This window comes from Pseudomonas syringae group sp. J254-4 (assembly GCF_032586855.1).
Lineage (GTDB): Bacteria > Pseudomonadota > Gammaproteobacteria > Pseudomonadales > Pseudomonadaceae > Aquipseudomonas > Aquipseudomonas amygdali.
Genome location: NZ_JAWHOO010000003.1, coordinates 24,479 through 82,149 on the forward strand (window position 1 = coordinate 24,479; position 57,671 = coordinate 82,149).

Consider the following 57,671-nt stretch of genomic DNA (forward strand, 5'->3'; position numbering starts at 1 on the left):
CGGGATGGAGCAGTCTGGTAGCTCGTCGGGCTCATAACCCGAAGGTCGTCGGTTCAAATCCGGCTCCCGCAACCAAATATCAAAAAAGGCTACTCGAAAGAGTGGCCTTTTTTGTGCCTGCGTTAAAAGTACTGTCTCATGCCCTGCCACTGACAACCCGGTATCCCAGTCTTATCAGCGCTTCCAAACTGAGGCGTAAAAAAGGCAGCATCATTGGCACAGGTGCACAATCTGCTACTCATTTGCCTGCTTTCAAGATTAAGGGTTGACACTTTAGCGTTCGGCTGTAGAATGCCGCCACACAGACGCGGGATGGAGCAGTCTGGTAGCTCGTCGGGCTCATAACCCGAAGGTCGTCGGTTCAAATCCGGCTCCCGCAACCAAACATCAAGAAAGGCTACTCGAAAGAGTGGCCTTTTTTGTTTCCGGTGAAAAAACATTTCAGGCGACCGCTAACTGCCTGAGAAAAAAGACTATTTTCCAAGCCCTTTGAAACCCTATCATCACATCTGTAACGTAATGCTTTCATTGACGACAGTTTTTGCATGCGCTGCCGATAGGTGTTACTAAGCTGAATCACGACTGAACCTCGGCTGAACAGCATCGCCTGGCCGGATTCGCTATTCGCTCGTTAGACGTTGACGCGCTAACATCCTGAAATATTTTCTGCGTAGGGATTGGTAACTTGGCTGCATACCTCCATCCTGTCGCGCACGATCCAAGGAGTGATTGATGCGCGACAACATGTCCGATTCCAATGAAACCGTTGATGCAGAGCAACCCGGCAGCCCACCACGCCAGAACTGGCGGGAGCTGCTAAGCAAATACCGGCAGCCTATCGGGCTGGCGGTGATGCTGCTGTTGTTCAGCCTGGCCCTTATTGCCTGCCGCCACATGCTGGTCGAAATGGACTGGTATGCGCTGCACGACTCACTGTTCGCAGTGCCCCTGCCCGCTCTGGGCGGTGCGCTGCTCGCGGCAATCGTCGGCTATATCATCCTGATGGGTTATGAACTGTCCGCCAGTCGCTATGCCAATGTCGATCTACCCATCAAGACGCTGCTTCTCGGCGGCTTCACCTCGTTTGCAATCGGCAATGCGGTCGGCCTGTCGATGCTGTCCGGTGGCTCGGTACGCTACAGGCTTTATTCACGCCATGGCGTAGGCGCAATCGAAATTGCCCGCATGACCGTGTTCGCCAGCCTGTCACTGGGCTGTGCGTTGCCGCCGCTGGCGGCACTGGCCACGCTCAGCAACCTGTCCGGCGCGTCACTGGCGCTCAAGCTTCCAGTAGACGTACTGGCCGTCGTTGCCACGGCGGTACTGGTGGGCAGCCTGCTGCTGGCGGTCTTCGTCTACCGTCGCCGCCTGCCGGAACAGGACATCCCGCACAATATTCTGGTTCGCCTCGGTCGTCGTACCTTGCGTCTTCCAGACTTGAAGCTGACGCTGATCCAGCTGGTGATTACCGCGCTGGACGTCGCTGCTGCGGCGATGGTGTTGTACCTGCTGCTGCCGCACGCGCCGCCTCTCGGTGCGTTCATCCTTATTTATCTGCTGGCGCTCGCTGCTGGCGTACTCAGCCACGTGCCTGGCGGCGTCGGCGTGTTCGAGGCCATTCTGCTCGCAGCCTTTGCCAACGAACTGGGTGCCGCCCCGCTCGCCGCTGCGCTGCTACTTTACCGCTTGATCTACGTGATCCTGCCGCTGCTGCTGGCCTGCCTTACCCTGCTGTTTACCGAAGCCCAGCGCCTGCTGCCGACCAAGCAAGCCATGCGCGTTGCCTCGGGGCTGGCGGCACCGATTCTGGCCCTACTGGTTTTCTTGTCGGGGGTGGTGCTGCTCTTCTCTGGTGCCACCCCTGAAATCGATACCCGACTGGAAAACGTCGGCTTCATGATCCCGCATCGGCTGATCGACGCGTCGCACTTCGGGGCCAGTCTGGTGGGCGTGCTGTGCCTGCTGCTCGCCCAGGGCCTGCGTCGCCGACTCTCGGCTGCATGGATGCTGACCTCTATCCTGCTGTTGGTGGGCGCAGTGCTGTCGATACTCAAGGGCTTCGACTGGGAAGAAGCCAGCATGCTGCTGCTGACCGCCTGCCTGCTGCTGACCTTCCGTCGTTCATTCTACCGTCCAAGCCGCCTGCTGGAGCTGCCGTTCTCGCCGGTCTACCTGATTGCCAGCATTTGTGTGGTCGGTGCCTCGATCTGGCTGTTGCTGTTTGCCTATCAGGACGTGCCCTACAGTCATCAGTTGTGGTGGCAGTTCACCCTCGATGCAGATGCCCCGCGCGGCCTGCGTTCGGCACTGGGCAGCGCAGTGCTGCTGGTGGTGGTTTCGCTGACCTGGTTGCTGCGTACTGCCAGACCAGTCATCAAACTGCCCGACGCGGCAGATCTGGACAAGGCAGCCGAGATCCTCAAAGCATCCAAACAGCCGGATGGCGGCCTGGTGCTGACCGGCGATAAGGCGATCCTGTTCCATCCGGCCGGTAATGCATTCCTGATGTACTCGCATCGCGGCCGCAGTCTGGTTGCGCTTTACGATCCGATTGGCCCGACCCAGCAGCGTGCCGAGCTGATCTGGCAGTTCCGCGACCTGTGCGACGTGCACCATGCGCGCCCGGTGTTCTACCAGGTACGTGCAGAAAACCTGCCGTTCTACATGGACATCGGCCTCACCGCCATCAAGCTGGGCGAGGAAGCGCGCGTTGACCTGCGGCGCTTCGATATCGACGCCAAGGGCAAGGAAATGAAAGACCTGCGTTACACCTGGAACCGAGGTGGCCGCGATGGGCTTTCGCTGGAAATCTACGAACCGGGCCAGGCACCGATCGACGAGCTGAAAGTGATTTCCGACGCTTGGCTGACCGGCAAGAATGTCCGTGAAAAAGGCTTCTCCCTAGGCCGCTTCAGCACCGAGTACCTGAAGTACTTCCGCATTGCCATCGTGCACTTTCAGGGCAAACCGGTCGCGTTTTCCAACCTGCTGGAAACCACCAGCCCGGAACTGGCCAGCCTGGACCTGATGCGCTCTCACCCGGACGCCCCCAAGCTGACCATGGAATTCATGATGGTCGGACTGATTCTGCATTATAAAGCCCAGGGCTATGCGCGATTCAGCCTGGGAATGGTGCCCTTGTCGGGTCTGCAGCCACGACGTGGCGCGCCGATCACTCAGCGCCTGGGTTCGATGATCTTTCGTCGTGGCGAACAACTGTACAACTTCCAGGGGCTGCGCCGCTTCAAGGACAAGTTCCAGCCCGATTGGGAACCTCGTTATATGGCCGTGCCTGCCGGACTTGATCCGCTCGTGGCACTGGCTGACACCGCCGCCCTGATTGCGGGCGGCCTGACTGGATTGGTGAAACGCTGATGATTCGACGCTCCTGGCGCCTTTTGCTTGCAGCTCTGGTAATTGTTCTTTTAGTCGTAGCACTGGGAATATGGATCTGGAACCGCCCCGCCCCGCCCGCATCGCTGGAACACTTGAACCTTGACGGTGGCGCGCCGCTGACCAGCGTGACACCGGCCACCAGCATCAAGACCCGCATTGCGCTGGCCGTCACCGCCGAAGAAATGCTCTCCGACAAGCAGTTGCTGGCGATCAGCAAGGACGCTTCGGCACGCATCATTCAGGTGGTACTGCCCAAGGACGACTGCGTCCTGCAACAGAAAACCTTTCAGGAAGCCCTGGCGAAGCTCGACGGCCCTGCAAAGGTTGTTGGAGGCATAGGCCCTGGTGCGACCCTGGCGTGGCGCTGGCTGGCCGAACAGACCGACGACAAGGCGCAGGCCATTTCCGTCGGGTTTGCGCTTGAGCATGTTTCGAATCCGCCGCCTGTTCTGGAGGAAGACGAGAAACCGCCGCAGATCTGCGACGTGCCGCTGCCGCAAAAAGCTTCGCACGGGCACTGGCTGGCCGCCTGGAACGACGCCCCGGATGATCCGAGCGCAGCGTTCGTGCGTGACCAGAGCAACGCCGACACCAGCATCAGCGACTACGACATTCCGCTGCCTCAGGTGCTCAACACTGAACTGCGTCACCTGCTGCTCGGCGAGAACGACAGTGGCGGCCTCGGTATCCCGACCGTCGAAGTCCCGGCCAGCCAGCCTTCCGATACCGTGACGCTGTTCATGTCCGGTGACGGCGGCTGGCGCGACCTGGACAAGGTCGTGGCAGGCGACATGGCCAAGATGGGCTATCCGGTGGTGGGCATCGACGTGTTGCGCTACTACTGGGAACACAAGACACCGGAGCAGACCGCTGTCGATCTCACCGACCTGATGAACCACTACCGTCAGAAATGGGGCACCAAGCGCTTCATCCTGGCTGGATACTCGTTCGGCGCGGACGTGATGCCCGCGATCTACAATCGCCTGGCTGCGGATGATCAGAATCGGGTCGACGCGATCATTCTGCTGGCCTTCGCCCGTACTGGCAGCTTCGAGATTCACGTCGACGGCTGGCTCGGCAATGCAGGTAAGGAAGCCACTACCGGACAGGAAATGGCCAAGCTGCCAGCCGCCAAGGTGTTCTGTGTTTATGGTGTCGAAGAGAAGAAAGACAGCGGTTGCACCGACACTACCGCAGTCGGCGAAGCCGTTCAGTTGCCTGGAGGTCACCACTTCGATGAAGACTATCCGGCACTGGCCAAACGCCTGATCGACGCCATCAACAAGCGTCAGGGCAAGGCTACCGCTCAGTAAGCGCCGCTAGGTAGAAGTCTGAACGGCATAAAAAATCCCGGCACCGTGAGGTCGCCGGGATTTTTTTATTCACGCTGCCGGCCTTGCCGGCGAACGCTTACATCTCTACTTGCGTACCCAGCTCGATCACCCGGTTGAACGGCAGCTTGAAGAAGCGCAGGTTACCGTTGGCATTCTTGAGCATGAACGCGAACAGCGCCTCACGCCAGCGCGCCATGCCATCCATCTTCGACGGGATCACCGTTTCGCGGCTGAGGAAGTAAGTGGTGCGCATCGGACTGAAATCCAGCTCCGGCAGATCACACAACGCCAGCGCAGCAGGCACATCGGGCTCATCGATGAAACCGAAGTGCAGGATCACCCGGTAAAAACCCTCGCCATAGGACTCCACTTCAACGCGCTGCGCGGCAGGCACACGCGGTGAGTCCTCATACACCACCGTCAGCAGCACCACTTGCTCGTGCAGCACCTGGTTGTGCAGCATGTTATGCAGTAGCGCATGAGGCACGGCATCCGAACGTGCGGTCAGGAACACCGCCGTGCCCTGCACGCGATGCGGCGGCTGAACGCGAATGCTGCCGATGAAGATCGGCAACGGCAGCCCGCCCTCGTCAATCCGCTCGGCCAGCAGCTGTTTACCGCGCTTCCAGGTGGTCATGAGGATGAACAACACCGCACCTGCCAGCACCGGGAAGGCACCGCCCTGGAAAATCTTCGGTACGTTGGCCGCAAAGAACAGGCCATCCACCAGCAGCAGGCAGATCAGCAACGGAACAGCCAGCAACGGCGGCCATTTCCAGAGCATCAGCATCACGGTCGACACCAGAATGGTGGTGCAGAGCATGGTCCCGGTCACTGCCACGCCGTACGCAGATGCGAGCGCGCCAGACGATTCGAAGCCGATTACCAGCAGAATGACACCCGCCATCAGCGCCCAGTTGACGGCACCGATGTAGATCTGACCTTGCGCGTCGCTGGAGGTGTGCTGGATATGCATGCGCGGAATGTAGCCCAGCTGGATCGCCTGCAGCGTCATCGAGAACGCGCCGGAGATTACCGCCTGCGAGGCAATGATGGTCGCCATCGTCGACAGGCCGATCAGTGGCAGCAACGCCCAGCCCGGCGCCAGCAAGTAGAACGGGTTACGAACCGTTTCGGGATTGCCCAGCACCAGCGCACCCTGACCGAAATAGTTGAGCAGCAACGCAGGCAGCACGAGGATGAACCAGGCACGTGAAATCGGCTTGCGGCCAAAGTGACCCATGTCGGCATACAGCGCCTCGGCCCCCGTCAGGGCGAGCACCACAGCACCCAGAATGGCCACACCAATGCCCGGATGAATGATGAAGAAATTCACACCCCAGGCCGGATTGACCGCTTTGAGCACTTCCGGCGACTGCATGATGCCGTAAACGCCCAGCGCGCCGAGCACCAGAAACCAGGTCACCATCACCGGGCCGAACAGCACGCCGATGCGTGCCGTGCCGTGACGCTGAATCAGAAACAGCCCCACCAGCACGATCAGCGCCATGGGCACGATCCAGTGATCGAGGCCATCGAAGGCCAGTTCCAGCCCTTCCATCGCCGACAACACCGAGACTGCCGGGGTAATCATGCTGTCGCCATAGAACAGCGCAGCACCGAACAACCCGAACACCACCATCATCATTTGCAGTTTGGGGTGTTTGGCCGATGCTCGACGCGCCAGCGCCATCAACGCCATGATGCCGCCCTCGCCCTGGTTGTCAGCACGCAGGACAAACGCCATGTACTTGAACGAAACAACCCAGATCAGCGACCAGAAGATCAGTGACAACACCCCGAGTATTGCGTCATGCGTGACTTCCACGCCGTAACCGCCCTGAAACACTTCCTTGAGGGTGTACAGCGGGCTGGTGCCGATATCGCCGTAAACCACCCCCACTGCAGCGATCAGCAACCCGATAGGCCTGGCAGTGCCTGCGGCCTCCCCATGACTGTTTGTTTGACTCATCCACTACTCCCGGAAACCAGACATGAGGTTCAACACTGAGAACATCACAACGCGTAACAATTCAGATTCAGCCAGACATTGACATGCCTCGGCGCGATGGCGCGAAGCATAACGCAGCACTCGATGTAATTCTTGGTGAAACGCAGATGGTTATATAGATCCGGCCTGCCACCACGCCTTGATCACGGCCCCTTGAAGCAGTTTTTCGAAGCAACATTTCTCATGGAACGACAAAAATATCGGCCGGTCATTACTTAAGCCTGCCGCATCAGGGGTCTTCAAGAACCGCATCGACGCCAGGGCACCCTGATCCCCTCCCACCGAGATGCTCTGATGACCACACAAAACCTGACTGTCCAGCCGTTACCCTTCAAGCCCTCATTTGAAGTCGTTCCGGACGATGAAGCGCAGACCAGCAAAGAGCTGGTCGAAGCCATGCATTCCATCCTCGAGACCACGTATCAAGACACGGGGCACGCCATTCGCAGTGTGCACGCCAAGGCTCACGGCTTGCTTCACGGTCAGATTCAGGTCTACGGCGACCTGCCCGAGCCGTTGGCCCAGGGTGCCTTTGCCAGGCCCGGCAACTTCCCGGTCGTCATGCGCTTCTCGACCAACCCGGGCGACATTCTCGACGACAAGGTATCCACGCCCAGAGGCCTGGCCATCAAACTGGTTGGCGTCGAAGGCGCACGCTTGCCTGGCAGTGCAGAGGCAACCACTCAGGATTTCGTCATGCAAAACGCCAAGGCCTTTACCGCCAAGGACCCCAAGGCCTTCCTGAAGACCTTGAAGTTGCTGGCCAAAACGACCGACAAGGCTCCGGGCATGAAACGTGCGTTGTCTGCCGTCCTGCGCGGCATAGAGTCGGTGATCGAGTCTGCAGGGGGCGAAAGTGGCACACTGAGAAGTCTCGGCGGGCACCCGATGACCCACATCCTCGGCGAGACGTTCTACACCGTCGTGCCTTTCCTGTATGGCCCCTACTACGCCAAGCTCAGCGTCGTGCCCGTCTCCGCCGAGCTGATTGCGCTGACCGACAAGGCACTGGACCTCAAAGACAATCCGGACGGTCTGCGCGAAGCGGTCAAAGCGTTTTTTCTTGAACACGACGCCAGCTGGGAAGTCCGCGTTCAGCTGGCCACGGACCTGGAAAAAATGCCGATCGAGGACGCCTCGGCGATCTGGCCGGAAGACCTCAGCCCCTACGTCACCGTCGCTCGCATCGATGTGCCCCGCCAGTCGTCGTGGTCCGAGCAAAACGTTCAGGAAATTGACGAAGCCATGGCATTCAGCCCCTGGCACGGCCTTGAGGCACATCGTCCATTGGGCGGCGTCATGCGCGTACGCAAACCGGCCTATGAACATTCGGCGGGCTTTCGCAGTCAGCACAACGGCTGCCCGATGCATGAACCGCGGCGCTGAGAACATGTGAAAGTCAGTCCAGGCCCGTTCATGCGGGCTTGGACTGCATTCAGAATGTCTCAGTCGCACGCTGCAACCTCGGCCATGCCCCTCAATACACTGCGTGTACCGAAGCTACTGTCGATCATAATGCGATCGAATGGGTGGGCAATGACCCCGGCTGCGTCTCGCGTACGTCGCAATTCTCATCCAAACGCTGGTCATCGCGCCCGCTCACCGCTAGAATTGCGCACTTTTTGATCAGAGGCGCAGCAAGCGCCCAGTCAGCGCCTGCGCTTCGCGTTCGGGTGCCCTTCACGCCGAGGTTTGCCATGTCCACCGTCACCACGCCGTCCGCCCCAAAGGTCGGATTCGTTTCACTGGGTTGCCCGAAGGCACTCGTTGATTCCGAACGCATCCTGACCCAGCTGCGCATGGAAGGTTACGAAGTCGTTGCGACCTACGAGGATGCCGACGTGGTGGTGGTCAACACCTGTGGCTTCATCGATACGGCCAAGGCCGAGTCGCTGGAAGTGATCGGCGAAGCGATCAAGGAAAACGGCAAGGTCATCGTGACCGGCTGCATGGGCGTTGACGCAAACGTCATTCGCGATGTTCATCCAAGCGTATTGTCGGTGACCGGCCCGCAGCAGTACGAACAAGTGGTCAACGCAGTGCACGATGTCGTGCCGCCCCGCAAGGACCACAATCCGCTGATCGACCTGGTGCCGCCGCAAGGCGTCAAATTGACCCCGCGCCACTACGCGTATCTGAAGATTTCCGAAGGCTGCAACCATAGCTGCAGTTTCTGCATCATCCCGTCTATGCGCGGCAAGCTGGTCAGCCGTCCGGTTGGCGATGTACTCGATGAGGCCAAGCGTCTGGTCAAATCCGGTGTGAAGGAGCTGCTGGTCATCTCCCAGGACACCAGCGCCTATGGCGTGGACGTCAAATACCGCACCGGGTTCTGGGACGGCCAGCCGGTCAAGACCCGCATGACCGAGCTGTGTCAGGCGCTGGGTTCGATGGGCGTCTGGGTTCGCTTGCATTACGTTTACCCGTACCCGCACGTCGACGAACTGATTCCGCTGATGGCAGCCGGCAAGATCCTGCCGTACCTGGACATCCCGTTCCAGCACGCCAGCCCGAAGATCCTCAAGCTGATGAAGCGGCCAGCCTTTGAAGACAAGACACTGGCACGCATCAAGAACTGGCGCGAGCAGTGTCCTGATCTGATTATCCGCTCGACCTTCATCGTCGGCTTTCCCGGTGAAACCGAAGAAGACTTCCAGTACTTGCTGGACTGGCTGACCGAAGCCCAACTGGATCGCGTAGGCTGCTTCCAGTATTCGCCGGTTGAAGGTGCTCCTGCCAACCTGCTGGACGCGGCCATCGTGCCAGATGACGTCAAGCAGGACCGCTGGGATCGTTTCATGGCTCACCAGCAGGCAATCAGCGCTGCGCGCCTGCAAATGAAGATCGGCAAGGAAATCGAAGTGCTGATCGACGAAGTCGATGATCGTGGTGCCGTAGGCCGCTGCTTCTTCGATGCTCCGGAAATCGACGGCAACGTGTTCATCGGTCTGGAAGATGGCAGCACCGTTCAGCCCGGTGACAAGATCATGTGCCGCGTTACCGACGCTGACGAATACGACCTGTGGGCCGAGGTGCTGTAAGCACAGTCCCTTGCCGTAATCGAAAGCCCTGCCCTTGAACCGGCAGGGCTTTTTCGTGTCTGGCCGTTGTCTATGCAAGACTGGCCGAAAGGAGAACGCGAGATGCGGTTATATACCCCGGACACCAACGATTACCCGGAGATGAGCGAGGTGTGGGAGCGCTCGGTTCGCGCCACCCATGACTTTCTACCGGACGCCTACATCATCAGGCTCAAGGGGTTGCTGACACAGTATCTGGACAGCGTGACGCTGTTCTGCACCCGGGACGAGCAGCTCAAGATCACGGGCTTTGCGGGCGTGAACAAAAACCGACTGGATATTCTGTTCATCGACCCGAACCATCGCGGTAAAAAGCTGGGCACGCAGCTGCTGACCCACGCAATCGAGCACTTCGACATCCGTGAACTGGACGTCAACGAGCAGAACACTCAGGCACTGGGGTTTTACCTCAGGCATGGTTTCGAAGTTTTCAGCCGTTCTGAAGTCGACGGTTTGGGTCAGCCCTATCCGATGCTCAGAATGCGCCTGCCCCGTCGTAACTGACATCGATTACAGCCCAAATGCAATGTTGCCGCGATTAACCAGCGTGAGGCGGTTACAATGGCGCCTTTCTCATCAGTAAACGGCTTTTCTTCATGACAGACCCCATTCGCCTTTCCAAACGCCTTATCGAGCTGGTCGGTTGCTCCCGCCGGGAGGCCGAACTGTTTATCGAGGGTGGCTGGGTTACTGTGGACGGCGTGGTCATCGAAGAGCCGCACTTCAAGGTCAGCACCCAGAAAGTCGAGCTCAGCCCGGATGCCAAGGCAGACTCCCCTGAACCGGTCACGATCATTCTGCACAAACCCGCCTCGGCAAGCGCCGAAGAGGCTTTGCAGATGATCACGCCGGGCACGCTCTCGGTGGAGCACAGCTACAGCAAGCGTCCGCTCAAGGGCCACTTCATGCGCCTTGAGGCGATTTCAAGCCTGCAGGCCAATGCCAGCGGCTTGATGGTGTTCAGCCAGGACTGGAAAATCCTGCGCAAGCTCACCGATGACCGCAGCAAGATCGAGCAGGAATACGTGGTGGAAATCTCGGGCGAAATGGTTGCTCATGGCCTGAACCGGCTGAATCACGGCCTGACCTACAAAGGCAAGGAACTGCCCGCCGTAAAGGCCAGCTGGCAGAACGAGAACCGCCTGCGCTTTGCAATGAAAAACCCGCAGCCCGGCATCATTGCCCTGCTGTGTGAAGCCGTTGGCCTGAAGATCGTAGCCATTCGTCGCATCCGTATCGGCGGCGTATCCATGGGCAAACTGCCCGAAGGCCAGTGGCGCTACATGACGACCAAGGAAAAGTTTTAACTCCCTCGGCACTCGACCTTATTACCGCGCGCATGACCATCGTCACGCGCCGCCATGCGACTTATCAGGAAACACGCCTCATGATGAACAACGACGTACTGCGCAGCGTGCGCTACATGCTCGATATCAGCGACAGCAAGGTTGTCGAAATCATCGGTCTGACCGGTTTTGAAGTGTCCAAAAGCGATGTCATCGCTTTCATGAAGAAAGAGGAAGAAGAGGGCTATCTGGATTGCAGCGATGAAATCATGGCGCATTTTCTCGATGGCCTGGTCTACTTCAAGCGTGGCAAGGACGAAAGCCGTCCGCCGCAGCCGATTGATCTGCCGATTACCAACAACATTGTTCTTAAGAAACTGCGCGTGGCCTTCGAACTGAAAGAAGACGACATGCATGCCATCCTGAAATCCGCAGAATTTCCGGTTTCCAAGCCAGAGCTGAGTGCGCTGTTCCGCAAGGTCGGACACACCAACTACCGCGCCTGTGGCGATCAACTGCTACGCAATTTCCTCAAGGGTCTGACCCTGCGCGTGCGTGGCTGAACCGGTCGGTACCATGAGCTACAACGTCTCCCCTGTCGGCTTCGTACGCTCCTGCTTCAAGGAGAAATTCGCCATCCCCCGCCAGCCACAGCTGGCCCCGGCAGCACGTGGAGTGCTGGAGCTGGTAGCGCCTTTCGATCAGGGTGAGGCTGTTCAAGGGCTGGAACAGGTCAGTCATGTCTGGTTGCTGTTTCTGTTCCATATGGCGCTGGAAGACAAGCCGCGCCTGAAGGTGCGCCCTCCGCGTCTGGGCGGCAATCAGTCGATGGGGGTATTTGCCACCCGCGCAACGCATCGCCCCAATGGCATCGGCCAGTCGGTGGTCAGGCTGGACAAAGTCGAAGCCGGTCGCCTGTGGCTGTCCGGCATCGACCTGCTGGATGGCACACCAGTGCTGGACATCAAGCCATACGTGCCCTACGCCGACGCCATCACTGAGGCGACCAACCAGATCGCCAGTGCTGCGCCCGCCCTGATACCGGTGCAGTGGCAGGACGCCGCCCTGCTGCAGGCTCGCGAACACGCACTACGCCTGAGTGAGCCACTGGTCGAACTGATCGAGCAGTGCCTGGCGCAGGACCCGCGCCCGGCCTATCAGCTACCGACGCCGGAACGCCGCTACGGCGCTCAGTTCTGGGATCTGGACGTACGCTGGCACTACCCGCAGGCCGGGGTGATTTGCGTGCTTGAAGTCCTGCTGGCCTGAAGGAATGCCAGCGACAAATCCCGGGCAATAAAAACCCGCCTGATCCCTTCAGGGACGAGGCGGGTTTTGTAAGGCCGACTTACTTCTCGACGAATGCACGCTCGATCAGATAGTCACCAGGCTCACGCATGCGTGGCGAAACGGTCAGACCAAAGCTGTTGAGCACTTCGCTGGTCTCGTCGAGCATGCTCGGGCTACCGCACAACATGGCGCGGTCGTCCTGCGGGTTGATCGGTGGCAGGCCGATGTCGCTGAACAGCTTGCCGCTGCGCATCAGATCGGTCAGGCGACCTTCGTTCTCGAACGGCTCGCGGGTGACAGTCGGGTAGTAGATCAGCTTGTCACGCAGCGCTTCACCGAAGAACTCGTTCTGTGGCAGATGCTCGGTGATGAATTCGCGATAGGCGACTTCGTTCACGTAACGCACGCCGTGGCACAAGATGACTTTCTCGAAACGCTCGTAGGTTTCGGGGTCCTGAATCACGCTCATGAACGGCGCCAGGCCAGTACCCGTGCTCAACAGGTAAAGATGTTTGCCCGGCTTGAGGTCGTCCAGCACCAGCGTACCCGTAGGCTTTTTGCTGATGATGATTTCATCGCCTTCCTTGAGGTGCTGCAACTGCGAGGTCAACGGACCGTCCGGCACCTTGATGCTGAAGAATTCCAGATGCTCTTCCCAGTTCGGGCTGGCAATCGAGTAGGCGCGCATGAGCGGACGACCGTTTGGCTGCTGCAGACCGATCATGACGAACTGACCGTTCTCGAAACGCAAACCAGGGTCGCGGGTGCACTTGAAACTGAAGAGGGTGTCGTTCCAATGGTGGACGCTGAGGACACGCTCGTGGTTCATGTTGCTCATGTACGTGAAGACTCCTGAAAAAATAGTGCGCGCAGAAGCACTGCGCTATTGCGCGACATTCTAGTGGCAGACACAATATCTGTTAAATGAATTATCAAGATATAGGTTATCGGTTATATAGATATGCGATTTACTCTTCGTCAGCTCCAAGTGTTCGTTGCCGTCGCCCGGCAGGAAAGCGTCTCCAAAGCAGCCGTGCTGCTTTCGCTTTCGCAGTCGGCTGCCAGCACCTCCATCACCGAGCTGGAGCGCCAGTCGAGCTGCCAGCTGTTTGACCGCGCCGGCAAGCGGCTAAGCCTTAACGCCACGGGCAGGCAATTATTGCCGCAGGCCGTCGCTCTGCTGGATCAGGCAAAGGAAATCGAAGACCTGCTGAACGGTAAATCAGGCTTTGGCTCGCTGGCCGTCGGGGCAACGCTGACGATCGGCAATTATCTGGCGACCCTGCTGATCGGCGGCTACATGCAGCGTCACCCGGAAAGCCAGGTCAAGCTGCACGTCCAGAACACCGCGCATATTGTGCAACAGGTTGCCCACTACGAGATTGATCTGGGCTTGATCGAAGGCGATTGCAGCCACCCGGACATCGAGGTGCAGTCCTGGGTCGAAGACGAACTTGTGGTGTTCTGCGCCCCACAGCATCCACTGGCCAAACGCGCCCATGTAACGCTGGAAGAACTGACCCATGAAGCCTGGATCCTGCGAGAACAAGGTTCAGGCACGCGCTTGACGTTCGATCAGGCCATGCGTCACCACCGCAACGGGCTGAATGTCCGACTGGAGCTGGAACACACCGAAGCCATCAAGCGGGCAGTTGAATCCGGATTGGGCATTGGCTGCATTTCCAGGCTGGCACTACGCGATTCGTTCCGTCGCGGCAATCTGGTGGAACTGGCCACGCCGGAGCTGGATCTGGCGCGTCAGTTCTATTTCATCTGGCACAAACAGAAATATCAGACGTCAGCCATGCGCGAATTCCTCGAACTGTGCCGCGCGTTCACCGCCGGGGTGAAGCGCAGCGACGAGATCGTGCTGCCAAGCCTGTATTGAACAAGCCCTAACCCAGCAGAACGATGCCCCACACCAGAGCGATCATGCTCAGGGCGATGAACTGGGCAGCGCTGCCCATGTCCTTGGCGTTCTTGGACAACGGGTGCAGGTCCAGAGAGATCCTGTCGATGGCAGCCTCTACAGCAGAGTTGAGCAGCTCTACAATCAGGGCCAGCAGGCAGACGGCAATCAGCAAGGCATGCTCGGCCTTGCTGACGTGCAGGAAAAACGACAGCGGGACCAACACCACGTTAAGCAGTACCAGCTGGCGGAAAGCGGCTTCGCCTTTGAAAGCGGCTGACAGGCCGTCCAGAGAATAGCCTGCGGCATTGAGGATACGTTTTAGACCGGTTTGGCCTTTGAAGGGCGACATAGAGAGGCTGCTGTGTAAAAAAGATGAGGAAAGCTAAGGCACTAAAGGTCAAAAAAGCGTGAATGCTCGCAACCTGAACGCCGTTAACTGGACGAGATGGACTCAAGCTGTTGTAACAACAACGCTGCCTGGGTTCGCGTGCGTACGCCGAGCTTGCGAAAAATCGCCGTGACGTGCGCTTTGATAGTGGCTTCGGAGACGCTCAGTTCGGAGGCAATCTGCTTGTTCAGCAGCCCCTCACAGACCATAGTCAATACTCGAAACTGCTGCGGCGTGAGACTGGCGAGGCCAGCGCTTGCAGCCTTCGCTTCATCCGAAACACTGATCACTTCATTGACCTGTGGCGGCCACCAGACGTCGCCATCGAGCACGGTGCGCACCGCCTGCTGAATGACTTCAAGGGAGCTGGATTTGGGAATGAACCCGCTGGCACCAAACTCTCTGGAACGCACCACAATCGACGCTTCTTCCTGAGCCGAAACCATCACCACCGGTATCTGCGGATATTGGCCGCGCAACAGGACCAGCCCGGAGAAGCCATAAGCCCCCGGCATGTTCAGGTCCAGCAGAACCAGATCCCAATCAGCCTTCTCTCCCAGACGGGATTCAAGCTGGGCAATGCTTTCTGCCTCGACGAGCCGCGCTTCAGGCCCCAGGCCAATGCTCAGCGCCTGATGCAGCGCACTGCGAAACAGGGGATGATCATCAGCGATCAGGATGTCGTAGGTCATGTAGTGATCCTGTTTTTATAGTGAGGGCCGACAGAATCGGCCACCCAGCAAGACTGGCGAACGCGCATAACGACAACCCGAAAAGAGCGTCGGTGCCACGCCAGACAAGATGAATCGGCTTCCAGGCGGCGCCAAGCATGCCCAGCAAGACCATGACGGTCAAGCGCGAAGCGTCTTTGCCCGGGCACATGGATGGCAATTAGCCTATACAGGGCAGATCCGCAACACAGCGTAATAGAAAGCCTTCAAATGAAAGCCTTCAAATGAGTGTGGGCCGCGTCGTCGGGGTCAATCGGCTTGAGGTACTTGGCGCCCAGATAATGAGCGCTGAACACGTCCAGATAAGCATCCAGTACGCCACTGGCGCAGGTGTCCCCGGCCAGTTCCAGACAAAGCGCGGCGACTTCGGCAGTACAGAAGTGATCGTCGCGCCTTGAGCGGCGCAAACGGTAACGCGAGATCTGCTCGGGCTCCAGCGTCAACACCGGAAACCTTTCCAGATATGGGCTTTTGCGGAACATCTTGCGCGCTTCGGTCCAGGTAGCATCCAGCAGAATGAACAGCGGACGCTTGCCATCCATGCGCGACACCTTATTGACCACACGTTCCTCGGCAACGAATTCACCAGGAAAGACGATGTAGGGCTGCCACTGCGGATCGTCCAGCAACGCGAGCAATTGCTCGTCGACATCTATTCGCGACCAGCCGAAGGCATGGGTGTCCTTGATGACATCGGCGATCAGCCAGCCGGTGTTGGTCGGCTTCAAAGGCTCGGTGTCGTACATCAGCAGGCACATGCCTGACTCGGCATTCACGGCAGGTCGCCACGCGCACAGGCAATAACTGGAGATAACCCGGCAATCCGGACAGCGCGGCGCGCGCGAGCCGCGAGCAATAAAGGGCTTGGTACTGCGGGCCAGACGCTCGTCGCGCAGACGGGAAACGGCATGACTCATTACAGGACACGCCTGCGGGGGAAATACATCGACACCACAAAGACTCGGCAGGATTAAAGTACGCGCAGTTTATCAGAGCGCTGGCTCTTCAACCCGTTTTCGGTCCTCAGGCTGTTCCCGCGTCATAGAGACCGCGTTGAAACGGGTACAGCCCCTAGGCCCGATGAAGACTCCTGCTCTATACTGCTGCGCCATTGCAACCCGCGTTATCGGCGGGCTGCCCGGAACGCACTTTGAAGTCGCTGGTCCAACGGCCAGCCACTTAATCAGGAGAGTTTAATGCTGCGCCTTATCGTACCCACCCTTACGCTTTTGCTCGTTGCTCCGCTATGCGCCCAGGCGGCGTCGAAACAGGAGTTCGAACTCAGCAAGATGCTGGAAAAAGTCGCTAAGGAAAGCAGTGTCGGCACGCCAAGGGCGATCAACGAAGACATCCTCGATCAGGGCTATACCGTCAGTGGCAACGAACTGATCAACCACTTGAGCGTACGCGAAGGCCAGGCCCAGCAAATGCGCGCCAACCCGGACGTGATGCGCAACCAGTTGGGCAACAGCGTTTGCCACAACAACGGTTTCCGCCAGTTGATGACCAAGGGAGCCGTCCTCAAGTATCAATTCACCGAGTACAAGACCAACCGCCCGGTTGCGACCCAGACCTTTCAGGCTTCAGATTGCACTGTAAAGCCGAAAAAGTAAGTACCCTCGGCACTTGGCACCCTCCCCGCGCGCCTGCCCCTCAGGCGCGTCAGTTCAGCAACGCTCAAGACATCGTGCAACGAATCCGCCCTGGCAATGATCAGGGAATGGGTAGCCTTTCTCTGCAAACCGGGACATCATCGATTCAACACGCCCCACCGGGCCATTGATTCTGCAGGAGGATAAATCCCGAATGCCGTATGTACCTGACGATCTTCTATCCCGACACTTTCAAAGCAACGGGCTCGACCTGACCAGCAAAATTGAAGAGCACATCAACGAGGTCGCTCCCGGCACCAGAAACCTGCCGCTGTACCGCGACATGATGCTCACGGTGCTACGCATGGCCCAGGACGACCGCAATCGCTGGGACGTCAAGATAACGCTGCAAACCCTGCGCGAACTGGACAAAGCCTTTCGGGTGCTCGAACGCTTCAAGGGCCGCCGCAAAGTCACCGTATTCGGTTCTGCTCGCACCCCTCAGGAGCACCCCCTTTACGCACAGGCCAGAGAGCTGGGCGAAAAGCTTGCCCGCTCGGACATGATGGTCATCACCGGCGCAGGTGGTGGCATCATGGCCGCAGCCCACGCAGGTGCAGGTCTGAAACACAGCCTGGGGTTCAACATTACCCTGCCCTTTGAGCAGCACGCCAACCCCACGGTGGAGGGCACGGAAAACCTGCTGCCCTTCCACTTCTTCTTCACCCGCAAGTTGTTCTTCGTCAAGGAAGCCGACGCGCTGGTGCTGTGCCCAGGCGGCTTTGGAACTCTGGATGAAGCCCTGGAAGTGCTGACGTTGATACAAACCGGCAAAAGTCCGTTAGTACCTGTCGTATTGCTGGACACACCTGGCGGGAGTTTCTGGCAAGGTGCACTGGACTTCATCAAAAACCAGTTGCAGGACAATCACTACATTCTGCCAGCCGACATGAAACTGATGAGGCTGGTCTACAGCGCCGATGAAGCGGTGGAAGAGATCAACCGGTTTTATGCCAACTTCCACTCCAGCCGCTGGCTGAAGAACAAGTTCGTGATCCGTATGCGCCACGCGCTCAGCGCGAAGGCTCTGGAGCACATGCAGGAAGCTTTCGCCGATCTGTGTATCAATGAAAACTTCCATCAGCACAGCTATCAGGGCGAGGAGCACGATGAAGTTCAATTCAGCCACCTGACACGACTGGCGTTCACCTTCACAGGACGCAATCAGGGCAGGCTTCGTGAACTGGTGGACTACATCAATCAACAGGAAAACTGGGAGGATGCCTCAGCGACAAGAGATAGCGCGCATGATCAGGCGCCACAGAAAACGCTCTGATACCTCAGTCATCGCCGCCACGGCCGCTTAACAGGCGGCCGATCATATCCAGCGGATAGCCGCGATAACTCAGAAACCGTCCCTGCCTGGCCCGCTCACGAGCATCAACAGGCAAAGCACCGGCAAACTTGCGTTGCCAGAGCTCGTGAAGCTTCTCCTGCCAATCCACACCACACTCCCTGAGCGCCTGTTCAATGTCGGCCCGCTGCAAACCACGCTGATTCAGTTCTTCCCGAATACGAACAGGGCCATAGCCCGAACGTGCCCGGTAAGAAACGAAGCTTTCAAGGTAACGGGACTCGGAGAGCAAACCTTCCTCGACCAGACGATCAAGGGCAGCGTCGATGAGCTCGGGGGGAGCGCCGCGCTGACGCAGTTTACGCGTCAGCTCGACCCGACCGTGCTCGCGACGTGCGAGCAGGTCCATTGCAGTGCGCCTTACGGCGACAGGTGTATCAAGTACGACAGGCATGACTATCAGATATCAGCGTCTGCTTCGGCCATATCATCAGCAACGGCAGCTTCGCGGGAACCGACAGCTTTGGTGTCGACGCCAGGGGTGAGCAACTTGTCGCGAATCTGCTTCTCGAGCGCTTTGCAGATTTCCGGATTGTCTGCCAGGAATTTGGCCGAGTTGGCTTTACCCTGACCGATCTTGCTGCCCTGGTAGCTGTACCAGGCACCGGACTTCTCGACAAAACCATGCAGCACGGCCAGATCAACGATTTCGCCGTTCAGGTAGATACCCTTGCCGTAAAGAATCTGGAACTCGGCCTGACGGAATGGCGGAGCCACCTTGTTCTTAACGACCTTGACGCGGGTTTCGCTGCCGACAACCTCGTCGCCTTCTTTCACTGCGCCTGTACGACGGATATCCAGACGTACCGAAGCGTAGAACTTCAGGGCGTTACCACCGGTAGTGGTTTCCGGGCTGCCGAACATCACGCCGATCTTCATGCGGATCTGGTTGATGAAGATCACCAGGCAATTGGCGTTCTTGATGTTACCGGTGATCTTGCGCAGCGCCTGAGACATCAGACGCGCCTGCAGACCCACGTGCATGTCGCCCATTTCGCCTTCGATCTCTGCCTTTGGTACCAGCGCAGCAACGGAGTCGACAACGATGACGTCGATGGCGTTGGAACGTACCAGCATGTCGGTGATTTCAAGCGCCTGCTCACCGGTGTCCGGCTGCGAAACCAGCAGGTCGTCGACATTGACGCCCAGTTTGCCGGCGTATTCCGGATCAAGCGCGTGCTCGGCGTCGACAAATGCACAGGTAGCACCCATTTTCTGGGCCTGCGCGATGACCGACAACGTCAGCGTGGTTTTACCGGAAGACTCTGGACCGTAGATTTCCACGATCCGGCCTTTCGGCAGACCGCCGATGCCGAGTGCGATATCCAGACCCAGCGAGCCGGTGGAGATGGCAGGAATAGCCTGGCGATCATGGTCGCCCATGCGCATCACGGCACCTTTACCGAACTGACGCTCGATCTGACCCAAGGCCGCAGCCAAGGCTTTCTTCTTGTTGTCGTCCATTGAAGTCCTCACGTAATCAAATTCAATTAGGGCCTTGATGGCCACAACACCTGTATAAGTAGACAGTATTATTCCACAGCGATGAGCGCGCGCCTACCCCTGTTTTGGCATTTCTCCGCGCGCAAGCTGTATCAGCCCCTGTAGAGCGGCTTCGACCGTCTGTCGACGGACCTGATCCCGGTCGCCATCGAACTGGCGACGCTGTGCGACAAGCGCGTCATCCTTACCCCAACACAGCCATACAGTACCGACCGGTTTATCCGGCGAACCACCGCCAGGCCCTGCAACACCACTGACCGCGACAGCGAATCGCGCGCCGCTTTCACGCTGCGCACCTCGCACCATGGCTTCGACAACAGGCTGACTGACCGCCCCGACATCTGCGAACAACGCCTCCGGTACGCCCAATTGTCGGGTCTTCTGGGCATTCGAATAAGTCACATAGCCAGCCTCGAACCATGCCGAGCTACCGGCGATGCGCGTGATCGCTTCGGCGATTCCGCCTCCTGTGCAGGATTCGGCGGTGGTCACTTGAGCGTTCATTGCGCCGAGAAGCCTTCCAAGCGTATTGGCCAGCCCGGTTATCTCGTCCACGGTGTCCTCATTCATGCTGGAAGCCTGTAAAAGTGATTGCTGAGACAAGGCAGCCGCCTTGAAGCGGGTCTGCCATTGCCGGCTTATCGCGCATCTTTCCTGCGTTCGGGCTTTTTGACCGTTTCAACCGTGGTTTCTCTCGGCCTTTTTCTGGCTTCTTCCAACGGGATGAAGCGACCGTTGACGGAATCCCTTGCTCGTTTATTTTTCATATAAAAGTCCTTTTTTATAGCGTGCCGTCCGGTTATCGAGTGGCAGCGATGAAAGTCTATACGTCAAATCGAGGTTCATGGCTGTCAGGAAACGCCTGGTCACCAATAAGCGGAAGGTACGCTGTAACTGCACCGCCTGATTGAGCGTGATAACCTTGCGACCATCGCACATACCCGGCAGGCGCCCCTCGATTCAAGGAGGGACCACCCGTCATGCCTCAAGGTTGCCTCACTCCTCTCAAGAACTTGCCTAAGCCACTGATGAACAAAGCAATTTCCGACCTCTCTTCACATACCCCCATGATGCAGCAGTACTGGAAACTCAAAAACCAGCACCTGGATCAACTGATGTTTTATCGCATGGGCGATTTCTACGAGATCTTCTACGAAGATGCGAAGAAAGCCGCCAAGTTGCTGGACATCACCCTGACCGCGCGCGGTCAGTCGGCAGGCCAGAGCATCCCCATGTGCGGGATTCCGTACCACGCCGCCGAAGGCTATCTGGCCAAACTGGTGAAGCTGGGCGAATCGGTGGTGATCTGCGAGCAGATCGGCGACCCCGCGACCAGCAAGGGCCCGGTGGATCGTCAGGTAGTCCGCATCATTACGCCTGGGACCATCAGCGACGAGGCCTTGCTCGATGAGCGCAGGGATAACCTGATTGCCGCCGTACTGGGTGACGAACGCCTGTTCGGCCTTGCCGTGCTGGACATCACCAGCGGCAACTTCAGTGTGCTGGAGATCAAGGGCTGGGAGAACCTGCTGGCCGAGCTTGAACGCATCAACCCGGTCGAGCTGTTGATTCCGGACGACTGGCCGCAAGGTCTGCCTGCCGAAAAACGCCGTGGTGCGCGACGTCGTGCACCGTGGGATTTCGAGCGCGACTCAGCCCACAAAAGTCTGTGTCAGCAGTTTTCAACCCAGGACCTGAAGGGTTTTGGCTGCGAAAACCTGACACTCGCCATCGGCGCTGCTGGCTGCCTGCTCAGCTACGCCAAGGAAACCCAGCGCACCGCCCTGCCCCACTTGCGCAGCCTGCGCCACGAACGCCTCGACGACACGGTAATCCTCGATGCCGCCAGTCGGCGCAACCTGGAGCTGGACACCAACCTGTCCGGTGGCCGCGACAATACGCTGCAATCGGTCATGGACCGTTGCCAGACGGCAATGGGAACGCGGCTGCTGACCCGCTGGCTGAACCGGCCGTTGCGCGACCTGACAATTCTTCAGGCACGCCAGACGTCCATTACCTGCTTTCTGGAGCGCTACCGCTTCGAGAACCTGCAACCGCAGCTCAAGGAAATCGGCGATATCGAGCGGATTCTGGCGCGTATCGGCCTGCGTAATGCGCGACCACGAGACCTTGCGCGTCTGCGCGACGCCCTGAGCGCCCTGCCCGAACTGCAGCAGGCGATGACCGACCTGGAGGCGCCGCATCTGCAGCAACTTGCGCAGACCGCCAGCACCTATCCGGAACTCGCCGATCTGCTGCAGCGCGCAATCATCGACAATCCGCCTGCCGTGATCCGCGACGGCGGTGTTCTGAAAACCGGCTACGACGCTGAGCTGGATGATCTGCAATCGCTGAGTGAAAACGCCGGTCAGTTCCTGATCGATCTGGAGGCCCGCGAAAAGGCCCGTACCGGTCTTGCCAACCTGAAAGTCGGTTACAACCGCGTGCACGGCTACTTCATCGAGCTGCCGAGCAAACAGGCCGAGCAGGCCCCGGCTGATTACATACGCCGCCAGACCCTCAAGGGCGCCGAGCGCTTTATCACGCCCGAGCTCAAGGAATTCGAAGACAAGGCGTTGTCGGCCAAAAGTCGTGCACTGGCTCGGGAAAAGATGCTCTACGAAGCGCTGCTTGAAGACCTGATCGGCCATCTAGCGCCGCTGCAGGACACGGCAGCTGCATTGGCCGAACTGGACGTACTCAGCAACCTCGCAGAACGCGCGCTGAATCTGGACCTCAACTGCCCAAGATTCGTTGCCGAACCCTGCATGCGCATCGAGCAGGGCCGTCACCCGGTCGTAGAACAGGTACTAAGCACTCCGTTTGTCGCCAACGACCTGGCGCTGGACGACAGCACACGCATGCTGGTCATCACAGGCCCGAACATGGGCGGTAAATCGACCTATATGCGTCAGACGGCGCTGATCGTACTGCTGGCGCATATCGGCAGTTTCGTGCCCGCTGCCAGCTGCGAACTGTCGTTGGTCGACCGGATCTTCACCCGTATCGGCTCCAGCGACGACCTGGCCGGCGGGCGCTCGACGTTCATGGTGGAAATGAGCGAAACGGCAAACATCCTGCACAACGCTACCGACAAAAGCCTGGTGCTGATGGACGAAGTCGGACGCGGTACCAGCACCTTCGACGGCCTTTCTCTGGCTTGGGCAGCGGCGGAATGTCTGGCGCAACTGCGTGCTTATACACTGTTCGCGACGCACTATTTCGAGCTGACAGTGCTGCCGGAAAGCGAACCGCTGGTGACCAACGTGCACCTGAATGCTACCGAGCATAACGAGCGGATCGTCTTCCTGCACCGCGTACTGCCAGGACCAGCCAGCCAGAGCTATGGCCTGGCCGTGGCCCAGCTTGCGGGCGTTCCGGGCAAAGTCATCACGCGCGCCAAAGAGCATCTGCAGCGCCTGGAAACCACCAGCCTGCCGCACGAACAGCCTAAAGCCAAGCCCGGCAAACCCGCGATCCCGCAGCAGAGCGATATGTTTGCAAGCCTGCCTCATCCGGTGCTCGACGAACTGTCCAAGATCAAAGTCGACGATATGACTCCGCGGCAGGCGCTGGATTTGCTATACACATTGCAAACTCGCCTGTGACGCGAAGCGTTACATACTGTTAGAATCCCGCGCGGTTTGGGACGCTCTCGGCTTTTAGCCTGGCCGAGGCGTTTTTCGAGCCGCGTGAAAATGCAGCGAACCACTGGTAGGTAGCAGGCGACGCAGTCCCACTGCCTCAAGGCCACCCACCAAAAGCACGTATTTTCATAGGGCCGGGAAACCTCCCGAACCTGGCAACCCTGTCTGGAAGGGCTCTGCCACAGCAGCCGCCTGAGGAGAAAATTAGAAATGACCTTCGTCGTCACCGACAACTGCATCAAGTGCAAGTACACCGACTGCGTAGAAGTCTGTCCGGTGGACTGCTTTTACGAAGGCCCGAATTTCCTGGTGATCCACCCGGACGAGTGCATCGACTGCGCGCTCTGCGAGCCTGAGTGCCCTGCCGTGGCCATTTACTCGGAAGACGAGATTCCTGCTGGCATGGAAAACTTCATCGAGCTCAACGCTGAGCTTGCCGAGGTCTGGCCCAACATCACCGAAAAGAAAGATGCGATGCCGGATGCGGCAGAGTGGGATGGCAAAACCGGCAAGATCGCTGATCTGGAACGCTAGATTCCAGACAGACAAAAGGCCCTCGAGAGGGCCTTTTTTGTTGAATCTGTGCGGTTTTCTGCAGATAAAAAAAGGGGCGGTATGACCCGCCCACATTTTATCCCTGATCCCTGTATTCCGTTGTCATCATCCTGATGAATCGCATCCCGCGATGTCCTTGACCGTCATCCTTGATGGCCTGTGCCTGTCCGTTGGCACAGCTTCGATATTAGAGATTTAAACCCGCAGAGCAACACCTCAAACGCTCCAGGATATTTCCATGTCAATCACCTTAAAAATATAATCTCTATTTAAAACAACGTGTTAATTCCGTAAACACAGCTGTTTGGCGACAAGCCTCACTGTTGTTACCTGAATGACTTACAGCAACCGTACGCAATGACTTACAGGCTTTGAAAGCTGAAAGGTCGAGCAGACGCATTGACCCACGACATTCAAATGACGAAAGACATATAAAAAGGCCGATATACACACTCTGTGTTATATCGGCCCTGGATTGACGTTACGAGGGGGTGGTTACTGGAAGAGAGACTCGCTGGACAAGCCGTTTTTTTCAAGGATCTCACGCAGGCGCTTGAGCCCTTCAACCTGAATCTGCCTGACCCGCTCACGCGTCAGACCGATCTCAAGCCCTACATCTTCAAGTGTGCTGCTTTCATGTCCGCGCAAGCCAAAGCGACGGATGACAACCTCCCGTTGCTTCTCGGTCAACTCGGACAACCATTGATCGATGCTCTGGGACAGATCATCGTCCTGCAGCAGCTCACAGGGGTCGGTCGGACGATCGTCGGTCAAGGTGTCGAGCAGCGTCTTGTCCGAATCAGGCCCCAGCGAGACGTCCACCGACGAGACACGCTCGTTGAGACCGAGCATGCGCTTGACCTCACCTACCGGTTTTTCCAGCAGATTGGCGATTTCTTCGGGAGAAGGTTCATGATCCAGCTTCTGGGTCAGCTCTCGGGCCGCGCGCAGATAAACATTCAGCTCCTTGACGACGTGAATCGGCAGCCGGATGGTCCGGGTCTGATTCATGATCGCGCGTTCGATGGTCTGGCGAATCCACCAGGTGGCGTAGGTGGAAAAACGAAAGCCGCGTTCAGGGTCGAATTTTTCAACCGCCCGAATCAACCCCAGGTTGCCCTCCTCGATCAGGTCAAGCAATGACAGACCACGATTGACATAACGTCTGGCAATTTTAACTACCAGACGCAGATTGCTTTCAATCATGCGTTTGCGCCCGGCCGGGTCTCCACTTTGCGACAGACGCGCAAAATGAACTTCTTCTTCCGGGGATAGTAGAGGAGAAAAACCGATTTCATTGAGGTACAGCTGGGTAGCATCAAGCGCCCGCGTGTAGTCAATGTACTTGTGTTGTTTGAGCGATGTTGAATGCTTGACCTTGGCGCGTCCGGAGGCAGCGGGTGGCTGCTTCTCGTTTGACGCTTCCTTCAGGACAATGCCGGCTTCCATAAGGAGCACTTCATCATCGATGTCAAACTCCGGCGCTTCGTTGCCAAGAGCCATTGTTTTAGTCCTTTGGTGAGTTCGACCTCAAGCTCCAGCATCGCCTGATTCCATGGCAACACTTGAGCCTGTTCCTAATACGCCTGGAACAGGCTGGCAACTATCAACGACGTGGCAAAAATCCCAATGGATCTACAGGTTTCCCTTGGCGGCGAATCTCAAAATGCAGCTTCACCCGGTCAGTTCCTGTTGACCCCATTTCGGCAATCGTTTGCCCTGCCTTGACCTGTTGACCTTCCCGTACCAAAAGCCTGCGATTATGACCGTAGGCACTGACGTAGGTATCGCTGTGTTTGATGATGATCAATTCGCCGTAGCCCCGTAATCCACTTCCGGCGTAAACAACTGAACCATCAGACGCTGCCAAAACAGGCTGTCCCAAATCACCAGCGATATCAATTCCTTTATTCAAACTGCCGTTTGAGGAAAATTTTCCTATCAAAATGCCACTTGAAGGCCAGGTCCAACCCGTCGGAGACTTACCGGCCGGGCCTGTCCCGGTGGTCGCAGAAGGAGGTATCACCACAGGTACAACCGCAACAGGCTTGGAAATAACCGTAGTTTTGACCGAACCGGAACTGCTGGTGCTGGTTGATGTAGACGTCACCGGGCGTCCTGCACCGGAGGTAGAAGCTACGTCCTGCGTTGAAGACGAGCGCCCGTCAAAGCGAATTGTCTGACCTGGCTTGATGGTAAACGGCTCGGGGATCTGATTGCGGGCAGCCAGCGCTTTCCAGTCCCAGCCGTAACGAAATGCAATCGAAAAAAGCGTGTCACCGCGCCTGACCACGTATTGGCCGGTAGTTACCGTCGGACGCTGGGCAACGGCATTGCCGTTGCGATCAACGACACGAACCCCGCCTGAAGGCGTGCTGGAGCAGCCGACCAAAAGGACACTGAGAGCAATGCCAATCACCAGACGCTGATAACTTCTTGAAGACCTGAGCTGCTGAATGACTGTGAGACTCACCCGCCACTCCCTTTACTGGTGACTGAATTCAAAAAAGATGCCTATTGTGCCGTAATAGCGACGGGCAGCCAGTGATTAACCGTTGAAAAAACGTTGTTATGTATCAATCAGCTACATGGAATGATGCCATCAGGCCATTCAACATTCCGGGCCGCGCGCTGTAGACCAATGACTGAAGCCAGAATTCACTGTTTACCGCAGACAATCTTCACGCGATTGGCCCGTTGAGCAGTGGCACGAAGCGCACAGCCCCCAGTACGTGCCGGGAAAAACCGTTTTCTTCACGGATGATCAGCATCAATTGCTGAACCTCTCCCGAACCCACCGGGATGACCAGCCGACCTCCAGGTGCCAGTTGATCAAGCAGCGCCTGCGGTACGTCGGTTGCCACTGCCGTGACGATGATGCCGTTATAAGGTGCCAGAGCAGGCCAGCCTTCCCAGCCGTCGCCCCAGCGGAAAACCACATTACGCAGATTGAGCTCGACCAGACGCTCCTTGGCGCGGTCCTGAAGGACTTTGATACGCTCGACCGAAAATACACGCTCCACCAGCTGTGCCAGCACCGCGGTCTGATAGCCCGACCCCGTACCGATCTCCATAACCTTGTCCAGCGGACCGGCTGCCAATAGCAGCTCGCTCATCCGCGCGACCATGTAAGGCTGGGAAATCGTCTGGTTGTGACCGATGGGCAGCGCTGTGTCTTCATAAGCGCGATGCGCCAGCGCTTCATCGACAAACAGATGCCGGGGCGTCTTGCGAATGACGTCCAGCACCCGCTGGTTGGAAATACCCTCTTCGCAGAGGCGCTGGATCAGACGTTCACGGGTGCGCTGCGAGGTCATCCCGATCCCGCGACGCAATAGATCATCCTGCTCGCGCGACATCAACGAAGACCCTCCAGCCAGGTATTCAGGCTGCTGAATCCGTCCTGATAAGTTCGATCCAGCTGCAACGGCGTAATCGATACGTAACCCTGTATGACCGCATGGAAGTCGGTGCCAGCACCGCCGTCCTCGACATCGCCGGCAGCGGCAATCCAGTAGCCGGCACGACCACGCGGGTCGACAACCTTTACCGGCGCCGCAGCACGGGCACGGTGCCCCAGTCGGGTCAGTTGAATGCCGCGGATATGCTCAAGCGGCAGGTTCGGAATATTCACGTTCAGTACCGTGCGGGGTGGCAGGTCGAGTTGCTCATGGGCCTCAACCAGCAAACGCGCATAATGCGCCGCCGTCGCCAGATTATCCGGCTGACGTGACAAAAACGAAAAGGCAAACGACGGGCGCTGCAGAAAACGCCCTTCAAGCGCTGCAGCGACCGTTCCCGAATACAGTACATCGTCGCCCAGATTGGCACCCAGGTTGATACCTGAAACCACCATGTCCGGTTGATGCTCCAATAACCCATGAATCCCCAGATGCACGCAGTCGGTCGGCGTACCATTGAGACTGATGAAGCCGTTGGCCAGTGTATGTGGGTGCAAGGGCCGGTCGAGTGTCAGGGAACTGCTGGCACCGCTTTTGTCCTGATCAGGGGCGATCACCACGCACTCGGCATAGTCCGCCAGCGCCGCATGGAGCGCGACAAGACCGGGCGCGTTCACCCCGTCATCATTTGATATCAGAATACGCATGGGCTGTCCGTCTGCCCAACCGGCACCAGATCAATGAGTTCGCGCACTAAAACAGTGGCGAAGCATCCGGGCGGAAGGACGAATTCCAGTTGCAGAATGTCAGACTCGGGATAATGCCACGTCAGCCGCCCAATGGGCAGTCGCAGGATGCGCCGTTCGTGCTCCATGCCCGCTCTGACCAGCCAGTCACGCAACGCAGACTCATCATTGGCAATGGCATTTTCCAGCTCTGCCGTCGCGCCACCCGCTGGCGAAGGGCCTTCACCCCACTGTGGCCCGGTAGCGTGCAGATCGAGAATCGCCAGCCGAGGATCGCTGCACTCATCAACGCCCGCCGGAAAAAAGCTGCGGCTGTCGGTGAAAGCCAGCAAATCCCCTACCTGAGCCTTTTCCCAGCTGCCATCGGCAACGCGGGCTGCCAGTACTCGATTGAACAGGTAGCTGCGCGCCGTGGATAACAGTCGCGAACGCACCGCACGTTGCTCAGGCAACGCTTTGCGGGCAGCGTAATCGCGTGCTTCGCCAAGATTTCCACCCTGATAACCGAAACGCTGCGCGCCGAAATAATTGGGGATGCCCTGCCGGGCAATGGTTTCAAGGCGCTGGTTCAAAGCGTCCGTGTCGGCATCCAGTTGCGTAAGCCGCAACGTAAAGCCATTCGCAGCGTGAGCACCGCGTTGCAGCTTGCGCTTGTGTCGAGTGCTTTTGAGAATCTGCAGCGTATCGTCCTGCGCGGCCGACAGATCAGGATCGGCTTTGCCCGGCAGTTGAATGCTGAACCACTGGCGGGTCAGTGCCTGGCGGTCCTTGAGACCGGCATAGCTGACCGTACGCAACTGCACCCCCGCGGCCCGGGCCAGCCGACGTGCCGCCTCTTCGGTATTCAGGCCGCGTTTTTCGACCCACAGCCATAAATGCTCGCCATCGCCTGAAAGCGGAATGTCCAGCACCTCGTCGACCTGAAAGTCTTCGGCAGTCGCCTTGAGGGCTGCACGACCCAGTGCATCGCCGTAGGCCCTGGGGCCAAGCAGTTCAAGTTCATTCATGCGCGCAGCAACAACGCAACGGCATGCACCGCGATGCCTTCTTCGCGCCCGGTAAAGCCGAGTTTTTCTGTCGTTGTCGCTTTCACGTTCACCTGATCCAGCTCAACCTGCAGATCTTCAGCGATCAAGGCGCGCATGGCATCGATATGCGGTGCCATTTTTGGTGCCTGGGCAACGATGGTGGCGTCGACATTACCGACTTTCCAGCCTTTGCCGTGGATCTGCTTGAGGACATGACGCAGCAGCACGCGGCTGTCGGCACCCTTGAATTGCGGATCGGTGTCAGGAAAGTGCTTGCCGATATCGCCCAGTGCCGCGGCCCCCAAAAGCGCATCGCTCAGGGCATGCAGCAGGACATCGCCATCGGAATGGGCCAGCAGGCCGAACCCGTGTGCAATCCGCACGCCGCCCAAGGTAATGAAGTCGCCTTCAGCGAAACGGTGCACATCATAGCCATGGCCAATACGCATAAAAAAACGCCCTGAAAAAAGTCAGGGCGTGATTCTACCTGCTTTGGCGCTGGTTAGCTGTTCAAGGCTTCAGCGTGATGCCTTAGATGCTCTTCGATGAAGCTGGCGATGAAGAAATAGCTGTGGTCATAACCTGGCTGCATCCGCAAGGTCAGCGGATAGTTAGCAGCCTTGGCGGCCTGAACCAGAACTTCAGGCTTGAGCTGATTGACCAGAAAGTCGTCACGATCACCCTGATCCACCAGGGTCGGCAGTTTTTCCGACGCTTGCGCAATCAACACACTGGCATCCCACTCACGCCAGCGAGAACGGTCTTCACCCAGATAACGGGAAAATGCCTTTTGCCCCCAGGGGGAATCGATCGGATTACTGATCGGCGAAAACGCCGATACCGAGCGATAGCGGCCAGGATTGCGCAGTGCGCAGACCAGCGCCCCATGCCCGCCCATCGAGTGCCCGCTGATACTGCGCGCCTCTGACGCCGGGAAGTGCTCTTCGATAAGGGCTGGCAGCTCCCTGACGACGTAATCATGCATCTGGTAATGCCGCGCATATGGCTGTTCGGTGGCATTGAGATAGAAGCCCGCCCCTTGACCGAAGTCCCAGGCGCCGTCAGGGTCGTCGGCTACGTCGGCACCGCGCGGGCTGGTATCAGGTGCCACGATGATAATGCCCAGCTCGGCCGCAAGCCGGTGAGCGGCGGCTTTCTGCATGAAGTTCTCGTCGGTGCAGGTCAGGCCGGAAAGCCAGTACAACACGGGCAGCTTGCCGCCCTGCTCTGCCTGCGGCGGCAGATAGACTGCAAACACCATGTCACAACCCAGTACTTGAGAGTGGTGTTTGTAACGCTTGTGCCAGCCGCCGAAGCTTTTCTGGCAGGAAATATTTTCCAAAGGCATGTCGCTTCCTCCAGTTGCAAGCGGCAAGCTACAAGCATGTAACAAATCTTCGTGCTTGCCGCTTGCCGCCGCTCCTCAAAAATGAATGACGGTGCGGATGCTTTTGCCTTCATGCATCAGGTCGAACGCCTTGTTGATGTCTTCCAGGCCCATGGTATGGGTAATGAACGTATCCAGCGGAATTTCACCGGTCTGCGCCATGTCGACATAGCTTGGCAATTCGGTGCGGCCACGCACGCCACCAAATGCCGAACCGCGCCAAACGCGCCCGGTCACCAGCTGGAACGGACGGGTAGAGATTTCCTGACCGGCACCGGCCACGCCGATGATGACCGACTCGCCCCAGCCCTTGTGGCAGGATTCCAGCGCTGCACGCATGAGCTGTACATTGCCGATGCACTCAAAGGAGAAATCCACCCCGCCATCGGTCATGTCAACAATGACTTCCTGAATAGGACGGTCGAAATCTTTCGGATTGACGCAATCAGTCGCGCCCAACTGTTTGGCGATCTCGAACTTGGCCGGGTTGATATCGATGGCGATGATTCGAGACGCTTTGGCTTTGACCGCACCGATCAACGCTGAGAGACCGATACCGCCCAGACCGAAGATCGCTACGGTATCGCCAGGCTTGACCTTGGCAGTGTTGAGCACCGCACCGATACCGGTGGTGACACCACAACCCAGCAGGCAGACTTTTTCCAGCGGTGCCTGTTTGTCGATTTTGGCCACCGAGATTTCCGGCAGTACGGTGTATTCGGAGAAAGTCGAGGTGCCCATGTAGTGGAAAATCGGCTCGCCCTTGTAGGAAAAGCGCGTGGTGCCATCCGGCATCAGGCCTTTACCCTGAGTGGCACGAATCGCCTGACACAGGTTGGTCTTGCCCGAGCGGCAGAATTTGCACTGACGGCATTCCGGGGTATACAGCGGAATGACGTGGTCGCCGACCGCGACAGAGGTGACACCTTCGCCAATGGCTTCGACAATTGCACCGCCTTCGTGGCCGAGGATCGACGGAAAAATCCCCTCGGGATCGGCACCGGAAAGTGTGTAGGCATCGGTATGGCAGACGCCGGAGGCCACTACTTTGAGCAGCACTTCTCCCGCCTTGGGCATGGCGACATCGACTTCAACGATCTCCAATGGCTTTTTGGCTTCAAAAGCGACAGCAGCGCGCGACTTGATCATCAAACTTCTCCGACGGGTAAAAACAAGGTTTGCAGTGTAGTACAGTGCCAATTGGCGAGTAATACGGCTAAAAGCAAAACATTAATGCTGTACAGGGATAATCCATGCACATCAATCGCTGGGAAGGTCTGGACGAATTCGTTGCGGTCGCTGAATGCGGCCAGTTCACAGCGGCTGCACAAAGGCTTGGGGTTTCCTCGTCACATATCAGCCGCCAGATCGTGCGCCTTGAAGAACGACTGCAAACCCGTTTGCTTTATCGCAGCACGCGCAAGGTCGCGCTGACAGAGGCTGGTCAAACGTTTTTACATCACTGCCAACGTTTGCAGGACGGCCGCGAAGAAGCACTGCGCGCTGTAGGCGATCTGGCCAGCGAACCGAAAGGGTTGCTACGCATGACCTGCGCGGTGGCGTATGGCGAGCGCTTCATCACGCCTTTGGTGACACGCTTCATGGACCTGTATCCGCACTTGCGGGTCGACATTGAGCTGAGCAACGAAACGCTTGATCTGGTGCATGAAGGAATGGATCTGGCGATTCGCCTTGGCCGGCTACAGGATTCGCGCATGGTTGCAACCCGCCTCGCGCCACGGCAAATGTATCTGTGTGCTGCGCCTTCCTACATTGAACGCTACGGGCGACCTCACAGCCTGTCGGAACTGAATCGCCACAACTGTCTGGTCGGGGGCAGCGATACCTGGCAGCTTCAGCAGAATGGCCGCGAGTTTTCTCAGAGAGTGCAAGGCAACTGGCGCTGCAACAGCGGTCAGGCGGTTCTGGATGCCGCGCTACATGGGGTTGGCCTGTGTCAGTTGCCAGACTATTACGTGCAGAAACACCTCAATGACGGAACGCTGGTTTCATTGCTGGAAGCCCATCAACCGCCCAATACTGCCGTTTGGGCGCTCTATCCGCAGCAAAGGCACCTGTCGCCCAAGGTACGCAAGCTGGTGGACTACCTTAAAGAAGGATTGGCGATGCGTGATGAGTACCGCCAGTAGCTAACGGCCGAACTCAGTGCGGCGTTGACGCAACCATTCAAGATCCTCGGGGCGAGTGACCTTGATGTTATCGGACCGCCCTTCGACCAGTCGCGGCGACTGCCCTGCCCACTCGATCGCCGATGCTTCATCGGTGATGCTCACATTCGACACCAGACTGTCCGCCAAGGCGCGATGCAGGGCCCCAAGACGAAACATCTGCGGCGTGAATGCTTGCCAGATCAGGCTCCGGTCCACGGTTTCAAGCACGCGACCACTGCTGTCGGCACGTTTGAGGGTATCCCGGGCCGGTACGGCCAGCAGGCCGCCAACCGGGTCGTCAGCCAGCTCTCCGAGCAGATTATCCAGATCACTACGCGCCAGATTAGGGCGCGCAGCGTCATGCACAAGCACCCAGTCATTGTCGCTCGCGCCCTGAGCATGCAGGTGCAGAAGCGCATTGAGCACCGAGCCTGAACGCTCGCTGCCGCCATCCACTCGCTGAATGCGGGCATCTTTAGCGCAGGGCAATGCAGCCCAGTAAGGGTCGTCCACAGCCAGACTGATCACCAGGCCCTTGAGCCGAGGGTGATCGAGAAAGCAAAGCAGGCTGTGTTCAAGAATTGTCAGGCCGCCCAGTTGCAAATATTGCTTGGGACGGTCAGCTGCCATGCGAGCACCAATGCCCGCTGCAGGTATCACTGCCCAGAAGGCAGGAAGAAAGTCTTTCATGGCACCAACTTGATTATTGCGCGAGCTGGTAAAGGGTTTCGCCGTCCTTGACCATGCCGAGTTCATGTCGGGCACGTTCTTCGACGGTTTCCAGACCCTTTTTCAACTCCATGACCTCGGCATCAAGCACGCGGTTGCGCTCCAGCAGCACCTCATTCTCAGCGTGCTGGTCGGCAATCTGCTGAGTCAGGCTGGCCACTTGCGCAAGGCTTCCGTTACCGACCCAAAGGCGGTACTGCAAGCCAGCCAGCAACAGGAGCAGGACGAGGAACAACCAGTTAGGACTGCGCATTGAAATATCAGGTACCCAGTAAAAAAGACAGCAGAGCCAACGTGAACAACAAACGACTGAGGGCATTGAGCCTGACATAAGCCAGGCTCAATCACTCCAGATTACCGCGGAGCGTCAGCATCAGAGCTGCACAGGCAAGTCAGGTGACTCGAGTCTGTGCAGCACTCTGCGTCTTTTTACCATCTATGGCTCAACCGCGAAACTCGGCACGACCACGATACGCGGCCTTGGAGCCCAATTGCTCTTCGATGCGCAGCAGTTGGTTGTACTTGGAAACGCGGTCGGAGCGGCACAGCGAACCGGTTTTGATCTGACCGGCAGACGTGCCCACAGCCAGGTCGGCAATGGTCGAGTCTTCGGTTTCGCCGGAACGGTGAGAGATGATCGCAGTGTAACCGGCAGCCTTGGCCATCTGAATGGCTTCCAGCGTTTCGGTCAGGGAGCCGATCTGGTTGAACTTGATCAGAATCGAGTTGGCGATCTTCTTGTCGATGCCTTCTTTCAGGATCTTGGTGTTGGTTACGAACAGGTCGTCACCGACCAGTTGGACTTTCTCGCCGATCTTGTCGGTGAGAACTTTCCAGCCATCCCAATCAGACTCGTCCAGACCGTCTTCAATGGAAATGATCGGATGCTTGCGCGTCAGCTCGGCAAGGTATTCGGCAAACTCGGCGGAGCTGTACTCGCCCTCTTCGCTGAGTTTGTACTTGCCGTTCTTGTAGAACTCGCTCGCCGCGCAGTCCAGCGCCAGGGTCACGTCGGTGCCCAGCGTGTAACCCGCATTGGCGACGGCTTCGGCAATAGCGTCGAGCGCTTCCTTGTTGGACGCCAGGTTAGGCGCGAAACCGCCTTCGTCGCCAACAGCGGTGTTCAGGCCACGCGCCTTGAGCACTGCCTTGAGGTGATGGAAAATCTCGGTGCCCCAGCGCAGGCCTTCAGCGAAGGTTTTGGCGCCGACAGGCTGGATCATGAATTCCTGGATGTCGATGTTGTTATCAGCATGCTCGCCACCGTTGATGATGTTCATCATCGGCACCGGCATGGAGTACACGCCCGGTGTGCCATTGAGGTTGGCGATGTGCGCGTACAACGGCAGATCCTGATCCTGAGCCGCCGCCTTGGCAGCTGCCAGGGAGACCGCAAGAATTGCGTTTGCACCCAGGCTTGCCTTGTTCTCGGTGCCGTCCAGCTTGATCATCGCGTGATCCAGAGCCTTCTGGTCAACCGGGTCCTTGCCCAGAAGCAGGTCACGGATAGGGCCGTTGATGTTGGCTACAGCCTTCAGAACGCCCTTGCCCATGTAACGGCTCTTGTCGCCATCACGCAGCTCCAGCGCTTCGCGCGAGCCGGTTGAAGCACCAGACGGCGCGCAGGCGCTGCCAACGATGCCGTTATCGAGGACCACATCTGCTTCTACAGTGGGATTGCCACGGGAGTCGAGAACTTCACGACCTTTGATGTCGACGATTTTTGCCATTGTTGTAAACACTCCAAGATTGACGAAAACGACGCAGCTGGGAAAACAATGCTCGCAGTCAGACGCAGAAAAAGGCAGGTCTGAATGCGACAACCCCGTCACGAATGACGGGGAACGGCACTTTACCGGAGAACCCTGTTCAAGCGGTCTCTACGATCGGAAAACTTTTGACAAGTTCATCCAGTGACTTGAGCTGGGCCAGGAACGGCTCCAGCTTGTCCAGACGCAGGGCACACGGGCCGTCGCATTTGGCGTTGTCAGGGTCCGGATGCGCTTCAAGGAACAGGCCGGCCAGATTCTGGCTGATGCCTGCCTTGGCCAGATCCAGGACCTGAGCGCGGCGGCCACCGGCAGAATCGGAGCGACCACCCGGCATTTGCAGGGCGTGTGTCACATCGAACAGGATCGGGTATTCGAACTGCTTCATGACGCCGAAGCCGAGCATGTCCACCACCAGATTGTTGTAACCGAAGCTGGAACCCCGCTCGCAGAGAATCAACTGATCATTACCCGCCTCTTCGCACTTGGTCAGGATGTGTTTCATTTCCTGAGGTGCGAGAAACTGGGCTTTCTTGATGTTGATGACTGCGCCGGTCTTCGCCATCGCAACGACCAGATCGGTCTGACGCGACAGGAAGGCCGGCAACTGGATGATGTCGCACACTTCGGCAACCACGGCAGCCTGATGAGGCTCGTGCACGTCGGTGATCAACGGCACGTTGAAGGTGCGCTTGATCTCTTCGAAAATGCGCATGCCCTCTTCAAGGCCCGGCCCGCGGTAGGAATTCACCGAAGAGCGGTTGGCCTTGTCGAAGCTGGCTTTGAACACGTAAGGGATACCGAGCTTTTCGGTCACCCTTACGTACTCTTCACAGACCTGCATGGCCATATCCCGGGACTCGAGTACGTTCATGCCGCCGAACAGCACCATTGGCTTGTCGTTGGCGATCTCGATCGAACCTACGCGAATTGTTTTCTGAGCCATGTGTGAAGTCCCTGTCAGGAGTTTTTCTGATGTTGAGCCAGTGCCGCCTTGACGAAACCGCTGAACAGCGGATGACCGTCACGGGGCGTGGAAGTGAATTCCGGGTGGAACTGGCAAGCGACGAACCATGGATGATCCGGTGCTTCGACCACTTCAACCAGCGCACCGTCGCCGGAGCGACCGGAAATCTTCAGGCCTGCCTCGATCAGTTGTGGCAGCAGGTTGTTGTTCACTTCATAGCGATGACGATGACGCTCGACAATCACGTCCTTGCGGTAGCAGTCGTGTACCAGCGAACCGGCTTCAAGCTGGCAATCCTGTGCCCCTAGACGCATGGTGCCGCCCAGATCGGAACTTTCGGTACGGGTTTCGACTGCACCGGTGGCATCTTCCCACTCGGTGATGAGACCCACCACGGCGTGCGCGCTGGTACGGTTGAACTCGGTGGAGTTGGCGTCTTTCCAGCCCAGCACGTTACGTGCGAACTCGATGACCGCCACTTGCATGCCCAGGCAGATGCCCAGATACGGCACCTTGTTTTCCCGTGCAAACTGGACGGCAGTGATCTTGCCCTCGACGCCGCGCAGGCCAAAGCCGCCTGGAACCAGAATCGCATCCACGCCTTCCAGCAGGCCGGTGCCCTGGTTTTCGATGTCTTCGGAATCGATATAACGCAGGTTCACCTTGGTACGGTTGGTGATACCGGCGTGGCTCATGGCTTCGATCAACGACTTGTAGGCGTCGAGCAACTCCATGTACTTGCCGACCATCGCGATGGTGACTTCGTGCTCGGGGTTGAGCTTGGCGTCGACGACCTTGTCCCACTCGGACAGATCGGCACCCTCGCATTGCAGGCCGAAGCGCTCGACCACAAAATCGTCCAGGCCTTGCGAATGCAGGATGCCCGGGATCTTGTAGATGGTGTCCGCGTCTTCAAGGGCGATAACCGCACGCTCTTCAACGTTGGTGAACTGAGCGATCTTGCGACGCGAGGACACGTCGATCGGGTGGTCGGAGCGGCAAACCAGTACATCAGGCTGCAGACCGATTGAGCGCAATTCTTTCACCGAATGCTGAGTCGGCTTGGTCTTGGTCTCGCCGGCAGTGGCTATGTAAGGCACCAGCGTCAGGTGCATCAGCATCGCGCGGCGTGCGCCCACTTCGAAACGCAACTGGCGGATGGCCTCGAGGAACGGCTGCGACTCGATGTCACCCACCGTACCGCCGATTTCGACCAGCGCCACGTCGGCATCGCCTGCACCCTTGATGATGCGGCGCTTGATTTCGTCGGTGATATGCGGAATGACCTGAATGGTCGCCCCCAGATAATCACCACGGCGCTCTTTGCGCAGGACGTGTTCGTACACACGGCCGGTGGTGAAGTTGTTGTTCTGGGTCATGGTGGTGCGGATGAACCGCTCGTAGTGACCAAGGTCCAGGTCGGTCTCGGCGCCGTCGTGAGTGACGAACACCTCACCGTGCTGGAACGGGCTCATGGTGCCTGGGTCCACGTTGATGTAGGGATCCAGTTTGAGCATGGTGACCTTGAGTCCCCGCGCCTCCAGGATGGCCGCCAATGAAGCCGAGGCAATGCCTTTCCCCAATGAAGAAACAACACCGCCCGTGACGAAGATGTAGCGCGTCATGAAAAACCCTAGAAGTCTGCGTTAAAGCGGTCAGAGCCGCCGGGGATAGCGAAGGAAGGCCGAAGCCCCCGATTACCGACAAAATTCACGGTGCACTCCCGAAACTGCTGCGTTGAAACCGACCGGCCGAAGCCAGTGTGGTGCGCGCTACATTTTAAGAATTACCCAGCAAACACTGGTTGGTAACCGGCAACTTGCGTTGTTTCAAAAGAACCAACAGAAGTTGTATCAAGAAGGGAGCGTAGTCTACCTGAAAGGGCCTTTCAGCTCAAACTTTGGTCGCTGGTCGGTACAACCCAGTGCAAACGCCAGCTTTCATTGGGCGAACCGTCCAGTCCAGGCAGGTTGGCGACGGCCAGCAGGTCATTATCGCAGTAGAGCAGCGGCAATCTGCCGCGCAGAAAAACCGGTACAGCCTGCTCATTTAGCAGCCGTTTTAGATCACGACTGCCGCGTCCGCCGAGGAGCATCAGCTCTCCTCCCTGCCGGTAGCGGATTTGCAGAGCGCCACACGGCGCATCACCTTCAAGGCTTACCCAGCCATTGCCCGGCAAGTGCAGCGGTGTGCGGCAGTCGGGCCAGTCTGTTACCCGGTGACAGTCGCGTCCCCAGTCAACCGGCACCCACCAAAGGCAGCCCTGCGCCCTGTGCAGCTCGCCATCGGCAAGCCGCCACAGCGGACGGGCATCCTGCGCCGCGTCGCGCAATGCCTCCCAGCCAGCCCAGTGATCGGTATCCGGCAGCCGCGTCAGCGGCGCAAGCCAATGGCGCAGTGCATTGCGCTGCCTTGCTGCGGACAGCACGGCAAGCGGGCCAATGCTCAGCACGGGAAAGCCAAGCCAGGCAAATGGCGTCGTGGCTTGGGCACTGGCCAGATCCTGCACGGCAAGCTCGTCCAGCAATTGCTGTGCTTCGCCAAGGTGGCCCGCAGTACGCGCCAGACTGGCCGCTGCCTGAGGCCATCTGGAGGTCAGCAATGGCAGCACGTCACTGCGCAAGAAGTTGCGCGAGAATCGGGAGTCGTCGTTGCTCGGGTCTTCGACCCAATTCAGGCCGTGCTGATGCGCGTAGCCTTCAAGTTCGGCACGAGACACTGCCAGCAGCGGTCGCACCAGATGCCCACGCCCCAGAATTCGCTGATCGGGCATGGCAGCCAGACCGCGTACACCAGCGCCGCGCAGCAGGCGGAACAACAGGGTCTCGGCCTGATCGTCACGGTGCTGGCCGGTGAGCAATACATCCCCCTCAGCCAGCCTGCCAGTGAAAGCGGTGTAACGCGCCTGCCGGGCAGCCTGCTCGATGCTCGCGCCAGGATCGACGCTTACCCGAACCAGCTCAAATGCCACACCCAGCGCCTGACAAACCTGCCGACAATGTTCAGGCCACGCATCGGCAGCGGCCTGCAGGCCGTGATGAACGTGGATGGCGTGTAAGACAGGCAGGGTTTCGCATTTGGCCAGTTCAGCCAGAAGATGCAACAACACCGTGGAGTCTAGGCCACCGGAAAAGCCGATATGCCAGGTTGGCGCGTTGCGCCAGGGAGCCAAAGCCTGAAGGAGCCTTGCAGGAAGGTCATGACCGCTATATGTGGAGGTGGTCATTGGTGTTTCTCACCGGACTTCGCTTATTCACGCACTGATCGGTCCAGTGCTCAAGCCAGCCCTTTCGCGAACAAACGAAGCGTCGCGCGGTTCGCTCCCACGTCCTTTGGGCAGAAGCCCGCAAGACGTGGAAACAATCGGGGCGACGCAGCTTACAGACCGTAGCTCATCAGACGGTCATAACGACGGGCCAGCAGCTCATCGTTATCGAACGCCTTGAGCATCGCCAACTGGCTGCTCAGTTCTTCACGAATCAACGCAGCGGCAGCAACCGGGTCGCGATGTGCACCGCCCAGCGGCTCGGCGATAACCTTGTCGACGATGCCCAGACCTTTCAGGCGATCAGCGGTGATACCCATCGCTTCAGCAGCATCCGGTGCCTTCTCGGCGGTTTTCCACAGAATCGACGCGCAGCCTTCCGGGGAGATTACCGCGTAGGTCGAGTACTGCAGCATGTTCAACTGGTCGCATACGCCAATCGCCAGCGCACCACCGGAACCGCCTTCACCGATAACAGTAGCGATGATCGGGGTCTTGAGACGGGCCATCACACGCAGGTTCCAGGCAATTGCCTCGCTCTGGTTACGCTCTTCCGCATCGATACCAGGATAAGCGCCCGGCGTATCGATAAAGGTCAGGATCGGCATCTTGAAGCGCTCGGCCATTTCCATCAGGCGGCAAGCCTTGCGATAGCCCTCGGGACGCGGCATGCCGAAGTTGCGACGAACCTTCTCGCGCACTTCACGACCTTTCTGGTGACCGATAACCATGACCGGCTGGCCGTCGAGACGGGCAATACCGCCGACGATTGCTGCGTCATCGGAGAAATGACGATCACCGTGCAGCTCATCGAACTCGGTAAAGATGTTTTCGATGTAGTCCAGCGTGTAGGGACGACGCGGATGGCGTGCCATGCGCGCGATCTGCCAGCTGGTCAGGTTGCCGAAGATGCTTTCGGTAAGCGTCTTGCTCTTGTCTTGCAGCCGGGAGATCTCGTCGCCGATGTTCAGCGAGTTGTCGTTACCCACCAAGCGCAGTTCTTCGATTTTGGCCTGCAAGTCAGCGATAGGCTGTTCGAAATCAAGAAAATTCGGGTTCATAGGCATCCGTCTTGGGTCGACGGCCAAGAGGCCGGCCGGTTGATCCGTCTGCGCCTTTCCTGTTCGGAACAGGCGCGGTCAGGTCGAAATTAAAATTCAGGGTTGAGCGCAAGTCGAGCCTGCGACGTTCAACGATACTGGAGAAAGACGTTCTCACGTCCGAACTGGTCACGCAGAGCTTGAATCAAGCTGTCAGCGGGATCAATCCGCCATGCTTCTCCCAATTGCAGCAATGCACGGGCGTCCTGCCCCGTGTAGTCCACTGTGATCGGACAGGCACCGCGATGGCGCTTGCACAGATCACCCAACCAGCGCAGCCGGTCGCCCTTGAGTGCTTCGGCGCGTACCGTCACTCGCAGGCTCTCGGCCAGATTGGTGCGCGCATCTTCGATACTCATGACCCGCTTGGCGCGCAACCGCAGCCCCCCGGAGAAGTCATCATTACTGACTTCGCCTTCGACCACCACCATAGCATCGGTCTGCAGCAGTGATTGAGCCGAATGAAACGCTTCGGCAAACAGTGATGCTTCAATGCGTGCAGAGCGATCGTCCAGGGTAATGAACCCCATCTTGTCGCCCTTCTTGTTCTTCATTACGCGCAAGGCAATGATCAGGCCGGCCACCGTCTGGGTGTCTCTGGCGGGCTTGAGGTCGATGATGCGCTGACGAGCGAAGCGGCGAATCTCGCCTTCATATTCATCGATCGGGTGACCGGTCAGGTACAGGCCCAGGGTTTCCTTTTCACCGCGCAGACGGTCCTTGAGGCTCAGCTCGCGGGTCTTGCGATGATTGGCGTAAACATCGGCATCCGCTTCAACGAACAGGCCGCCAAACAGGTCTGCGTGACCACTGTCGTGGCTGCGCGCGGTCTGCTCTGCCGCCTGAATCGCTTCTTCCAGCGCGGCAAGCAGCACCGAGCGGTTACGATCAATGTTGGCCTGATAGGCCTTGGGTTCCAGTTCGAAGTACGGCCCGAGACGATCCAGCGCACCGCTGCGAATCAGACCGTCCAGGGTTCGCTTGTTGACCCGCTTGAGATCGACGCGGGCGCAGAAATCGAACAGGTCCTTGAACGGCCCGTTCTGACGCGCATCGGTAATCGCCTCGACCGGCCCCTCGCCCACCCCTTTGATGGCACCAAGCCCGTAAAGAATGCGGCCATCATCGCTTACCGTGAATTTGAACTCCGATGTGTTCACGTCCGGCGCGTCGAGGCGCAGCTTCATCGTGCGCACTTCTTCGATCAAGGTCACGACCTTGTCGGTGTTGTGCATATCCGCCGACAATACCGCAGCCATGAACGGTGCCGGGTAGTGAGTCTTCAGCCAGGCGGTCTGATATGACACAAGTCCGTAGGCAGCCGAGTGGGATTTGTTGAAGCCGTAACCGGCGAATTTCTCCACCAGATCGAAAATGTTACCGGCCAGGTCCGGATCGATGTTGTTGGTCTTGCAACCCTCAATGAAACCGCCGCGCTGCTTGGCCATTTCCTCGGGCTTTTTCTTACCCATTGCGCGACGCAGCATGTCTGCACCGCCGAGGGTGTAACCGGCCATGACCTGCGCGATCTGCATCACCTGTTCCTGATACAGGATAATGCCGTAGGTCGGTGCCAGTACCGGCTTCAGTCCTTCGTACTGATAATCGACGTGCGGGTAGGACAGCTCGGCGCGACCGTGTTTACGGTTGATGAAGTCGTCAACCATGCCCGATTGCAGCGGGCCGGGGCGGAACAGCGCCACCAGTGCGATCAAGTCTTCCAGACAGTCGGGCTTGAGCTTTTTGATCAGCTCTTTCATGCCGCGCGACTCTAGCTGGAACACAGCCGTGGTTTCGGCGCGCTGCAGCAGCTGATAGGTCGGCATGTCGTCGAGCGGGATGAACGCGATGTCCAGCGGTTCTTCGTTGACCTTGGCGCGGTCGCGATTGATAGTCTTGAGCGCCCAGTCGATGATGGTCAGGGTGCGCAGACCGAGGAAGTCGAACTTCACCAGCCCCGCCGCCTCGACATCGTCCTTGTCGAACTGGGTTACCAGGCCGTCACCGGCCTCGTCGCAATAGATCGGCGAAAAGTCGGTCAGCTTGGTCGGGGCAATCACCACACCACCGGCGTGCTTACCGACGTTACGCACAATGCCTTCGAGCTTGAGCGCCATCTCCCAGATTTCCGCAGCTTCCTCATCCACCTTGAGGAAATCGCGAAGAATCTCTTCCTGCTCGTAGGCTTTTTCGAGGGTCATGCCGACTTCGAACGGGATCATCTTCGACAGACGATCCGCCAGTCCGTAAGACTTGCCCTGCACCCGCGCCACGTCACGCACCACCGCCTTGGCCGCCATGGAACCGAAGGTGATGATCTGGCTAACCGCATTGCGACCGTATTTCTCGGCCACGTATTCGATCACCCGATCACGGCCGTCCATGCAGAAGTCGACGTCGAAGTCAGGCATGGAAACCCGTTCCGGGTTCAGAAAGCGTTCGAACAGCAGATCGTATTCCAGCGGGTCGAGGTCGGTGATCTTCTGTACATAGGCAACCAGCGATCCGGCACCCGAACCACGACCCGGCCCCACCGGTACGCCATTGCTCTTGGCCCACTGGATGAAGTCCATCACGATCAGGAAGTAACCAGGGAAGCCCATCTGGATGATGATATCCAGCTCGAAATTCAGCCGGTCGACATACACCTGACGCTTGGCTTCGTAATCTTCGGTGGTGTCCTTGGGCAACAGGACGGCAAGACGCTCTTCGAGGCCATCGAACGAAACCTTGCGGAAATACTCATCGATGGTCATGCCATCGGGAATCGGGAAGTTGGGCAAAAAGTGAGTGCCCAGCTTGACGTCGATGTTGCAGCGCTTGGCGATCTCGACGGTGTTTTCCAGCGCCTCGGGCAGGTCGCTGAACAGCTCGGCCATTTCTTCCGGGCTTTTCAGGTATTGCTGATCGCTGTAGTTATGCGAACGACGCGGATCGTCCAGCGCCCGGCCTTCGCCAATACACACGCGAGTCTCGTGGGCTTCGAAATCAGTCTGCTTGATGAAACGCACATCGTTGGTCGCAACCAGCGGCGCACCGTGACGTTCGGCCAAGGCAACAGCGGCATGCAAGTGCTCTTCGTCATTGTTGCGATTGGTGCGCTGCACTTCGATATAGAAACGATCGGGAAATACCGCCATCCATTCGCGCAGCAGTTCGTCCGCCTCGCCGGGGTTGCCGCCGAGCAACGCCATGCCGATCTCGCCTTCCTTTGCAGCGGAAAGCGCAATCACGCCTTCACTGGCCTGCGCGACCCATTGGCGCTGGATGACGATCTGGCCGTTGCGCTGGCCTTCGATAAAACCACGGGAAATCAGTTCGGTCAGGTTCCGGTAGCCCTGGGCATTCATGGCCAACAGGCTGATGCGACTGAGCGCAGCGTCTTCATCCCTGCCCGCCAGCCACAAGTCGACACCACAGATCGGCTTGATACCAGAGCCTTGCGCGGCCTTGTAGAACTTGACCAGCGAACACATGTTGTTCTGGTCGGTCACCGCCACGGCAGGCATGTTCATGCCGGTCAGCGCCTTGATCAACGGTTTGACCCGGACCAGACCGTCAACCAGCGAGTATTCGGTGTGCAGGCGTAGATGAACGAAAGAAGCCGGCATGGTGATCCTATAAAACGCGAAAATACAAAAAACGAAGGGCAGGATTGTAACGGGCCCGGGATGAAACGTCAGTCCTGCAATAAACCGACTGGCAGCGGGATCGACCCGCCGATCATTATGGATGCTCGCGCTTCATGGGCTGCACGCACAGGTGCAAAGGAGCGTCGATGAATAGGCGTAGGCCCCAACCGGGCCAATGCCTCCAGGTGCACCGGGGTAGGATAACCCTTGTGCCCACCGATGCCATAACCCGGATAGATGAGTTCGAACGCTGCCATTTCCCGATCCCGGCTAACCTTGGCGAGAATCGATGCGGCCGCGATGGCAGGCACCTTGGAGTCGCCTTTTACAACCGGCGCAGAAGGCACTGACAACTGCGGGCAACGGTTGCCGTCGATGAGCGCCAGCTTCGGCGTGATACTCAACCCCTCGACGGCACGTTTCATGGCCAGCATCGTGGCGTGCAAAATATTCAATTCGTCGATTTCTTCAACTTCAGCCCGGGCAATGAACCAGCACAGGGCCTTCTCCTGAATTTCGACGTAGAGCTTTTCGCGCCGGGCTTCAGTCAGCTTCTTTGAGTCGTTGAGCCCGAGAATAGGCCGGGCAGGGTCGAGAATGACTGCCGCCGTCACAACCGCTCCGCACAGCGGGCCGCGGCCTACCTCATCAACACCTGCTACCAGATCCTCGACGAGTGTGAAATCCAGACCTGTTTGCATGATGGGCGACCTCACAGTGAAGACGACTGGCCGAGCAGGCTCAACACCGCATCAGCGGCCTGATTGGACGCATCTCGGCGCAAAATACGGTGAATGGCATCAAAGCCTGCGGTTTGCGCCTGACCGTCGTCGATCAGCGGCAGCAGCGTCCGGGCCAACGCTTCGGGGGTGGCGTCATCCTGCAGCAGTTCTGGCACCAGCAGGCGCTGGGCAAGCAGGTTAGGCAGCGACACGTAAGGGCTTTTGACCATCCGCTTGAGTATCCAGAAGGTCAGCGGCGCCAGACGGTAGGCCACCACCATCGGTCGCTTGTAAAGCAGGGCTTCCAGGGTCGCGGTGCCGGAGGCGATCAGTACCGCATCGCATGCGGCCAGCGCCACATGTGACTGACCGTCGAGCAGCGTGACTGGCAGATTGCGGCCTTGTAACAATTGCTCTATCTGAACCCGCCGCTGAGGGCTGGCGCAAGGCAGTACAAAACGCAGGCCAGGACGCTGCGCGAGAAGAAGCTCGGCAGCATCGAAAAACAACCCGCCCAGACGCCCTACTTCGCCGCCCCGGCTGCCCGGCATCAGCGCAACAACGGGCGCTTCCTGAGCAAAACCAAGCCCAGCGCGGGTCGCGGCGCGATCTGACTCCAAAGGGATGGTGTCTGCCAGCGGATGACCGACAAAGCGTACCGGTACGCCCTTCTCTTCATAGAAACGGGCTTCGAATGGCAACAATGTCAGCATCAGGTCACAGCCTTCACGAATCTTCAGCACACGCTTCTGACGCCAGGCCCAGACTGACGGGCTGACATAGTGCACGGTCTTGATCCCCGCGCGGCGTAGCTGAAGTTCGATATTGAGTGTGAAGTCGGGGGCATCGATGCCGATGAAGACGTCCGGCTTTTCCTTGATGAGGGTCTCTACCAGAAGCTTGCGCCGGGCCAGCAGCTCACGCAGCCTGCCTAGCACCTCGACCAGCCCCATCACCGACAGGCGCTCCATCGGGAAGTAGGACTGCATGCCCTCAGCCTCCATCAGCGGGCCACCCACGCCGATAAAACGGATATCGGGATGGCGCACCTTGAGGGCACGCATCAGGCCGGACCCGAGGATATCGCCGGATGCTTCACCAGCGACCAGAGCGATACATAATGGCTTGGTCATGATTAGCGAATGATACCGCGGGTCGACGTCTGGATAGACTGAAGGAATACGGCCACTTCAGGGAACTGCGCCGCCGGCTCAGCAAGGTCGGCCGCCGCCTGCGCGATGGTCAGCCCCTGACGATAGACCGTCTTGTAGGCTCTGCGCAGCGCATGAATGGCTTCTTCGGAAAAACCACGACGGCGCATGCCTTCGAAATTCATACTGCGCGCCTCGGCAGGGTTGCCAAACACCGTCACGAACGCCGGAACGTCCTTGCCAATGGCCGTACCCATGCCGGAAAAGCTGTGCGCACCGATGTGGCAGAACTGATGCACAAGGGTAAAACCGGACAGGATGGCCCAGTCATCGACATGAACGTGGCCTGCCAGTGCGGTGTTATTGACCAGAATCACGTGGTTGCCGATCACACTGTCATGGCCGATGTGCGCATAAGCCATGATCAGGTTGTGATCGCCGAGCGTGGTTTCAGCACGGTCCTGAACAGTCCCGCGGTGGATGGTCACGCCTTCACGGATCACGTTGTGATCGCCGATGACAAGACGGGTTTCCTCGCCCTTGTACTTCAGATCAGGCGTGTCTTCGCCCACCGATGAGAACTGGTAGATGCGATTGTGCTTGCCGATCCTGGTTGGTCCCTTGAGGACAACATGAGGACCGACGACTGTACCCTCGCCAATTTCCACACCGGCTCCGATGATCGACCAAGGGCCAACCTCCACGTTGTCGGCCAGAATGGCCGTCGGATCGATGATTGCGCGAGGGTCAATCAAACTCATAGTTTACGTTCCGCACAGATGATTTCGGCAGAGCATACCGCCTTGCCGTCAACTGTAGCCTTGCATTCGAATTTCCAGATCTGACGCTTGCTGCTCAGGAACTTCGCTTCAAGAACCAGCTGGTCGCCCGGCAGAACCGGTTGACGGAAACGCAGTTTGTCCGAGCCCACGAAATAATAGAGCGTACCGTCTGACGGCTTGGAGTCGAGCATCTTGAACGCAAGAATACCCGCAGCCTGTGCCATTGCCTCGATGATCAACACACCCGGCATGATGGGATGCTCAGGGAAGTGGCCGTTGAAAAAAGGCTCGTTGACGCTGACATTCTTGTAGGCGCGAATGTTCTTGTTCTCGATATCCAGCTCGGTCACGCGGTCCACCAGCAGGAACGGGTAACGATGAGGCAGATATTCGCGAATTTCTTTGATGTCCATCATTTCGAGGGGAAGCCTGTAGTAAAGATTAGGGGTGCGTCGCGACTGCGCAGCACCCCTCTACATCAAGGAGGCAGTTTATCGACTGTGCACGCTTGATATTAAAAAGGTATCAGCCATCAGATGAGCGATTATCGGAGCAGGTCACTGTCTCTACAGCCTTTTCGAGCTTTTGCAGACGCCGCGCCATGTCATCGATCTTGCGCAGACGGGCTGCGCTCTTGCGCCACTCGGCAGCGGGCTGCATTGCCGTACCCGACGAGTAGGAACCCGGCTCGGTAATGGAATGCGTCACCATCGTCATGCCGGTGATGAAAACACCATCACAGATTTCGATATGCCCCACCAGCCCTACACCGCCGGCCAGCATGCAGTGCTTGCCGATTATGGTGCTTCCGGAGATGCCGACACACGCAGCCATCGCTGTGTGATCGCCAACCTGTACGTTGTGGGCAATCTGAATCTGGTTATCCAGTTTCACGCCGTTGCCAATTCGCGTATCGGCCAAAGCACCGCGATCGATCGCCGTGTTGACGCCGATCTCGACGTCATCACCCAAGGTGACGCCACCGATTTGTGCAATTTTCTGCCAGACACCCTTCTCATTGGCAAAGCCGAAACCTTCACCGCCCAGCACCGCGCCCGACTGAATGACCACACGCTTGCCGATGCGCACATCGTGATAAAGCGTTACACGCGGTGCCAGCCAGCCACCTTCACCAATTTCGCAACGAGCACCGATGAAGCTGTGCGCACCAATGGTGACACCGGCTGCAATACGGGCACCGCTCTCGATAACTACGAAAGCGCCAATACTGGCGGCAGGATCAACCTGAGCATCGTCGGCAATCACTGCCGTCGGATGAACGCCCGCCACGCTTTTGGGCTTGGGGTCGAAAAAGTGCGAAATGCGCGCATAGGCCAGGTAAGGATCCGGGACCAATAGCGCATCTCCGGTGTAGCTGTCGGCATCTGCGGGCTTGAGCAGCACGGCAGCAGCCTGGGCATCAACCAGAAATTTACGGTATTGAGATTTTGCCAGGAAACTGATTTGACCAGGGCCGGCCTCTTGTAAAGCGGCCAGCCCGGTGATGTCCTTGTCCTTGTCGCCACGTAGCGTAGCGCCAAGGAACTCGGCCAATTGGCCGAGCTTGATGGTTATGCTCATGGTTACTTCAGCTGGTTCATGCGCTCGATGACCTGGCGAGTAACGTCGTATTGAGGCTTGACGTCAATCACTGCACCGCGCTCGAAGACCAGATCGAAACCACCTTTCTTGATGACTTCTTCAACAGCCTGATCCAGCTTTGGCTTCAACTGCTTGAGCATTTCACGGTCAGCAACTGCCTTGGCTTCGTTCAGTTCCTTGGACTGGAACTGGAAGTCCCGAGCCTTTTGCTTGAATTCAAGCTCCAGACGCTCGCGCTCAGGCTGAGCCATCTTGTCGCCGCCGCTGACCAGACGGTCCTGAATACCCTTGGCGCTGCTTTCCAGGCTTTTCAGCTTGGTCAGTTGCGGACCGAATTTTTTCTCGGCATCAACAGCGTATTTCTTGGCAGCGTCAGATTCCAGCAAGGCCATCTGATAGTTCAGTACAGCAATTTTCATGTCGGCAAATGCAGGGCTTGCAACCAGAACGGTTGCCAGCAGTACCAATTGAGTCAACTTACGCACAATACAACTCCTACAAAATTCGTTGCGTTATCAAAGATCAGACGCTTAGAAAGTCTGACCCAGGGAGAATTGGAAGACCTGTGTTTCTGCTTCGTCGTCCGGCTTCTTGATCGGCATCGCCAAGGCGAAGCTCAAAGGACCGAGCGCAGTGATCCAGGTGACACCGATACCCACAGAGCTGGCCATGCCGGAAAGGTCGATGTTGTTGCATTCGACGTTTTTACCACTGGCTGTCTTCCTGCTGGAATCGCAGTTTGTATCAAATACGTTGCCGACATCCCAGAACACGGAGGTGCGCAGGGAACGCTGGTCCTTGACGAATGGCAACGGGAACATGACTTCTACGCCACCCTGCACCAGGGCATTACCACCGAACGGCAGTGGATCCTGGTCCGGATCAGCCAACGTGCCGGGTTTTGAACCGTTACTCGGCGTACTACGCGGACCGAGCGTGCTGTCCTTGAAGCCACGAACCGAGTTGAAACCACCGGCATAGTAGTTCTCGTAGAACGGCAGACCCGAGGTCGAACCGTAGCCGTCACCGTAACCCAGCTCGGTGTGTAGACGCAGGGTGTAGTTATCGGTGATCGGGTGGAAGTACTGAGCACGGTAATCCAGCTTGAAGAACGACAGGTCGCTGCCCGGCAAGGTGGATTCAAACACCAGGCTTTGCGAGTGACCACGGGTCGCCAGTACGCCTTTGTTCAGAGTCGATTCAGACCAGCCAATCGAGCCCTTGAAGTTCAGGTACTTATCGCCTTCTTTTTCGACAAAGTCGAAGATCTCGTCAACGGTGTACTTGCCGGTCTTGATCTCATCCTGCTGCACGGTCAGGCCGTAGGTCAGGCGCGAGGTCTCGCTGATCGGGTAGCCGAGGTTGATACCGGCACCCAGGCTATCCACTGCGTAGCTTGCAACATCAACGTCAAGGTCATCGTAGTTGGTGGTGCGGTAGAACGCGTTGTAACCCAGGCTGACACCGTCCGGCGTGTAGTACGGATCGACGTAGCTGAAGTTGTAACGGCTCTGATATTCGCTGCGGGTCAGGCCGATGCTGACCTTGTTACCGGTACCGAGGAAGTTGTTCTGGCTGATCGAACCACCGAGGATCAGACCGGCGCTTTGCGCGAAGCCGACGCTGGCGGTGATCGAACCGGACGCCTGCTCTTCAACGGCGTAGTTCACATCGACCTGATCGTCGGTGCCTGGAACAGGTGGCGTCTCGACGTTGACTTCCTTGAAGAAGCCCAGACGGTCCAGACGGGTTTTCGACTGGTCAATCAGGTAGGTCGAAGCCCAGCCGCCTTCCATCTGACGCATTTCGCGACGCAGCACTTCGTCTTCCGACTTGGTGTTGCCGCGGTAGTTGATGCGGTTGACGTAGGCACGCTTGCCGGGATCGACCACGAAGGTGATGTCAACCGTGTGGTCTTCGTTGTTCGGGGTCGGCACGCCGTTGACGTTGGCGAAGGTGTAGCCTTCGTTACCCAGACGACGGGTGATCAGCTCGGACGTGGTGGTCATGACCTTACGCGAGAACACCTGACCCGGCTGTACCAGCAGCAGGGACTTGACCTGGTCTTCAGGAACCTTCAGGTCACCGCTGAGCTTGACCGACTTGACGCTGTATTTTTCGCCTTCGTTGATGTTGACCGTGATGTACACGTTCTTCTTGTCCGGCGTGATCGAGACCTGGGTCGAGGCGATATCCATGTTGATATAGCCGCGATCGAGGTAGTACGAACGCAGACGCTCAAGGTCACCCGACAGCTTTTCACGGGCGTACTTGTCATCATTCTTGAAGAACGACAGCCAGTTGCTGGTCTTGAGCTCGAACAGGTCGGTCAGGTCTTCGTCGGAGAAGACCGTGTTGCCCACCACGTTGATATGCTGAATGGAGGCGACGGTGCCTTCATTGATGTTGATTTTCAGGCCCACGCGGTTGCGCGGCTGTGGAACGACCTCGGCGTCAACCTCGGCAGAGTAACGGCCCTGGGCAACGTATTGGCGTTGCAGCTCGTTACGTACACCTTCAAGGGTTGCACGCTGGAAAATTTCACCCTCGGCCAGACCGGACTGTTTCAGCCCCTTCATCAGGTCTTCGGTGGAGATGGCCTTGTTGCCTTCGATTTCGATACTTGCAACCGAAGGACGCTCGACGACGTTGATGACGAGTACGTTGCCATCGCGACCCAGCTGGATATCTTGAAAGAAACCGGTTTTGAACAGCGAACGGGTAGCATCGACCAAACGACCATCGTCCGCCTGCTCGCCTACGTTCAGCGGCAACGCACCAAAGACACTGCCGGCGGATACCCGCTGGAGGCCGTTGACACGAATATCGGAGATGGTGAAGGACTCGGCGTGAACTTCAGCGATCATCAGTGCGGAAAGAACCGCAGTTAGCAGCAGACGTTTCATGAAGTCCTTTCTTATTCCAACTGGCAATAAACAAACTGCCGCAAAATGCGGCAGATTCGCAACTCGGCAAAGCGTTACAGTCGGCCCAGATCGTTGACCAGCGCGAGCAACATTACGCCCACCACCAGACTGATACCGATCTGCGCCCCCCAACCTTGAACCTTTTCCGAAAGGGGACGACCACGCGCCCACTCGATCAGATAAAACAGCAAATGCCCCCCGTCCAGGACGGGAATGGGCAGCAAATTCAGAACACCCAGGCTAATACTCAGATAAGCGAGGAAGTTCAGAAAATCTCCGATGCCCGACTGGGCCGAAGCGCCCGCCACTTTAGCAATGGTTATCGGTCCACTCAAGTTTTTTACCGAGAGCTCGCCGAACAACATTTTCTTCAGTGAGTCCAGGGTCAGCACACTCATGTTCCACGTGCGCTTTATCCCCTCGCCCATCGCGGCGAAAGGACCGTAGCTGACCTCGCGCAGCATTTCCGGTGGCCAATCGACAGCTTTGACGCCAGCCCCCAGATAACCCGCGGCCGCCTTGCCTTCGCCTTTCGCGGCGAGGGTTACAGGGACGTCCATTTGTACACCGTCACGCTCGATGCGCAGCGATACTTTTGCCTCAGGGCGCTCGCGCACCCGGTCAACAACCTGCTGCCACTCATTGAGCGGCTGACCGTCCATCGAAATCAGGCGATCTCCGGTTTTAAGCCCGGCACTCTGCGCCGGACCTTTCGGGTCGATCTCTGCCAGCACGGGCAACAAGGCCGGGCGCCACGGACGAATACCCAGCGACTTGATCGGATCAGGCTCTTCAGCCCCCCTGAGCCAGTCATTGAGTACCAGTTCACGAGACGTGTCGACCGTCGAACCCTGATCCCTGAGCTTCAAAGCGATGGTGCCGCTTTCACCCAGGCGGCGGACCAGTTGCAGATTCACCCCGGCCCAGCCCGACGTCGGCTCGCCATCGACTGCGACGATTTCCTGCCCGGCAGTCAGACCCGCCTGTTGAGCGATGCTTCCGGACTCGACGGCGCCGATAACCGGACGAACCTGTTCGCTGCCCATCATCGCCAGCACCCAGAAAAACGCGATGGCCAGCAGGAAATTGGCTGTCGGGCCTGCGATCACGATTGCGATACGCTGCCCGACGGTCTTGCGATTGAACGACTGGTCGGCAAGCTCGGGCGGGACATTGCCTTCGCGCTCGTCGAGCATTTTGACATAGCCACCCAGCGGAATTGCAGCGACCACATACTCGGTGCCCTGACGATCACTCCAACGCAGAAGAGGCGTGCCGAAGCCCACTGAAAAACGCAGCACCTTGACGCCACAACGCCTGGCCACCCAGAAGTGGCCGAATTCGTGGAAGGTCACCAGCACGCCCAACGCAATCAGGGTGCCGAGAATCATGTATAAAGCGCTCATCAGCCTTCTCCGGGTACCGACTGGTCGGCCAGTGTGTTAATCATCGCAGACTTCAAAAGCTGCCGTTGACGCACCACATCGACCCTTTCATTCAAATCCTGACGGGTCATCAGATCGCTATCGCCCGTTTCTTTCAAGCCATTGGCCCGCGAGCAAACGCGCTTTTGCATCCGCGGCAAACACCGCGTCGAGCCCTTCGACCGCAGTCACAGGCTCATGATTCAGAACCTCCTCGATAATACCGGCGATTTCCAGGTAACGGATACGCCCATCAAGGAATGCAGCGACGGCCACTTCATTGGCTGCGTTAAGCATGGCAGGCGCACTGCCTCCAGCCTCTGCCGCGTGACGCGCCAGCCGCAGGCAGGGGAAACGCTCCTCGTCGGGCTTCTGAAAATCAAGCTGGCCGATACGGAACAGATCCAGAGGCGCAACACCAGAGTCTACACGTGCAGGCCAGGCCAGTGCATTGGCGATGGGCGTACGCATGTCGGGATTGCCCAATTGAGCGAGTACAGAGCCATCAACATAATCGACCAGCGAGTGGATCACGCTCTGCGGATGGATGACCACCTCGACCTGATCCGGACGTGCGTCGAACAGCCAGCAGGCTTCGATCAGCTCAAGGCCCTTGTTCATCATGGTCGCCGAATCAACGGAAATCTTGCGACCCATCGACCAGACAGGATGCGCGCAGGCCTGTTCGGGCGTCACATTCTGCAACTGTTCGAGCGGGGTTTCGCGGAACGGTCCGCCCGAGGCCGTCAACATGATCCGCCGGACACCCACAGCACCAAGCCCGCGAGCAAAATCGCCGGGCAGGCACTGGAAAATCGCATTGTGCTCACTGTCGATGGGCAGCAGCACTGCGCCGCTCTGCCGAACAGCCTGCATAAACAGGTCACCGGACATGACCAGCGCTTCCTTGTTGGCCAGCAAGACCTTCTTGCCCGCCTCGACCGCAGCCAGGGTCGGGCGCAGACCGGCAGCGCCGACAATGGCGGCCATGACTGCGTCGACGCGCGGGTGCGCGGCTACTTCACACAGACCACCCTCGCCTACCAGTACCCGGGTGTCGAGCCCGGCCGCAGCGAGGTCGTCCTGCAATTTACGGGCGGCGACCTGATCGGGAACCACAGCGTATTGCGGGGTATGCCGGACGCACAGGGCCAGCAACTCATCGAGACGACTGAAGCCCGTAAGCGCGAATACCTGATAAAGAGAAGGATGACGTGCGACGACATCCAGAGTGCTCAGACCGATAGAGCCTGTGGCACCCAGAATGGTGATGTGTTGCGGCCCACTCACATGACACCCCAGTCAGCGGCCCAGAGCAGAACCGCAAATACCGGAATGGCCGCAGTAAGGCTGTCGATACGATCCAGCACGCCGCCGTGCCCAGGCAGCAGGTTGCTGCTGTCCTTGACCCCTGACTGGCGCTTGAACATGCTTTCAGTCAGGTCGCCAATTACGGAGATGAACACAATCACAGCAGCGCCAAGCAGCCCGGCGATGAACTGAGCAACGGTCCAGTCGCGAGAAACACCCACAGCGGCCGTAATGCCCAGACTGACTGCCAGACCGCCGTATACGCCTTCCCAACTCTTGCCCGGACTTACCTTGGGGGCCAGCTTGCGCTTGCCGAACGCCTTGCCGGAGAAATAGGCACCAATGTCGGCAGCCCATACCAGCACCATCACCGACAGAATCAGCCAGTTACCCAGCGGCCACTGCTTGATCAGCACCAACCCCTGCCAGGCAGGCAGCAAAATCAAAAGACCGATCACCAGCTTGCAGGCCGCGCTTGCCCAGTGGTTGCTGGAGTCCGGATAGGTAAGGACCAGAAAGGTCGCCACGCCCCACCAGATGACGGCTGCGACGAGCACCCAGGGCTCCAGCCCTGGCAGCAGATACATGAGGAATAGCAGAATTGCGACCACAGCCGCATAACCGATGCGCATCGACTGCGCAGCAAAACCTGCGAGCCGCGCCCATTCCCAGGAACCCAGCACGACAACCACCCCGATGAACAGGGCGAAGTACATGCCGGTCAGCAGGAAAAAACCGCACAAGGCGATCGGCAACAAAATGAGTGCCGTGATGATCCGTTGTTTCAGCATTAAGCCCGGGCCCCAGCCTCTACCTGTTCGCTGGTTTTACCGAAGCGACGTTGGCGAGAAGCGAAATCTGCCAGCGCGGCGCGCATGGCATCGTGTTTGAAGTCCGGCCAGAACAGGTCGGAGAAGTACAGCTCGGCATAGGCCAGCTGCCAAAGCAGGAAATTACTGATGCGGTGTTCGCCACCGGTGCGGATGCACAAGTCCGGCAACGGCAGATCGCCCGTTGCCAGACAGGTCTGCAGCAGCTCGGGAGTAATATCCTCCGGCTGCAGGTGCCCGGCCTGAACCTCGCGCGCCAGCCGCTGGGCAGCCTGTGCGATGTCCCACTGCCCACCGTAGTTGGCAGCGATCTGCAGCACGAAACGGCTGTTGCCGGATGTGCGCACTTCCGCCTCGCGCATTGCAGCCTGCAGCTCGGGATGAAAGCGCGAGCGATCGCCAATGATCCGCAGGCTGATGTCGTTCTCGTTCAGGCGCTTGGTTTCGCGGCGTAGCGCCGTGAAGAAAAGCTCCATCAGCGCACCAACCTCTTCGGCCGGGCGCTGCCAGTTTTCACTGGAGAACGCGAACAGTGTCAGCACCTCGACCTTGGCTTCGGCACACACCTCGATAACGGCACGCACAGCGTCGACGCCCGCCTTATGGCCAGCGACGCCTGGCAGCAGGCGCTTCTTGGCCCAGCGATTATTACCATCCATGATAATCGCGACATGGCGCGGTACCGAAGACGGCACGGCCGGTTTTATCTTTTCCATGAAAGCGTCCGAAACCTTAAACAGCCATCAGATCAGCTTCTTTCTGCTTGACCGCAACTTCGATTTCCGCAACGAACTTGTCGGTCAGCTTTTGCACGTCGTCAGCCGCACGACGCTCTTCGTCTTCGCTGATTTCCTTCTCCTTGACCAGATCTTTCAACTGGCTCAGGGCGTCACGACGAATGTTGCGTACAGCAACACGAGCGTCTTCAGCGGCATCGCGTGCCTGCTTGGTGAAGCCCTTGCGGGTTTCCTCGGTCAGGGCCGGCATGGAGATCAGCAACAGCTCACCCAGGTTAGTCGGGTTGAAGCCCAGACCGGAGCTCTGGATAGCCTTGTCGACAGCGGCAAGCATATTGCGCTCAAACGCTACGACCTGAAGGGTACGCGAGTCCTTGACGGTGACGTTGGCCACCTGGCTGAGCGGGGTATCGGCACCGTAGTAAGGAACCATGACACCACCGAGGATGCTCGGATGCGCTTTGCCGGTACGGATACGGGTGAACGCATGGGTCAGCGATTCCAGACTCTTCTGCATGCGGGTCTGAGCGTCTTTCTTGATTTCGTTGATCATTATTGTGCTTCCTCGATCAGGGTCCCTTCAGCGCCACCATGGACGATATTCAGAAGAGCACCCGGCTTGTTCATGTTGAAGACGCGCAATGGCATCTTGTGATCGCGACACAGGCAGATTGCGGTCAGATCCATCACACCCAGCTTGCGATCCAGCACTTCATCGTAGGTCAGATGATCGAACTTCTCGGCATTCGGGTCCTTGAACGGATCTGCAGTGTAGACACCATCCACCTTGGTGGCCTTGAGCACTACATCGGCGTCGATCTCGATCGCTCGCAGGCAGGCAGCCGAGTCGGTCGTAAAGAACGGATTACCAGTGCCGGCAGCAAAAATCACCACTTCCTTCGAGCTGAGATGGCGCATGGCCTTGCGGCGGTCGTAATGATCGGTCACGCCTACCATGGAAATGGCCGACATCACGATGGCGGTGATATTAGCGCGCTCCAGCGCATCGCGCATTGCCAGGGCGTTCATCACAGTGGCCAGCATGCCCATGTGATCGCCTGTCACCCGATCCATGCCCGCAGCACTCAAGGCCGCGCCACGAAACAGGTTGCCGCCGCCGATCACCAGACCGACCTGAACGCCGATACCGACCAGCTGGCCGACTTCCAGCGCCATACGGTCCAGCACCTTGGGGTCAATGCCGAACTCTTCCGAGCCCATGAGGGCCTCACCGCTGAGCTTGAGTAGAATGCGTTTATAGCGAGCCTGATAACCACTGCCCTGCTGAGCCATTGCGAATCTCTCCTGCGGCGTTTTCTGAAAAAAATCTGTGCCGGCTATTTCAAGCCTGCGCTTACTTTAGCTTGACGCTCTGCGAGCGTCGGGAGAATGCAGCCTTGTGAGCACAATCTCCAAGGAAAATTTCCTTTTCTCTTTCGACAAAGAGGCCGCACGCGTGAGCGGGCAGCCTCTTTGGGGCGACAGTTGAAAAACCGTCTTACTGCTTGGCAGCAGCCAGCTGTGCAGCCACTTCGTCAGCGAAGTTATCAACTGGCTTCTCGATGCCGTCGCCTACTTTGAAGTAGGTGAAGGAAACGATTTCAGCACCGGCTTTCTTGGCCAGATCACCGACCTTGACTTCCGGGTTCTTGACGAAGGCTTGCTCGACCAGGCTGGCTTCTGCCAGGAACTTGGTGATACGACCGCCAACCATTTTCTCAACGATGTCAGCCGGCTTGCCTTTGATCTTGTCTTCGTTCAGTTGCAGGAAGACATTCTTCTCGCGCTCGATCGCTTCGGCAGACACTTCCGAAGGGAACAGGAACTCGGGGTTGCTTGCCGCTACGTGCA

At 58.1% G+C, this 57,671-nt stretch carries 52 protein-coding genes, 2 tRNA genes and 1 pseudogene (1 of these 55 cut by a window edge); 16 read left to right on the plus strand and 39 right to left on the minus strand.

Annotated features, from left to right (window positions below):
• The 4 genes and pseudogenes from RYB09_RS05200 (at position 1) to RYB09_RS05215 (ending at position 4,709) form a co-directional block, all read left to right on the plus strand.
• Positions 1-75: transfer RNA gene (locus tag RYB09_RS05200), tRNA-Met, on the plus strand.
• Between the two features lie 231 nt (positions 76-306).
• A tRNA-Met gene (locus RYB09_RS05205) sits at positions 307-383 on the plus strand.
• Positions 384-757: 374 nt separating this feature from the next.
• Positions 758-3,375 (plus strand): annotated as a pseudogene (gene mprF / locus RYB09_RS05210) (bifunctional lysylphosphatidylglycerol flippase/synthetase MprF).
• A complete protein-coding gene (locus RYB09_RS05215; RefSeq protein WP_316887621.1) occupies positions 3,375-4,709 on the plus strand; it encodes a virulence factor family protein in 1,335 nt (444 codons plus the stop codon). The pseudogene mprF and the gene RYB09_RS05215 overlap by 1 nt, the downstream one beginning before the upstream one ends.
• A gap of 97 nt (positions 4,710-4,806) precedes the next feature.
• Here the strand turns inward: RYB09_RS05215 and RYB09_RS05220 are convergent, their stop codons facing one another.
• Complete coding sequence (locus RYB09_RS05220; RefSeq protein ID WP_057411578.1) at positions 4,807-6,702, minus strand: potassium transporter Kup; 1,896 nt, start codon at positions 6,700-6,702, stop codon at positions 4,807-4,809.
• Between the two features lie 333 nt (positions 6,703-7,035).
• Here RYB09_RS05220 and RYB09_RS05225 point away from each other — a divergent pair, with 333 nt between their 5' ends.
• The 6 genes from RYB09_RS05225 (at position 7,036) to tsaA (ending at position 12,376) form a co-directional block, all read left to right on the plus strand.
• On the plus strand, positions 7,036-8,127 hold the full coding sequence (locus tag RYB09_RS05225) for a catalase family protein (RefSeq protein WP_219171099.1): 1,092 nt from the start codon (positions 7,036-7,038) through the stop codon (positions 8,125-8,127).
• Positions 8,128-8,438: 311 nt separating this feature from the next.
• Complete coding sequence (rimO, locus tag RYB09_RS05230) at positions 8,439-9,782, plus strand: 30S ribosomal protein S12 methylthiotransferase RimO (RefSeq protein ID WP_057402364.1); 1,344 nt, start codon at positions 8,439-8,441, stop codon at positions 9,780-9,782.
• Positions 9,783-9,884: 102 nt separating this feature from the next.
• Entirely contained in the window at positions 9,885-10,325 is a 441-nt protein-coding gene (locus tag RYB09_RS05235) for a GNAT family N-acetyltransferase (RefSeq protein ID WP_058407341.1), read from the plus strand.
• Between the two features lie 92 nt (positions 10,326-10,417).
• Positions 10,418-11,128 (plus strand): rRNA pseudouridine synthase, encoded by a 711-nt coding sequence (locus RYB09_RS05240; protein WP_058399669.1) that lies wholly within the window; start codon positions 10,418-10,420, stop codon positions 11,126-11,128.
• 80 nt (positions 11,129-11,208) lie between these two features.
• Entirely contained in the window at positions 11,209-11,670 is a 462-nt protein-coding gene (locus RYB09_RS05245) for a DUF1456 family protein (protein ID WP_002554678.1), read from the plus strand.
• A 13-nt stretch (positions 11,671-11,683) separates the two neighbouring features.
• Positions 11,684-12,376 (plus strand): tRNA (N6-threonylcarbamoyladenosine(37)-N6)-methyltransferase TrmO, encoded by a 693-nt coding sequence (gene tsaA, locus RYB09_RS05250; protein ID WP_122259275.1) that lies wholly within the window; start codon positions 11,684-11,686, stop codon positions 12,374-12,376.
• Between the two features lie 79 nt (positions 12,377-12,455).
• Here tsaA and fpr read toward each other — a convergent pair whose 3' ends face one another.
• Positions 12,456-13,235, minus strand: a complete 780-nt coding sequence (fpr, locus tag RYB09_RS05255) for a ferredoxin-NADP reductase (protein ID WP_002554680.1) — start codon at positions 13,233-13,235, stop codon at positions 12,456-12,458.
• Positions 13,236-13,358: 123 nt separating this feature from the next.
• On the opposite strand from fpr, the gene RYB09_RS05260 reads away from it, so the two are divergent.
• Positions 13,359-14,285 carry a LysR family transcriptional regulator gene (locus tag RYB09_RS05260; RefSeq protein WP_002554681.1) on the plus strand — a complete coding sequence of 309 codons (927 nt, stop codon included), beginning with the start codon at positions 13,359-13,361 and terminating at the stop codon, positions 14,283-14,285.
• Between the two features lie 7 nt (positions 14,286-14,292).
• Here the strand turns inward: RYB09_RS05260 and RYB09_RS05265 are convergent, their stop codons facing one another.
• The 3 genes from RYB09_RS05265 to RYB09_RS05275 form a co-directional block, all read right to left on the minus strand.
• Positions 14,293-14,658 (minus strand): diacylglycerol kinase, encoded by a 366-nt coding sequence (locus tag RYB09_RS05265; protein WP_058399668.1) that lies wholly within the window; start codon positions 14,656-14,658, stop codon positions 14,293-14,295.
• Between the two features lie 83 nt (positions 14,659-14,741).
• The gene (gene erdR, locus RYB09_RS05270; RefSeq protein ID WP_046270723.1) at positions 14,742-15,389 is read right to left on the minus strand and encodes a response regulator transcription factor ErdR; all 648 of its coding nucleotides are present in this window, start codon (positions 15,387-15,389) and stop codon (positions 14,742-14,744) included.
• Between the two features lie 245 nt (positions 15,390-15,634).
• Positions 15,635-16,345: a tRNA-uridine aminocarboxypropyltransferase gene (locus RYB09_RS05275; protein WP_058399667.1), complete on the minus strand. Its 711-nt coding sequence runs from the start codon at positions 16,343-16,345 to the stop codon at positions 15,635-15,637.
• Positions 16,346-16,624: 279 nt separating this feature from the next.
• On the opposite strand from RYB09_RS05275, the gene RYB09_RS05280 reads away from it, so the two are divergent.
• Together RYB09_RS05280 and RYB09_RS05285 are read left to right on the plus strand one after the other, a co-directional pair.
• Entirely contained in the window at positions 16,625-17,041 is a 417-nt protein-coding gene (locus RYB09_RS05280) for a quorum-sensing-regulated virulence factor family protein (RefSeq protein ID WP_002554685.1), read from the plus strand.
• 193 nt (positions 17,042-17,234) lie between these two features.
• Positions 17,235-18,356 (plus strand): LOG family protein, encoded by a 1,122-nt coding sequence (locus tag RYB09_RS05285; protein WP_219171098.1) that lies wholly within the window; start codon positions 17,235-17,237, stop codon positions 18,354-18,356.
• 4 nt (positions 18,357-18,360) lie between these two features.
• Here RYB09_RS05285 and recX read toward each other — a convergent pair whose 3' ends face one another.
• The 4 genes from recX to RYB09_RS05305 form a co-directional block, all read right to left on the minus strand.
• Positions 18,361-18,828 (minus strand): recombination regulator RecX, encoded by a 468-nt coding sequence (gene recX / locus RYB09_RS05290; RefSeq protein WP_005743450.1) that lies wholly within the window; start codon positions 18,826-18,828, stop codon positions 18,361-18,363.
• Between the two features lie 5 nt (positions 18,829-18,833).
• The gene (gene recA, locus RYB09_RS05295) at positions 18,834-19,898 is read right to left on the minus strand and encodes a recombinase RecA (RefSeq protein WP_004657925.1); all 1,065 of its coding nucleotides are present in this window, start codon (positions 19,896-19,898) and stop codon (positions 18,834-18,836) included.
• Between the two features lie 93 nt (positions 19,899-19,991).
• Positions 19,992-20,507 carry a CinA family protein gene (locus tag RYB09_RS05300; protein WP_054098798.1) on the minus strand — a complete coding sequence of 172 codons (516 nt, stop codon included), beginning with the start codon at positions 20,505-20,507 and terminating at the stop codon, positions 19,992-19,994.
• 68 nt (positions 20,508-20,575) lie between these two features.
• The gene (locus RYB09_RS05305; RefSeq protein WP_255872123.1) at positions 20,576-20,704 is read right to left on the minus strand and encodes a hypothetical protein; all 129 of its coding nucleotides are present in this window, start codon (positions 20,702-20,704) and stop codon (positions 20,576-20,578) included.
• A 273-nt stretch (positions 20,705-20,977) separates the two neighbouring features.
• Here RYB09_RS05305 and mutS point away from each other — a divergent pair, with 273 nt between their 5' ends.
• Both mutS and fdxA read left to right on the plus strand, forming a co-directional pair.
• Entirely contained in the window at positions 20,978-23,545 is a 2,568-nt protein-coding gene (gene mutS, locus RYB09_RS05310) for a DNA mismatch repair protein MutS (protein ID WP_316887669.1), read from the plus strand.
• A gap of 249 nt (positions 23,546-23,794) precedes the next feature.
• Positions 23,795-24,118, plus strand: a complete 324-nt coding sequence (gene fdxA / locus RYB09_RS05315) for a ferredoxin FdxA (protein WP_002554692.1) — start codon at positions 23,795-23,797, stop codon at positions 24,116-24,118.
• 516 nt (positions 24,119-24,634) lie between these two features.
• On the opposite strand, the gene rpoS is transcribed toward fdxA, so the two are convergent.
• From rpoS to RYB09_RS05355, 8 genes are all read right to left on the minus strand, one after another.
• Complete coding sequence (rpoS, locus tag RYB09_RS05320) at positions 24,635-25,642, minus strand: RNA polymerase sigma factor RpoS (protein WP_005733320.1); 1,008 nt, start codon at positions 25,640-25,642, stop codon at positions 24,635-24,637.
• A gap of 103 nt (positions 25,643-25,745) precedes the next feature.
• On the minus strand, positions 25,746-26,612 hold the full coding sequence (locus tag RYB09_RS05325) for a peptidoglycan DD-metalloendopeptidase family protein (protein ID WP_002554701.1): 867 nt from the start codon (positions 26,610-26,612) through the stop codon (positions 25,746-25,748).
• A gap of 208 nt (positions 26,613-26,820) precedes the next feature.
• Entirely contained in the window at positions 26,821-27,456 is a 636-nt protein-coding gene (locus tag RYB09_RS05330) for a protein-L-isoaspartate(D-aspartate) O-methyltransferase (protein WP_002554702.1), read from the minus strand.
• Positions 27,457-27,497: 41 nt separating this feature from the next.
• Entirely contained in the window at positions 27,498-28,247 is a 750-nt protein-coding gene (gene surE, locus RYB09_RS05335; RefSeq protein WP_316887622.1) for a 5'/3'-nucleotidase SurE, read from the minus strand.
• Complete coding sequence (gene truD, locus RYB09_RS05340) at positions 28,235-29,293, minus strand: tRNA pseudouridine(13) synthase TruD (RefSeq protein ID WP_316887623.1); 1,059 nt, start codon at positions 29,291-29,293, stop codon at positions 28,235-28,237. The genes surE and truD overlap by 13 nt, the downstream gene beginning before the upstream one ends.
• Complete coding sequence (ispF, locus tag RYB09_RS05345) at positions 29,290-29,763, minus strand: 2-C-methyl-D-erythritol 2,4-cyclodiphosphate synthase (RefSeq protein WP_002554705.1); 474 nt, start codon at positions 29,761-29,763, stop codon at positions 29,290-29,292. Before ispF ends, truD begins: the two co-directional genes overlap by 4 nt.
• A gap of 53 nt (positions 29,764-29,816) precedes the next feature.
• Positions 29,817-30,662 (minus strand): S-formylglutathione hydrolase, encoded by an 846-nt coding sequence (gene fghA, locus RYB09_RS05350; protein ID WP_058407346.1) that lies wholly within the window; start codon positions 30,660-30,662, stop codon positions 29,817-29,819.
• Positions 30,663-30,737: 75 nt separating this feature from the next.
• Positions 30,738-31,850 (minus strand): S-(hydroxymethyl)glutathione dehydrogenase/class III alcohol dehydrogenase, encoded by a 1,113-nt coding sequence (locus RYB09_RS05355; protein ID WP_002554707.1) that lies wholly within the window; start codon positions 31,848-31,850, stop codon positions 30,738-30,740.
• A gap of 110 nt (positions 31,851-31,960) precedes the next feature.
• On the opposite strand from RYB09_RS05355, the gene RYB09_RS05360 reads away from it, so the two are divergent.
• Positions 31,961-32,851 carry a LysR family transcriptional regulator gene (locus RYB09_RS05360; RefSeq protein WP_170947352.1) on the plus strand — a complete coding sequence of 297 codons (891 nt, stop codon included), beginning with the start codon at positions 31,961-31,963 and terminating at the stop codon, positions 32,849-32,851.
• Here RYB09_RS05360 and ispD read toward each other — a convergent pair whose 3' ends face one another.
• The 22 genes from ispD to tsf form a co-directional block, all read right to left on the minus strand.
• A complete protein-coding gene (gene ispD, locus RYB09_RS05365) occupies positions 32,852-33,562 on the minus strand; it encodes a 2-C-methyl-D-erythritol 4-phosphate cytidylyltransferase (protein WP_004657939.1) in 711 nt (236 codons plus the stop codon).
• A 13-nt stretch (positions 33,563-33,575) separates the two neighbouring features.
• Positions 33,576-33,854, minus strand: a complete 279-nt coding sequence (ftsB, locus tag RYB09_RS05370; protein WP_002554710.1) for a cell division protein FtsB — start codon at positions 33,852-33,854, stop codon at positions 33,576-33,578.
• A 190-nt stretch (positions 33,855-34,044) separates the two neighbouring features.
• Positions 34,045-35,331 (minus strand): phosphopyruvate hydratase, encoded by a 1,287-nt coding sequence (gene eno / locus RYB09_RS05375; protein WP_004666020.1) that lies wholly within the window; start codon positions 35,329-35,331, stop codon positions 34,045-34,047.
• Between the two features lie 139 nt (positions 35,332-35,470).
• The gene (gene kdsA / locus RYB09_RS05380; RefSeq protein WP_004666021.1) at positions 35,471-36,316 is read right to left on the minus strand and encodes a 3-deoxy-8-phosphooctulonate synthase; all 846 of its coding nucleotides are present in this window, start codon (positions 36,314-36,316) and stop codon (positions 35,471-35,473) included.
• Between the two features lie 14 nt (positions 36,317-36,330).
• Entirely contained in the window at positions 36,331-37,962 is a 1,632-nt protein-coding gene (locus tag RYB09_RS05385) for a CTP synthase (RefSeq protein WP_002554712.1), read from the minus strand.
• A gap of 263 nt (positions 37,963-38,225) precedes the next feature.
• Positions 38,226-39,563 carry a tRNA lysidine(34) synthetase TilS gene (gene tilS, locus RYB09_RS05390; protein ID WP_316887624.1) on the minus strand — a complete coding sequence of 446 codons (1,338 nt, stop codon included), beginning with the start codon at positions 39,561-39,563 and terminating at the stop codon, positions 38,226-38,228.
• 152 nt (positions 39,564-39,715) lie between these two features.
• Positions 39,716-40,663, minus strand: coding sequence for an acetyl-CoA carboxylase carboxyl transferase subunit alpha (gene accA, locus RYB09_RS05395; protein ID WP_058407350.1), 948 nt, complete (start codon positions 40,661-40,663; stop codon positions 39,716-39,718).
• A gap of 128 nt (positions 40,664-40,791) precedes the next feature.
• Positions 40,792-44,313, minus strand: coding sequence for a DNA polymerase III subunit alpha (dnaE, locus tag RYB09_RS05400; RefSeq protein WP_002554715.1), 3,522 nt, complete (start codon positions 44,311-44,313; stop codon positions 40,792-40,794).
• A 68-nt stretch (positions 44,314-44,381) separates the two neighbouring features.
• Positions 44,382-45,035, minus strand: a complete 654-nt coding sequence (gene rnhB / locus RYB09_RS05405) for a ribonuclease HII (protein ID WP_058399658.1) — start codon at positions 45,033-45,035, stop codon at positions 44,382-44,384.
• Positions 45,036-45,046: 11 nt separating this feature from the next.
• Complete coding sequence (lpxB, locus tag RYB09_RS05410; protein WP_058399657.1) at positions 45,047-46,189, minus strand: lipid-A-disaccharide synthase; 1,143 nt, start codon at positions 46,187-46,189, stop codon at positions 45,047-45,049.
• 2 nt (positions 46,190-46,191) lie between these two features.
• Positions 46,192-46,968 carry an acyl-ACP--UDP-N-acetylglucosamine O-acyltransferase gene (lpxA, locus tag RYB09_RS05415; protein ID WP_002554718.1) on the minus strand — a complete coding sequence of 259 codons (777 nt, stop codon included), beginning with the start codon at positions 46,966-46,968 and terminating at the stop codon, positions 46,192-46,194.
• Positions 46,965-47,405: a 3-hydroxyacyl-ACP dehydratase FabZ gene (gene fabZ / locus RYB09_RS05420; RefSeq protein WP_002554719.1), complete on the minus strand. Its 441-nt coding sequence runs from the start codon at positions 47,403-47,405 to the stop codon at positions 46,965-46,967. The genes lpxA and fabZ overlap by 4 nt, the downstream gene beginning before the upstream one ends.
• A gap of 109 nt (positions 47,406-47,514) precedes the next feature.
• A complete protein-coding gene (gene lpxD, locus RYB09_RS05425; RefSeq protein WP_058399656.1) occupies positions 47,515-48,570 on the minus strand; it encodes a UDP-3-O-(3-hydroxymyristoyl)glucosamine N-acyltransferase in 1,056 nt (351 codons plus the stop codon).
• Positions 48,571-48,572: 2 nt separating this feature from the next.
• Positions 48,573-49,076, minus strand: coding sequence for an OmpH family outer membrane protein (locus tag RYB09_RS05430; RefSeq protein ID WP_002554721.1), 504 nt, complete (start codon positions 49,074-49,076; stop codon positions 48,573-48,575).
• Positions 49,077-49,121: 45 nt separating this feature from the next.
• A complete protein-coding gene (bamA, locus tag RYB09_RS05435) occupies positions 49,122-51,497 on the minus strand; it encodes an outer membrane protein assembly factor BamA (protein WP_032616028.1) in 2,376 nt (791 codons plus the stop codon).
• 74 nt (positions 51,498-51,571) lie between these two features.
• Complete coding sequence (gene rseP / locus RYB09_RS05440) at positions 51,572-52,924, minus strand: sigma E protease regulator RseP (protein ID WP_011169295.1); 1,353 nt, start codon at positions 52,922-52,924, stop codon at positions 51,572-51,574.
• A gap of 117 nt (positions 52,925-53,041) precedes the next feature.
• Entirely contained in the window at positions 53,042-54,232 is a 1,191-nt protein-coding gene (gene ispC / locus RYB09_RS05445; protein ID WP_057402177.1) for a 1-deoxy-D-xylulose-5-phosphate reductoisomerase, read from the minus strand.
• On the minus strand, positions 54,229-55,044 hold the full coding sequence (locus RYB09_RS05450) for a phosphatidate cytidylyltransferase (protein ID WP_058399654.1): 816 nt from the start codon (positions 55,042-55,044) through the stop codon (positions 54,229-54,231). The genes ispC and RYB09_RS05450 overlap by 4 nt, the downstream gene beginning before the upstream one ends.
• A complete protein-coding gene (gene uppS / locus RYB09_RS05455) occupies positions 55,044-55,799 on the minus strand; it encodes a polyprenyl diphosphate synthase (RefSeq protein WP_002554726.1) in 756 nt (251 codons plus the stop codon). The genes RYB09_RS05450 and uppS overlap by 1 nt, the downstream gene beginning before the upstream one ends.
• Before the next feature lie 16 nt (positions 55,800-55,815).
• Positions 55,816-56,373: a ribosome recycling factor gene (gene frr, locus RYB09_RS05460; RefSeq protein ID WP_004657953.1), complete on the minus strand. Its 558-nt coding sequence runs from the start codon at positions 56,371-56,373 to the stop codon at positions 55,816-55,818.
• Positions 56,373-57,113: a UMP kinase gene (gene pyrH, locus RYB09_RS05465; RefSeq protein ID WP_003364856.1), complete on the minus strand. Its 741-nt coding sequence runs from the start codon at positions 57,111-57,113 to the stop codon at positions 56,373-56,375. The genes frr and pyrH overlap by 1 nt, the downstream gene beginning before the upstream one ends.
• Before the next feature lie 205 nt (positions 57,114-57,318).
• A protein-coding gene (gene tsf / locus RYB09_RS05470) for a translation elongation factor Ts (RefSeq protein ID WP_005743432.1) crosses the window boundary here: on the minus strand, positions 57,319-57,671 show its end. The gene runs 511 nt beyond the window's last position; 353 of the gene's 864 nt are visible here — the last part of the coding sequence; its start codon lies off the right edge, out of view; its stop codon occupies positions 57,319-57,321.

Excerpts from the sequence above, each read along its gene's own strand:
- RYB09_RS05215 (WP_316887621.1), top strand. The coding sequence starts at position 3,375 with ATGATTCGACGCTCCTGGCGCCTTTTGCTTGCAGCTCTGGTAATTGTT.
- RYB09_RS05220 (WP_057411578.1), bottom strand. The coding sequence starts at position 6,702 with ATGAGTCAAACAAACAGTCATGGGGAGGCCGCAGGCACTGCCAGGCCT.
- RYB09_RS05225 (WP_219171099.1), top strand. The coding sequence starts at position 7,036 with ATGACCACACAAAACCTGACTGTCCAGCCGTTACCCTTCAAGCCCTCA.
- rimO (WP_057402364.1), top strand. The coding sequence starts at position 8,439 with ATGTCCACCGTCACCACGCCGTCCGCCCCAAAGGTCGGATTCGTTTCA.
- RYB09_RS05235 (WP_058407341.1), top strand. The coding sequence starts at position 9,885 with ATGCGGTTATATACCCCGGACACCAACGATTACCCGGAGATGAGCGAG.
- RYB09_RS05240 (WP_058399669.1), top strand. The coding sequence starts at position 10,418 with ATGACAGACCCCATTCGCCTTTCCAAACGCCTTATCGAGCTGGTCGGT.
- RYB09_RS05245 (WP_002554678.1), top strand. The coding sequence starts at position 11,209 with ATGATGAACAACGACGTACTGCGCAGCGTGCGCTACATGCTCGATATC.
- tsaA (WP_122259275.1), top strand. The coding sequence starts at position 11,684 with ATGAGCTACAACGTCTCCCCTGTCGGCTTCGTACGCTCCTGCTTCAAG.
- fpr (WP_002554680.1), bottom strand. The coding sequence starts at position 13,235 with ATGAGCAACATGAACCACGAGCGTGTCCTCAGCGTCCACCATTGGAAC.
- RYB09_RS05260 (WP_002554681.1), top strand. The coding sequence starts at position 13,359 with ATGCGATTTACTCTTCGTCAGCTCCAAGTGTTCGTTGCCGTCGCCCGG.
- RYB09_RS05265 (WP_058399668.1), bottom strand. The coding sequence starts at position 14,658 with ATGTCGCCCTTCAAAGGCCAAACCGGTCTAAAACGTATCCTCAATGCC.
- erdR (WP_046270723.1), bottom strand. The coding sequence starts at position 15,389 with ATGACCTACGACATCCTGATCGCTGATGATCATCCCCTGTTTCGCAGT.
- RYB09_RS05275 (WP_058399667.1), bottom strand. The coding sequence starts at position 16,345 with ATGAGTCATGCCGTTTCCCGTCTGCGCGACGAGCGTCTGGCCCGCAGT.
- RYB09_RS05280 (WP_002554685.1), top strand. The coding sequence starts at position 16,625 with ATGCTGCGCCTTATCGTACCCACCCTTACGCTTTTGCTCGTTGCTCCG.
- RYB09_RS05285 (WP_219171098.1), top strand. The coding sequence starts at position 17,235 with ATGCCGTATGTACCTGACGATCTTCTATCCCGACACTTTCAAAGCAAC.
- recX (WP_005743450.1), bottom strand. The coding sequence starts at position 18,828 with ATGCCTGTCGTACTTGATACACCTGTCGCCGTAAGGCGCACTGCAATG.
- recA (WP_004657925.1), bottom strand. The coding sequence starts at position 19,898 with ATGGACGACAACAAGAAGAAAGCCTTGGCTGCGGCCTTGGGTCAGATC.
- RYB09_RS05300 (WP_054098798.1), bottom strand. The coding sequence starts at position 20,507 with ATGAATGAGGACACCGTGGACGAGATAACCGGGCTGGCCAATACGCTT.
- RYB09_RS05305 (WP_255872123.1), bottom strand. The coding sequence starts at position 20,704 with ATGAAAAATAAACGAGCAAGGGATTCCGTCAACGGTCGCTTCATCCCG.
- fdxA (WP_002554692.1), top strand. The coding sequence starts at position 23,795 with ATGACCTTCGTCGTCACCGACAACTGCATCAAGTGCAAGTACACCGAC.
- rpoS (WP_005733320.1), bottom strand. The coding sequence starts at position 25,642 with ATGGCTCTTGGCAACGAAGCGCCGGAGTTTGACATCGATGATGAAGTG.
- RYB09_RS05330 (WP_002554702.1), bottom strand. The coding sequence starts at position 27,456 with ATGACCTCGCAGCGCACCCGTGAACGTCTGATCCAGCGCCTCTGCGAA.
- surE (WP_316887622.1), bottom strand. The coding sequence starts at position 28,247 with ATGCGTATTCTGATATCAAATGATGACGGGGTGAACGCGCCCGGTCTT.
- truD (WP_316887623.1), bottom strand. The coding sequence starts at position 29,293 with ATGAATGAACTTGAACTGCTTGGCCCCAGGGCCTACGGCGATGCACTG.
- ispF (WP_002554705.1), bottom strand. The coding sequence starts at position 29,763 with ATGCGTATTGGCCATGGCTATGATGTGCACCGTTTCGCTGAAGGCGAC.
- fghA (WP_058407346.1), bottom strand. The coding sequence starts at position 30,662 with ATGCCTTTGGAAAATATTTCCTGCCAGAAAAGCTTCGGCGGCTGGCAC.
- RYB09_RS05355 (WP_002554707.1), bottom strand. The coding sequence starts at position 31,850 with ATGATCAAGTCGCGCGCTGCTGTCGCTTTTGAAGCCAAAAAGCCATTG.
- ispD (WP_004657939.1), bottom strand. The coding sequence starts at position 33,562 with ATGAAAGACTTTCTTCCTGCCTTCTGGGCAGTGATACCTGCAGCGGGC.
- ftsB (WP_002554710.1), bottom strand. The coding sequence starts at position 33,854 with ATGCGCAGTCCTAACTGGTTGTTCCTCGTCCTGCTCCTGTTGCTGGCT.
- eno (WP_004666020.1), bottom strand. The coding sequence starts at position 35,331 with ATGGCAAAAATCGTCGACATCAAAGGTCGTGAAGTTCTCGACTCCCGT.
- kdsA (WP_004666021.1), bottom strand. The coding sequence starts at position 36,316 with ATGGCTCAGAAAACAATTCGCGTAGGTTCGATCGAGATCGCCAACGAC.
- RYB09_RS05385 (WP_002554712.1), bottom strand. The coding sequence starts at position 37,962 with ATGACGCGCTACATCTTCGTCACGGGCGGTGTTGTTTCTTCATTGGGG.
- tilS (WP_316887624.1), bottom strand. The coding sequence starts at position 39,563 with ATGACCACCTCCACATATAGCGGTCATGACCTTCCTGCAAGGCTCCTT.
- accA (WP_058407350.1), bottom strand. The coding sequence starts at position 40,663 with ATGAACCCGAATTTTCTTGATTTCGAACAGCCTATCGCTGACTTGCAG.
- dnaE (WP_002554715.1), bottom strand. The coding sequence starts at position 44,313 with ATGCCGGCTTCTTTCGTTCATCTACGCCTGCACACCGAATACTCGCTG.
- rnhB (WP_058399658.1), bottom strand. The coding sequence starts at position 45,035 with ATGCAAACAGGTCTGGATTTCACACTCGTCGAGGATCTGGTAGCAGGT.
- lpxB (WP_058399657.1), bottom strand. The coding sequence starts at position 46,189 with ATGACCAAGCCATTATGTATCGCTCTGGTCGCTGGTGAAGCATCCGGC.
- lpxA (WP_002554718.1), bottom strand. The coding sequence starts at position 46,968 with ATGAGTTTGATTGACCCTCGCGCAATCATCGATCCGACGGCCATTCTG.
- fabZ (WP_002554719.1), bottom strand. The coding sequence starts at position 47,405 with ATGATGGACATCAAAGAAATTCGCGAATATCTGCCTCATCGTTACCCG.
- lpxD (WP_058399656.1), bottom strand. The coding sequence starts at position 48,570 with ATGAGCATAACCATCAAGCTCGGCCAATTGGCCGAGTTCCTTGGCGCT.
- bamA (WP_032616028.1), bottom strand. The coding sequence starts at position 51,497 with ATGAAACGTCTGCTGCTAACTGCGGTTCTTTCCGCACTGATGATCGCT.
- rseP (WP_011169295.1), bottom strand. The coding sequence starts at position 52,924 with ATGAGCGCTTTATACATGATTCTCGGCACCCTGATTGCGTTGGGCGTG.
- RYB09_RS05450 (WP_058399654.1), bottom strand. The coding sequence starts at position 55,044 with ATGCTGAAACAACGGATCATCACGGCACTCATTTTGTTGCCGATCGCC.
- uppS (WP_002554726.1), bottom strand. The coding sequence starts at position 55,799 with ATGGAAAAGATAAAACCGGCCGTGCCGTCTTCGGTACCGCGCCATGTC.
- frr (WP_004657953.1), bottom strand. The coding sequence starts at position 56,373 with ATGATCAACGAAATCAAGAAAGACGCTCAGACCCGCATGCAGAAGAGT.
- pyrH (WP_003364856.1), bottom strand. The coding sequence starts at position 57,113 with ATGGCTCAGCAGGGCAGTGGTTATCAGGCTCGCTATAAACGCATTCTA.